The 55,355-nt window shown below is 70.0% G+C and carries 53 protein-coding genes and 1 riboswitch (1 of these 54 running past the window's edge); of the genes, 30 read left to right on the top strand and 23 right to left on the bottom strand.

Annotated features, from left to right (window positions below; translation table 11 throughout):
* Positions 1-2,547, bottom strand: the 5' portion of a protein-coding gene (locus Aco04nite_RS23325) for a GH92 family glycosyl hydrolase (protein WP_212999382.1). Its footprint begins 684 nt before the window's first position; 2,547 of the gene's 3,231 nt are visible here — the first part of the coding sequence; it begins with the start codon at positions 2,545-2,547; the stop codon falls past the left edge of the window.
* Positions 2,548-2,732: 185 nt separating this feature from the next.
* Here Aco04nite_RS23325 and Aco04nite_RS23320 point away from each other — a divergent pair, with 185 nt between their 5' ends.
* The 3 genes from Aco04nite_RS23320 to Aco04nite_RS23310 are packed head-to-tail and all read left to right on the top strand — an operon-like array spanning position 2,733 to position 7,907.
* The gene (locus tag Aco04nite_RS23320) at positions 2,733-5,498 is read left to right on the top strand and encodes a putative bifunctional diguanylate cyclase/phosphodiesterase (protein ID WP_212999381.1); all 2,766 of its coding nucleotides are present in this window, start codon (positions 2,733-2,735) and stop codon (positions 5,496-5,498) included.
* Complete coding sequence (locus Aco04nite_RS23315) at positions 5,495-6,673, top strand: type III PLP-dependent enzyme (RefSeq protein WP_212999380.1); 1,179 nt, start codon at positions 5,495-5,497, stop codon at positions 6,671-6,673. Before Aco04nite_RS23320 ends, Aco04nite_RS23315 begins: the two co-directional genes overlap by 4 nt.
* A complete protein-coding gene (locus Aco04nite_RS23310; RefSeq protein WP_212999379.1) occupies positions 6,666-7,907 on the top strand; it encodes an MFS transporter in 1,242 nt (413 codons plus the stop codon). The genes Aco04nite_RS23315 and Aco04nite_RS23310 overlap by 8 nt, the downstream gene beginning before the upstream one ends.
* Here Aco04nite_RS23310 and Aco04nite_RS23305 read toward each other — a convergent pair.
* Positions 7,868-8,629 (bottom strand): class I SAM-dependent methyltransferase, encoded by a 762-nt coding sequence (locus tag Aco04nite_RS23305; RefSeq protein ID WP_212999378.1) that lies wholly within the window; start codon positions 8,627-8,629, stop codon positions 7,868-7,870. The two genes, Aco04nite_RS23310 and Aco04nite_RS23305, sit on opposite strands and share 40 nt — an antisense overlap.
* Before the next feature lie 68 nt (positions 8,630-8,697).
* Between Aco04nite_RS23305 and Aco04nite_RS23300 the strand changes: the two genes are divergently transcribed.
* Positions 8,698-9,246, top strand: a complete 549-nt coding sequence (locus Aco04nite_RS23300) for a GtrA family protein (protein ID WP_212999377.1) — start codon at positions 8,698-8,700, stop codon at positions 9,244-9,246.
* A 7-nt stretch (positions 9,247-9,253) separates the two neighbouring features.
* Here Aco04nite_RS23300 and Aco04nite_RS23295 read toward each other — a convergent pair whose 3' ends face one another.
* The 3 genes from Aco04nite_RS23295 to Aco04nite_RS23285 all read right to left on the bottom strand — a co-directional run bounded on the left by Aco04nite_RS23295 (position 9,254) and on the right by Aco04nite_RS23285 (position 10,801).
* On the bottom strand, positions 9,254-9,730 hold the full coding sequence (locus Aco04nite_RS23295) for a cell division protein FtsX (protein WP_212999376.1): 477 nt from the start codon (positions 9,728-9,730) through the stop codon (positions 9,254-9,256).
* Positions 9,731-9,764: 34 nt separating this feature from the next.
* The gene (locus Aco04nite_RS23290) at positions 9,765-10,235 is read right to left on the bottom strand and encodes a hypothetical protein (protein ID WP_212999375.1); all 471 of its coding nucleotides are present in this window, start codon (positions 10,233-10,235) and stop codon (positions 9,765-9,767) included.
* A 269-nt stretch (positions 10,236-10,504) separates the two neighbouring features.
* Positions 10,505-10,801 carry an Rdx family protein gene (locus tag Aco04nite_RS23285; protein ID WP_212999374.1) on the bottom strand — a complete coding sequence of 99 codons (297 nt, stop codon included), beginning with the start codon at positions 10,799-10,801 and terminating at the stop codon, positions 10,505-10,507.
* A gap of 44 nt (positions 10,802-10,845) precedes the next feature.
* Here Aco04nite_RS23285 and Aco04nite_RS23280 point away from each other — a divergent pair, with 44 nt between their 5' ends.
* Positions 10,846-11,646: an SAM-dependent methyltransferase gene (locus Aco04nite_RS23280; protein WP_212999373.1), complete on the top strand. Its 801-nt coding sequence runs from the start codon at positions 10,846-10,848 to the stop codon at positions 11,644-11,646.
* Between the two features lie 14 nt (positions 11,647-11,660).
* On the opposite strand, the gene Aco04nite_RS23275 is transcribed toward Aco04nite_RS23280, so the two are convergent.
* From Aco04nite_RS23275 to Aco04nite_RS23255, 5 genes are all read right to left on the bottom strand, one after another.
* The gene (locus tag Aco04nite_RS23275; RefSeq protein ID WP_212999372.1) at positions 11,661-12,416 is read right to left on the bottom strand and encodes a DUF1295 domain-containing protein; all 756 of its coding nucleotides are present in this window, start codon (positions 12,414-12,416) and stop codon (positions 11,661-11,663) included.
* Positions 12,413-13,648 carry a class I SAM-dependent methyltransferase gene (locus Aco04nite_RS23270; RefSeq protein WP_212999371.1) on the bottom strand — a complete coding sequence of 412 codons (1,236 nt, stop codon included), beginning with the start codon at positions 13,646-13,648 and terminating at the stop codon, positions 12,413-12,415. Before Aco04nite_RS23270 ends, Aco04nite_RS23275 begins: the two co-directional genes overlap by 4 nt.
* Before the next feature lie 85 nt (positions 13,649-13,733).
* Positions 13,734-14,969, bottom strand: a complete 1,236-nt coding sequence (locus Aco04nite_RS23265; protein ID WP_244876226.1) for an SAM-dependent methyltransferase — start codon at positions 14,967-14,969, stop codon at positions 13,734-13,736.
* Positions 14,966-15,655: a DUF1365 domain-containing protein gene (locus Aco04nite_RS23260; RefSeq protein ID WP_212999370.1), complete on the bottom strand. Its 690-nt coding sequence runs from the start codon at positions 15,653-15,655 to the stop codon at positions 14,966-14,968. Before Aco04nite_RS23260 ends, Aco04nite_RS23265 begins: the two co-directional genes overlap by 4 nt.
* On the bottom strand, positions 15,652-16,890 hold the full coding sequence (locus Aco04nite_RS23255; RefSeq protein WP_280519370.1) for an NAD(P)/FAD-dependent oxidoreductase: 1,239 nt from the start codon (positions 16,888-16,890) through the stop codon (positions 15,652-15,654). Before Aco04nite_RS23255 ends, Aco04nite_RS23260 begins: the two co-directional genes overlap by 4 nt.
* A gap of 119 nt (positions 16,891-17,009) precedes the next feature.
* Between Aco04nite_RS23255 and Aco04nite_RS23250 the strand changes: the two genes are divergently transcribed.
* The 9 genes from Aco04nite_RS23250 (at position 17,010) to Aco04nite_RS23210 (ending at position 26,416) form a co-directional block, all read left to right on the top strand.
* Positions 17,010-17,624, top strand: a complete 615-nt coding sequence (locus Aco04nite_RS23250) for an alpha/beta hydrolase (protein ID WP_212999368.1) — start codon at positions 17,010-17,012, stop codon at positions 17,622-17,624.
* A 312-nt stretch (positions 17,625-17,936) separates the two neighbouring features.
* A complete protein-coding gene (locus Aco04nite_RS23245) occupies positions 17,937-19,655 on the top strand; it encodes a discoidin domain-containing protein (protein ID WP_212999367.1) in 1,719 nt (572 codons plus the stop codon).
* 65 nt (positions 19,656-19,720) lie between these two features.
* Entirely contained in the window at positions 19,721-20,983 is a 1,263-nt protein-coding gene (locus tag Aco04nite_RS23240) for a DUF1996 domain-containing protein (RefSeq protein WP_244876225.1), read from the top strand.
* Between the two features lie 82 nt (positions 20,984-21,065).
* Positions 21,066-22,088 (top strand): LacI family DNA-binding transcriptional regulator, encoded by a 1,023-nt coding sequence (locus Aco04nite_RS23235; protein ID WP_244876224.1) that lies wholly within the window; start codon positions 21,066-21,068, stop codon positions 22,086-22,088.
* A gap of 12 nt (positions 22,089-22,100) precedes the next feature.
* Entirely contained in the window at positions 22,101-22,769 is a 669-nt protein-coding gene (locus Aco04nite_RS23230; protein ID WP_212999366.1) for a hypothetical protein, read from the top strand.
* Positions 22,770-22,773: 4 nt separating this feature from the next.
* A complete protein-coding gene (locus tag Aco04nite_RS23225) occupies positions 22,774-23,418 on the top strand; it encodes an SDR family oxidoreductase (protein ID WP_212999365.1) in 645 nt (214 codons plus the stop codon).
* A 60-nt stretch (positions 23,419-23,478) separates the two neighbouring features.
* Complete coding sequence (locus tag Aco04nite_RS23220; protein ID WP_212999364.1) at positions 23,479-24,462, top strand: efflux RND transporter periplasmic adaptor subunit; 984 nt, start codon at positions 23,479-23,481, stop codon at positions 24,460-24,462.
* On the top strand, positions 24,459-25,148 hold the full coding sequence (locus Aco04nite_RS23215) for an ABC transporter ATP-binding protein (RefSeq protein ID WP_212999363.1): 690 nt from the start codon (positions 24,459-24,461) through the stop codon (positions 25,146-25,148). The genes Aco04nite_RS23220 and Aco04nite_RS23215 overlap by 4 nt, the downstream gene beginning before the upstream one ends.
* Positions 25,145-26,416, top strand: a complete 1,272-nt coding sequence (locus Aco04nite_RS23210; RefSeq protein WP_212999362.1) for an ABC transporter permease — start codon at positions 25,145-25,147, stop codon at positions 26,414-26,416. Before Aco04nite_RS23215 ends, Aco04nite_RS23210 begins: the two co-directional genes overlap by 4 nt.
* Before the next feature lie 299 nt (positions 26,417-26,715).
* Here the strand turns inward: Aco04nite_RS23210 and Aco04nite_RS23205 are convergent, their stop codons facing one another.
* Together Aco04nite_RS23205 and Aco04nite_RS23200 are read right to left on the bottom strand one after the other, a co-directional pair.
* Entirely contained in the window at positions 26,716-27,153 is a 438-nt protein-coding gene (locus tag Aco04nite_RS23205; RefSeq protein WP_212999361.1) for a TIGR03618 family F420-dependent PPOX class oxidoreductase, read from the bottom strand.
* Complete coding sequence (locus Aco04nite_RS23200) at positions 27,150-27,875, bottom strand: tetratricopeptide repeat protein (RefSeq protein WP_212999360.1); 726 nt, start codon at positions 27,873-27,875, stop codon at positions 27,150-27,152. Before Aco04nite_RS23200 ends, Aco04nite_RS23205 begins: the two co-directional genes overlap by 4 nt.
* Positions 27,876-27,956: 81 nt before the next feature.
* On the opposite strand from Aco04nite_RS23200, the gene Aco04nite_RS23195 reads away from it, so the two are divergent.
* From Aco04nite_RS23195 to Aco04nite_RS23185, 3 genes are all read left to right on the top strand, one after another.
* A complete protein-coding gene (locus Aco04nite_RS23195; protein ID WP_212999359.1) occupies positions 27,957-28,907 on the top strand; it encodes a GNAT family N-acetyltransferase in 951 nt (316 codons plus the stop codon).
* A 10-nt stretch (positions 28,908-28,917) separates the two neighbouring features.
* Positions 28,918-29,823 carry a TIGR03619 family F420-dependent LLM class oxidoreductase gene (locus tag Aco04nite_RS23190; RefSeq protein ID WP_212999358.1) on the top strand — a complete coding sequence of 302 codons (906 nt, stop codon included), beginning with the start codon at positions 28,918-28,920 and terminating at the stop codon, positions 29,821-29,823.
* Between the two features lie 74 nt (positions 29,824-29,897).
* Entirely contained in the window at positions 29,898-30,431 is a 534-nt protein-coding gene (locus Aco04nite_RS23185) for a DUF3558 family protein (RefSeq protein ID WP_212999357.1), read from the top strand.
* 11 nt (positions 30,432-30,442) lie between these two features.
* On the opposite strand, the gene Aco04nite_RS23180 is transcribed toward Aco04nite_RS23185, so the two are convergent.
* Positions 30,443-31,633, bottom strand: coding sequence for a beta-1,3-glucanase family protein (locus tag Aco04nite_RS23180; RefSeq protein WP_212999356.1), 1,191 nt, complete (start codon positions 31,631-31,633; stop codon positions 30,443-30,445).
* 335 nt (positions 31,634-31,968) lie between these two features.
* Between Aco04nite_RS23180 and Aco04nite_RS23175 the strand changes: the two genes are divergently transcribed.
* On the top strand, positions 31,969-32,640 hold the full coding sequence (locus Aco04nite_RS23175) for a carbohydrate-binding protein (RefSeq protein ID WP_212999355.1): 672 nt from the start codon (positions 31,969-31,971) through the stop codon (positions 32,638-32,640).
* A 62-nt stretch (positions 32,641-32,702) separates the two neighbouring features.
* Here the strand turns inward: Aco04nite_RS23175 and Aco04nite_RS23170 are convergent, their stop codons facing one another.
* Positions 32,703-33,098 (bottom strand): Hsp20/alpha crystallin family protein, encoded by a 396-nt coding sequence (locus Aco04nite_RS23170; protein WP_212999354.1) that lies wholly within the window; start codon positions 33,096-33,098, stop codon positions 32,703-32,705.
* A gap of 102 nt (positions 33,099-33,200) precedes the next feature.
* Entirely contained in the window at positions 33,201-33,755 is a 555-nt protein-coding gene (locus tag Aco04nite_RS23165; protein WP_244876223.1) for a TetR/AcrR family transcriptional regulator, read from the bottom strand.
* Positions 33,756-33,890: 135 nt separating this feature from the next.
* Here Aco04nite_RS23165 and Aco04nite_RS23160 point away from each other — a divergent pair, with 135 nt between their 5' ends.
* Positions 33,891-34,811, top strand: coding sequence for an alpha/beta hydrolase (locus Aco04nite_RS23160; RefSeq protein ID WP_212999464.1), 921 nt, complete (start codon positions 33,891-33,893; stop codon positions 34,809-34,811).
* On the opposite strand, the gene Aco04nite_RS23155 is transcribed toward Aco04nite_RS23160, so the two are convergent.
* Positions 34,773-35,195 carry a cupin domain-containing protein gene (locus Aco04nite_RS23155; protein WP_438874933.1) on the bottom strand — a complete coding sequence of 141 codons (423 nt, stop codon included), beginning with the start codon at positions 35,193-35,195 and terminating at the stop codon, positions 34,773-34,775. The two genes, Aco04nite_RS23160 and Aco04nite_RS23155, sit on opposite strands and share 39 nt — an antisense overlap.
* 46 nt (positions 35,196-35,241) lie before the next feature.
* Here Aco04nite_RS23155 and dinB point away from each other — a divergent pair, with 46 nt between their 5' ends.
* The gene (dinB, locus tag Aco04nite_RS23150; RefSeq protein WP_212999352.1) at positions 35,242-36,432 is read left to right on the top strand and encodes a DNA polymerase IV; all 1,191 of its coding nucleotides are present in this window, start codon (positions 35,242-35,244) and stop codon (positions 36,430-36,432) included.
* A gap of 398 nt (positions 36,433-36,830) precedes the next feature.
* Positions 36,831-37,616 carry a precorrin-6A synthase (deacetylating) gene (gene cobF, locus Aco04nite_RS23145; protein ID WP_244876221.1) on the top strand — a complete coding sequence of 262 codons (786 nt, stop codon included), beginning with the start codon at positions 36,831-36,833 and terminating at the stop codon, positions 37,614-37,616.
* On the opposite strand, the gene Aco04nite_RS23140 is transcribed toward cobF, so the two are convergent.
* Positions 37,613-38,056 (bottom strand): DUF1203 domain-containing protein, encoded by a 444-nt coding sequence (locus Aco04nite_RS23140; protein WP_212999351.1) that lies wholly within the window; start codon positions 38,054-38,056, stop codon positions 37,613-37,615. The two genes, cobF and Aco04nite_RS23140, sit on opposite strands and share 4 nt — an antisense overlap.
* A 66-nt stretch (positions 38,057-38,122) precedes the next feature.
* Here Aco04nite_RS23140 and Aco04nite_RS23135 point away from each other — a divergent pair, with 66 nt between their 5' ends.
* A complete protein-coding gene (locus tag Aco04nite_RS23135) occupies positions 38,123-38,845 on the top strand; it encodes a nucleotidyltransferase domain-containing protein (protein WP_212999350.1) in 723 nt (240 codons plus the stop codon).
* A gap of 27 nt (positions 38,846-38,872) precedes the next feature.
* On the opposite strand, the gene Aco04nite_RS23130 is transcribed toward Aco04nite_RS23135, so the two are convergent.
* Together Aco04nite_RS23130 and cobN are read right to left on the bottom strand one after the other, a co-directional pair.
* Positions 38,873-39,457 carry a helix-turn-helix domain-containing protein gene (locus Aco04nite_RS23130; RefSeq protein WP_212999349.1) on the bottom strand — a complete coding sequence of 195 codons (585 nt, stop codon included), beginning with the start codon at positions 39,455-39,457 and terminating at the stop codon, positions 38,873-38,875.
* Between the two features lie 14 nt (positions 39,458-39,471).
* On the bottom strand, positions 39,472-43,020 hold the full coding sequence (gene cobN, locus Aco04nite_RS23125) for a cobaltochelatase subunit CobN (RefSeq protein ID WP_212999348.1): 3,549 nt from the start codon (positions 43,018-43,020) through the stop codon (positions 39,472-39,474).
* Between the two features lie 29 nt (positions 43,021-43,049).
* A riboswitch (cobalamin riboswitch) is annotated at positions 43,050-43,188 on the bottom strand.
* Positions 43,189-43,285: 97 nt separating this feature from the next.
* Between cobN and Aco04nite_RS23120 the strand changes: the two genes are divergently transcribed.
* The 3 genes from Aco04nite_RS23120 to Aco04nite_RS23110 are packed head-to-tail and all read left to right on the top strand — an operon-like array spanning position 43,286 to position 46,810.
* Positions 43,286-44,689: a ferredoxin-like domain-containing protein gene (locus tag Aco04nite_RS23120; RefSeq protein WP_244876220.1), complete on the top strand. Its 1,404-nt coding sequence runs from the start codon at positions 43,286-43,288 to the stop codon at positions 44,687-44,689.
* A gap of 1 nt (position 44,690) precedes the next feature.
* Positions 44,691-45,308 carry a precorrin-8X methylmutase gene (locus Aco04nite_RS23115; RefSeq protein ID WP_212999346.1) on the top strand — a complete coding sequence of 206 codons (618 nt, stop codon included), beginning with the start codon at positions 44,691-44,693 and terminating at the stop codon, positions 45,306-45,308.
* A gap of 2 nt (positions 45,309-45,310) precedes the next feature.
* Positions 45,311-46,810, top strand: a complete 1,500-nt coding sequence (locus Aco04nite_RS23110) for a precorrin-2 C(20)-methyltransferase (protein ID WP_212999345.1) — start codon at positions 45,311-45,313, stop codon at positions 46,808-46,810.
* A gap of 194 nt (positions 46,811-47,004) precedes the next feature.
* Here Aco04nite_RS23110 and Aco04nite_RS23105 read toward each other — a convergent pair whose 3' ends face one another.
* Positions 47,005-47,772, bottom strand: a complete 768-nt coding sequence (locus Aco04nite_RS23105; protein ID WP_212999344.1) for a Tat pathway signal sequence domain protein — start codon at positions 47,770-47,772, stop codon at positions 47,005-47,007.
* 234 nt (positions 47,773-48,006) lie between these two features.
* Here Aco04nite_RS23105 and Aco04nite_RS23100 point away from each other — a divergent pair, with 234 nt between their 5' ends.
* On the top strand, positions 48,007-48,639 hold the full coding sequence (locus Aco04nite_RS23100) for a DUF6230 family protein (RefSeq protein WP_212999343.1): 633 nt from the start codon (positions 48,007-48,009) through the stop codon (positions 48,637-48,639).
* Between the two features lies 1 nt (position 48,640).
* Positions 48,641-49,171, top strand: coding sequence for a DUF6114 domain-containing protein (locus Aco04nite_RS23095; RefSeq protein WP_212999342.1), 531 nt, complete (start codon positions 48,641-48,643; stop codon positions 49,169-49,171).
* Here Aco04nite_RS23095 and Aco04nite_RS23090 read toward each other — a convergent pair.
* The 3 genes from Aco04nite_RS23090 to cbiE are packed head-to-tail and all read right to left on the bottom strand — an operon-like array spanning position 49,146 to position 51,951.
* Positions 49,146-49,799, bottom strand: a complete 654-nt coding sequence (locus Aco04nite_RS23090; protein WP_244876219.1) for a cobalt-precorrin-6A reductase — start codon at positions 49,797-49,799, stop codon at positions 49,146-49,148. The genes Aco04nite_RS23095 and Aco04nite_RS23090 overlap by 26 nt on opposite strands.
* A 56-nt stretch (positions 49,800-49,855) precedes the next feature.
* Positions 49,856-50,599 (bottom strand): precorrin-4 C(11)-methyltransferase, encoded by a 744-nt coding sequence (gene cobM, locus Aco04nite_RS23085; protein ID WP_212999340.1) that lies wholly within the window; start codon positions 50,597-50,599, stop codon positions 49,856-49,858.
* Positions 50,596-51,951: a precorrin-6y C5,15-methyltransferase (decarboxylating) subunit CbiE gene (cbiE, locus tag Aco04nite_RS23080; RefSeq protein ID WP_212999339.1), complete on the bottom strand. Its 1,356-nt coding sequence runs from the start codon at positions 51,949-51,951 to the stop codon at positions 50,596-50,598. Before cbiE ends, cobM begins: the two co-directional genes overlap by 4 nt.
* Positions 51,952-52,020: 69 nt before the next feature.
* Here cbiE and Aco04nite_RS23075 point away from each other — a divergent pair, with 69 nt between their 5' ends.
* The 3 genes from Aco04nite_RS23075 to Aco04nite_RS23065 all read left to right on the top strand — a co-directional run bounded on the left by Aco04nite_RS23075 (position 52,021) and on the right by Aco04nite_RS23065 (position 55,190).
* On the top strand, positions 52,021-52,998 hold the full coding sequence (locus tag Aco04nite_RS23075; RefSeq protein ID WP_244876218.1) for a phosphatidylinositol-specific phospholipase C: 978 nt from the start codon (positions 52,021-52,023) through the stop codon (positions 52,996-52,998).
* A gap of 133 nt (positions 52,999-53,131) precedes the next feature.
* Complete coding sequence (locus Aco04nite_RS23070; RefSeq protein ID WP_212999337.1) at positions 53,132-54,634, top strand: ferredoxin reductase family protein; 1,503 nt, start codon at positions 53,132-53,134, stop codon at positions 54,632-54,634.
* Positions 54,635-54,650: 16 nt separating this feature from the next.
* Positions 54,651-55,190, top strand: a complete 540-nt coding sequence (locus Aco04nite_RS23065; RefSeq protein WP_212999336.1) for an FMN-binding protein — start codon at positions 54,651-54,653, stop codon at positions 55,188-55,190.
* Positions 55,191-55,355: the final 165 nt, after the last annotated feature.

The raw sequence follows: 55,355 nt of genomic DNA, 5'->3' as shown, positions 1-55,355 counted from the left end.
CACCGGAAGGTGACGGCTGACCAGGATCTGGGGCAGCTTGGGCGAGACGGAAACCTTGAAGCCGGCCGGTGCACTCGCCGTTACCCGGGGTGCGATGGCGAGTGGCGCCTGGGCCAGCACGTCCAGCGAGAAAGTCGCTTTCGACGAAGACGACGAACCAGCGGGAATGGCAGCCGAGGCGGGGCGCAGGGTCGCATCCACATGGGTACGCCCGTCAGCAGCCGCACTGTTGACCGACGGCGGCTGCGCGGCAACCGACGTGCCCCACGTCGAGGGCGAAGTGCCCAGGGTGTGGGTCAGCGTGCCACCGCCGGCGATCTGCGACCAGTCGACCCAGTTCTTGGCGACGTTGCGGCCGTTGAGGGAGACGCGCTGGATGTAGCGGTTGGTGTCCGAGGCGCCCGGGGCGTTGATCTGCAGGACGCCGCCGGAGCCGGTGCGGACCCTGGCCGTGGGGAACTGGGGGCTGGAGACGGCCAGGAAGTTGGCGCCGCTCATCGTCGGGTAGAGGCCGAGCGAGGAGAACACGTACCAGGCGCTCATCGTGCCGAGGTCATCGTTGCCGGTCATGCCGTCCGGGCCGGTGGTGAACAGGGTCATCGCGGCTCGGACAACCGTCGCGGTCTTCGCCGGATTGCCGGCCCAGTGATACATGTACGGCGCGAGCAGGTCGGGTTCGTTGTTCGGGTTGTACGTGCTCTTGAGGTAGTAGTCGTACGGGGCGGCGATCCAGTCGGTGCGCGCGGTGCCGGCCGGGTCGGTGAGCAGCTTGTTGTAGACGAAGAAGTCATCGAGGCGTTTCGTGGCCGCTGCCCGTCCGCCCATGAGCTGCACCAGGCCGGCCGGGTCCTGCGGGACGAGCCACTGGTACTGGTAGGCGCCGCCCTCGTGGAACTGCTCGTCGGCGTGGACCGGGTCGTACGGCGTGAGCCAGGTTCCCTCGACGGTGCGGGGGCGGAACTGCTTGATGGAGGAGTCCCAGAGGTTGCGGTACCACTGGCCGCGGCCCGCGAAGAGTTTCGCGTCGGCCTTCTTGCCGAGGCCCGCGGCCATCAGCGCCAGCGAGGCGTCCGCCGCCGCGTACTCGAGGGTTGCCGAGGCGGGGTGGTTGCAGTCGTTGTCGCCGCCCTTGGCCACGCAGTCCGTGCCCAGTTTCAGACCCGACGGGATGTAACCGCGATCCGAGTAGTAGGCCTGCCCGGTGCGGCCGTTGTAGGGGGACTCCGCCGGCGGCTGGGTGGTGGCGTTCGCTTTCAGGAGGGCGTACGCCTCCTCCTCGTGCCCGGCGAGCAGGCCCTTCGACCAGGCCTCGACCAGGAACGGGGTGACCGGGTCACCGGTCATGATGTTGGTTTCACTGTTGGCCAGCGCCCAGCGCGGCAGCCAGCCACCGTCGCGGCCGATCGCGACCACCGACAGCGCGACGTCGCGGGCCACGTCGGGGGCGAGCAGTTCGAGCAGCTGGTTCTGCGGGCGGTAGGTGTCCCACAGGGAGAAGTTCTGGTACGGCGTGTAGCCGGCGGCCGTGTGCGTCTTGCGGTCGAATCCGACGTACGTGCCGTCGACGTCGCCGGCGAGGTTCGGGTGCAGCAGCGAGTGGTAGAGCGCGGTGTAGAACGCGCCGCGCCGTTCGTCCGTGCCGCCGCCGATCTCGATGCGGTCGAGCTCGTCGGCCCAGGTGGCGCGCAGGGCGGCGTGGGTGGCGTCGAAGTCGTACGAGTCGCCGGTCTCCGCCGTCAGGTTCTTGCGGGCGCCGTCGGGGCCGGTGTACGACAGCGCGACCTTGACGACCACGTCCCGATCAGCACTCGCGTCGAACGTGACCCAGGCGCCGTTGCCACCCGTGCCCGCGGCGTCGCGTGTCCCGGGCGAGAGCGCCGAACCGCGCCAGCTGCCGTAGGACGCGAACGGGCGGTCGAAGCTGGCGGTGAAGTAGACGGTGTGGTCGTCCTTGCCGGCGCAGAAGTTGCCGGCGTGCACCCGGCCCTCGACCGTGCGGTCGCCGACGACGTGGATCTCCGAGTCGAAGACGGACTGGTTGGCCCTGCCGGTGTTGAACAGGACGTTGGCCGCGCCGGTCTCGGGGAACGTGTACCGCTGCCAGCCGGTGCGCGGGGTCGCGGTCAGCTCGGCCTGCGTCGCGTATTTCGACAGCCCGACGCGGTAGTAGCCGGGTGAGGCTTCCTCGTCGTCGTGCGAATACGCCGACCGGTACGCGTTCGGGTCGGCGCTCGTGACCGCGCCGGTGGTGGGCAGCATCGGCAGCTCGCCGGCGACGCCGCAGCCCACGCCCGAGAGGTGGGTCTGGCTGAACCCGTAGATGCTGTTCTGCTGGTAGTCGTAGCCACCCTGGCCGCCCGTGTCGGGGCTGACCTGCACCATGCCGAACGGCGAGCTCGCGCCCGGGAACGTGTTGCCGAAGTTCTGCGTCCCGACGAACGGATGGACCAGGTCCACCGGATCATCGGCGGCAGCGGCCGAGGCAGCGGGCGGTGCCGCCGCAACGGAACCCAGTAGCAGAACGGCAGCAAGTAGCTGTCGGAGCATGGAGAAACCTCCGGTCAACGACGTCATCGTCCCGTGACAACGTTGTCACACGCCAGTGACAGATGTCAATGTGCACCCGGATTGCTACCGGCCCGGTGGCTGTTCGCCCGGGGAACCCCTCAAGTCGGGGTGCTGCCGACCCGATTGCGCCAGATGCAAGCCGCCCCCGACTTGAGATGAGCGTTATGGCAGCCACCACGCAACCGCCGGTCCCGGCCGATCGGCGCATGCCGCCCGGCCTGCGCCGCTGGGCGCGGCTGTGCGTCGCCGTCGCCGTGATCGCCGCGGGTTTCGGTCTGGTCCTGAGCACCGGCCTCGGTGCCGCGAAGACCATCTCCAACCTCGGGCTGTGCGCCGCCGCGATCACCGCTGCCGTCGCCTGTCTGCTGCGGGCGACGACCCTCCGGGGCCGGCTGCGGATCGGCTGGGCCCTGATCGGCCTCGGCGTGCTCTCGTGGGGCGTCGGGCAGGTCACCGCGGTCTGGCTCGAGACGTTCACCGGGTCCGTGCCGCTGCCGTCGCAGGCCGACATCGGCTACCTCGGCATGGTCGTGCTGGCCCCGGCCGGGCTGCTGCTGCTGCCCGTCGCCTCGCAGAGCCTCGCCAACCGGGCGCGCAGCGTGCTGGACGGGCTGATGGTAGCCGCGTCGCTGATGCTGATGGCCTGGATCTTCGTCGTCCGCGGGCTGATCGAGGCCGGCGGGGACAGCACGCTCGCGCTCTACGTCAGCCTCGCCTACCCGCTCGGCGACGTCGTCATCGTCACCATCGTGGTCTACATGCTGGCGTTGCAGCGCCGCGGCGGGCGCAACTTCGCACCGCTGGCCCTGGTCGGGTCGGGCATCGTGGCCTTCGCGATCTCCGACATCGGGTACGCCTACCTGAACCTCACCGGCGCCTACCGCTCCGGCGGCGTCACCGACATCGGCTGGTTCGCGGGCTTCGCGCTGATCCTGCTCGCCGCCGCCCGGCCGCTGCGTCCGCTCGGCGAGAACGTCGAGAGCACCACGAACCTGGGCGCGCAGCCGTTCGGGGTGCTGCTGCCGTACGTCGCCGTGCTCGCCGCGCTGGTCACGAGCGTGGTGTGGTACGCGCGGACCGGTCAGAGCAGCGCCGTCATCGCGTACACCCGATCGGCCCTGATTCTGCTGATCGTCGGCCGGCAGCTGCTCACCCTGCTGGAGAACCGCGGTCTGACCCGCAACCTGGAGACCCGGGTGGCCGACCGGACCGCCGAGCTGTACGCCAGCGAGCAGCGTTTCCACGCGCTCGTGCAGCACAGCTCCGACGTGGTGACCGTGGTCGGCGTCGACAGCGAGGTGCTCTACCAGAGCGAATCCGTGCAGCGCGTCTTCGGTTACCCGGCCCAGGTCCTCACCGGCCGGCGGCTGACCTCCGTCATCACCCCCGAGGCAGCGTCACGGCTCGCCGACGCGCTGCTCTCGGTGAGCGGGCGGCCCTACGCCACCACGGTGCTGGAGCTGACCGTGCGGCACCGCGACCGCCGGCTACGCCAGGCCGAGATCACCATCACGAACCTGCTCGGCGACCCGAACGTGGGTGGCCTGGTGCTCAACACCCGCGACATCAGCGAGCGCATGGAACTGCAGGAGCAGCTGGTCCACGAGGCGTACCACGACGCGCTGACCCAGCTCGCCAACCGCGCGCTGTTCCGCGAGCGGGTCGCCGAGGCGCTCGACAGCAGGGCCACCGACGGCGACGTCACCGTGCTGTTCCTGGACCTGGACGGGTTCAAGGAGGTCAACGACAGCCTCGGGCACCTCGCCGGCGACATGCTGCTGGTCCAGGTCGCCGATCGGCTCACCCAGTCGGTGCGCGAGGGCGATGTGGTTGCCCGCTTCGGCGGTGACGAGTTCGCCGTACTCATCCGCTCCGTCCTTGATTCGCAGGACGCCGAGGGCGTCGCGCAGCGCATCGTCGACGAGCTGCAGGAACCGTTCAGGATCGAAGAGCGGGATCTGCATGTACGCGGAAGCGTCGGCCTCGCCTCCTACGCGGCACTGGGCACGGCGACCGGTTCGGGCGAGGACGCCGAGCAGCTCATGCGCAACGCCGACCTCGCCATGTACAAGGCGAAGGCGACCGGTGGCAGCAGCTTCGCCACGTACGACCCGGAGATGCTGTCCGGCCTCGTCGAGCGGCTCGAGCTGGAGGCCGACCTGCGTCTCGCCCTGGAACGCGGCGAGCTGCGCCTGCACTACCAGCCCACCATCGACATGCTCGACAGCCGGGTCATCGGCTTCGAGGCGCTCGTGCGCTGGCAGCACCCGACCCGCGGGCTGATCTCCCCGATGAGCTTCATCCCGCTCGCCGAGGCCACCGGGCTGATCGTCCCGCTGGGCCGCTGGGTGCTCGCCGAGGCCTGCCGCCAGGCCATGGAGTGGTCCGAGCAGACCGGCCAGCCGCCGGTGAAGATGGCCGTCAACGTGTCGGTGCGCCAGTTCGACCGCACCGACCTGGTCGCCGAGGTCCTCGAGGTGCTCACCGAGACGGGAATGCCCGCCGACCGGCTCTGCCTGGAGATGACCGAGAGCGTGCTGATGACCGACACCGAGGAGAACCTCGCGCAGCTGGTCAAGCTCAAGGCGCTCGGCATCACGCTCGCCATCGACGATTTCGGTACGGGCTACTCGTCGCTCGCGTACCTGCGGCGGTTCCCGGTCGACACCCTGAAGATCGACCGCTCGTTCGTGGAGCGGCTCGGCGAGCAGACCGACGACACCGCGCTGGCCAGCACGATCGTCCAGCTCGGCCAGAGCCTGGGCATGTCCACGGTCGCCGAGGGGATCGAGGAGTACGGCCAGCTCGCCGCGCTGCGGGCGATGGGCTGCACCTTCGCGCAAGGCTTCTACTTCTCCCGCCCGGTGCCCGCCGCCGACGCCGGCCGCCTGCTGCTCGACTCGTCCCCCAGCGTCCTGGAGAAGCGATGACAACGGCTCTGACCAGCACGTCTTGGCCGGCCGCGCTCACTCCCGAGCAGCTCGCCATCGTCGACATCCCGACGCCGTTCCTGATCACCGATCTCGACGCGGTCGCTCGCCGCCTGGCCGCGTTCCGGTCGGCTCTACCGGGCATCCAGCCCTTCTACGCGATGAAGTGCAACCCCTCACCCGAGATCCTTTCGACCGTACGCGCGAACGGCGCGAGCTTCGAGATCGCCTCCCTCGGTGAACTGCGGATGCTGGAGCGGCTCGGCGTCGACCCGGCCGAAGTGCTCTACAGCAACCCCGTGAAACCGCCGTCGCACATCGCCGCCGCGTACGCCGCCGGGCTCTGGCGGTTCAGCTTCGACTCCCCCAACGAGCTGCGCAAACTCGCCGAGCACGCCCCCGGCAGCGCGGTCTACCTGCGGCTGCACGTGGACGACGCGGACAGTGCGTTCCCGCTCTCGCGCAAGTTCGGTGCCGAGCCGCACGAGGGCAGTGACCTGCTCGTGCTGGCTCGGCGGCTGGGGCTGCGGCCCTACGGGATCACGTTCCACGTCGGTTCGCAGTGCAGCAGCACCGATGCTTGGCGCCAGGCCATCGACACCGCCGGGAAGATCATGGCGAGCCTGCTGGACGAGGGCATCCGTCTCGAGATGCTCGACATCGGTGGCGGCTTCCCGGCCCGGTATGCAGGCGACGTACCGTCCATCGAGGAGATCGGCGCCGTCGTCATGGCCGCGATCGGGGACGTGCTGCCGTACCAGCCCGGGCTGCTCGCCGCCGAACCCGGCCGGCACCTGGTCGCCGAGGCCGGCGTGATGGCCGCCTCGGTCATCGGCCGCGAGGTACGCGGCGGGGAGAACTGGCTGTTCGTCGATGTCGGCGCGTACCACGGCATGATGGAGACGATCCAGCTCCCGGAGGGCTGGGCGTTCCCGGTCCGCACGTCCGTCACCGCGTCCGGGTCCGCGTCCGTCATCGCATCCGCCGAGCTCCCGTTCACCGTGACCGGCCCGAGCTGTGACAGCTCCGACACGATGTTCTACGGGCTGTCCCTGCCCGCGGCCATCGACGTCGGCGACGTGCTCTACATCGGGTCCGCGGGGGCGTACACCCTGAGCTACGCCTCGGACTTCAACGGCTTCCCCCCGCCCACACCCCTGTTCATCGGTGGCTGATCCCGCCCGGCACCGCCGGACCGGCGGGGTCGGGCTGCGCCGCACCGGCCGGCTGCGCGAGCTGCTCGGCGCCGGCGTCACCGACTCGTTCGGCATGGCGCTCGGCTGGACGGTCCTGGTCCTGCTCGCCGTCTCCCGCGGCGGGCTGGCCGAGGCCGCCCTCTACAACGCCGCGATGCTGCTCGGCGTGGTGCTGTCCGCGCCGGTCACCGGCTATCTCTCCCGGCGTTTCTCCGGTCGCCGCCTGCTGCGCGGTTCGGCCGGCATCGAGATGGTGCTGCGGGTCGCGGCGCTCGCCGGGCTCATCGCGGGCGTACCGTCCTGGCTGATCGCGACCACCGTCGTGGCCATGCACATCGCCGCCTGGGTGGGTTTCGCCGCGATGCGCGCGGAGGTCGCGGCGGTCGACGCCCACCCCCGCTCGATGACCCGCTACGCCCTGGCCATCGCGGCGGTCGAGGCGGCGGGCACGGGCCTGGGCGCGCTGCTCCCGGTCGGCCCGGAAGGCTATCCCACCGGTGGCGTCCTCATCGCGATCTATCTGCTGTACGCGGGATCGCTGCTCCCCACCATCCTCAGCGCCCGCCGTGCCCGGCTCCTGCCTTCTGTTCCCGCAACCACCACTGCCCGGCCTCGAGGGCGCGTGGCCGCCTCGCCCCGACTGCTCCTGGCAGGCGGGGCCATCATGCTGATGGCGTCCGGGCCGACCCTGCTGGCAGTCCCGCTGACCACCGAGCTCCACGGCCGGCACTGGGTCGCGGGCGCAGCCGTCGCCTTCAGCCTCGGCTGCCTGCTCGCCACCGTCGCGGTGGAGGTGATCGGCCGGATGCAGCTCCCGGCGATCCTGCGCTGGTCCCTGTGGGGCGTCGGCATGCTGGTCGGCTGGATCACCGCGCCCTACCACGCGATCAGCGTCATCATCGCCCAGTTCTTCGCGGGCCTGAGCCAGACCGCCTTCGAGGGCGACATGGACGCCCTGGTCGCCAAGAAAGCCCCACCGGGCAGCGTCACCACGGCCCTCGCCTACAGCGCGTCAACCCGCGCCCTCGGCGGCTCGATCGCCGTACGCCTCCTGCCCGTCCTGGTCCTCAGCCAGGGCATCGACAAGGCGGTCAGCGCGGCGGCCCTGATCCTGGGCGTCTCCTCGCTCGTGCTCTGGGCGCTGACCAGCATGCCGTGGGTCAGCAGCCTGGTTCAGTCCTCGTTCACCCGGGCCGCGTCCCTCACCCGGTAAACGGACACGTGGCTCTCCGACTCCCCGGTGAACTCGGCACCCGACCAGTCAGCGTGCCGGCTCTCCAGCTCGAACCCGGCCAGCTGCGCCATCAGGTCCAGCTCCGCCGGCCAGATGTACCGGTGCTCGGTCCGGAAAACCTTCGCGTCCTCGCTGGCGTCCTCGAACCGGAAGTGGTGCGAGACAACCCGCTGATGCAGCGGATCAACCGTGTCCAAGCCGATGTAGCCGGGCTCTGCCGTGAACACCACGGCCTCCTGCCCGGGCGTGAGCCTCCGCAGCTCCGGCACCCAAAGCTCGATGACGAACCGCCCGCCCGGCCCCAGATGCCGCGCCGCATTCCGGAAACACTCCACCTGCCCGGCCTGCGTCAAAATGTTGGAGATCGTGTTGTAGACGAGATAGACCAGCGAAAACCGCCCCGGCACGACCACCGCCGCCATGTCCCCCTCCACCACGGGAACGGCCGCCGCGTCCACCTTCTCCCGCAACCGAGCAACCATGTGCCGCGACCACTCGATCCCCGTCACCGGCACACCCCGCTCCGCCAACGGAATCCCCACCCGCCCGGTCCCGATGGCAAACTCCAGCGCCCGCCCCTCCCCCGCAAGATCGGCAAGCCGATCCACCGCCGGCCCCAACGTCTCCGGCGCGAACATCCCGGTCCCCGGCGTGTCATACCGCCGAGCAGCACCGGCATCCCAGATCTCGTCCTGTCCCATACCCCCGACAATCGCCCCACCACACCGGTCGGGCAACCGATTTGGCCGGTGCGGTTACGATCCTGCAGATGTGGCTCACCCGGCTGTTGCGCAGGCACCATGAGGCGGTGAAGTTCCTGGTCGTCGGGGGTGTGTGCTTCCTGGTGACGACCGCCGTCAACTACGCGCTGAAGCTCACCGTGCTGCACGAGAAGCCGGTCACGGCACTGGTGTTCGCGACCATCGTGAGCACGATCCTGTCGTACGTCCTCAACCGCGAATGGTCCTTCCGAAGCCGCGGCGGCCGCGAACGCCACCACGAGGCGGCGCTGTTCTTCGGCGTCAGCGCGATCGGCGTAGCTATCAACGCGATCCCGCTCGGCATCTCCCGCTACGTCCTGATGCTGGAAGTCCCCGAGGTCACCCGCGCGGTCCAGGAGATCGCCGACTTCGTCAGCGGCAACATCGCCGGCACCCTGCTGGCCATGGCCTTCCGCCTCTGGGCCTTCAAACGCTTCGTCTTCCCCCAGCCCGACGCCCACCCACGCCCCGGCCACAGCTCCGGCCCCCGCAGCCAGCTCATCACGCACGAACCCGCCCAGGCCCACAACCCGGACGGCACCCAACCAGAGGCCTGATTAGAGGTCAGGGGGTAGCGCTCGGCGCCAGTTTCTTCTTGCACTCGTCGACCGTGGTGCACCCCGGGAAGACCACATCCTGCACACCGGGCAGCGCCTTCAACTCGGCCTCGAGCGTGGAGCCCTCCGCCTTGCGCAAGGCGGCCATGTTCGTCATCTGCACCCGGAACGACTCGGGCAGCGAACCCGGCTCCACCTTCTCGAGGAACTCCGGGTTCGACTTCACCCACAGCTCCTTGAACTTCGCGTACGCCTCGTCCTTGCTCTCATAAGTCACCCCGGTGTTATCAGGCACAGCCTTCAACCGGGTCTCGACGCCTTCCCGCTCCGCATCGGTCACGTCGTCGCGGAGAAAAACGCTGACGGTCGCCCCCTCGTCCAGAAGTCGGGCAAGCTTGTCATCCTCATCATTGCGGTCAAGCACCCCGCAACCGGCCAGACCAGCGGCAAGGACCAGAACAACCAGCAGAATCGATCGGCGCACGGGGGCACGCTAACAGCCTTGTTGATCTATCTGCTCAGTGGGAACGAGGCCGCATCCCGCCTACCGCCAGGGCAGCTCGCGATCGACGGACCAGGGTCAGAAATTCGTCCGGATACAAGATCTCGACGTGGCCGTCCAGGTCCTTGGCACACCGGAACTCGCGATCGCGGGTGACGCAGTACTTGATCGAAGGCAGCGTCGCATCGGCCGCCGCCCGCATCGCGGTGGTGTAGACCCGAGCATCCTCGTGGTCCAGCGGGGGATTCCCCGAGACACCGACGATCTCCACACGTCCGCCGCCGGTCATGTCATAGACCAGCTCATCGAGGAAGTCAGTAAGTAGAGCGTTCGCGTCCGCCGGCGACCATCCAAGACCTCGGCTCTCCGCGGTCGCACCGTTACGAGGTTGCTGGGCTTTGTTCACCAGGAGCCGGTCGATGTGATCCGAGCTCCACACCTGAAGCAGGTCGGGGCCGGCGAATCGGCCCGTCGTCGTCACCGCCACCGCACGCAGGCTGTCCACCCGGCGGTCGGGTTTGTTCGGGGCCGGTGCCAGGCCGTTTCGCGTTGCGGCTGCCCGGAAGTTGTCCAGGTGAACGGCGGGCCCAAGAGGTCCGCGATGTCGAGCAGAACGTTGGCGTCGAATACAGCGGTGCTTAAAGGATACCGGACTGGACCGACATAAACCCTGCTCAGCCGTGGCGTACGAGCGCGGGCACAGCAATCATCGCGAGCCCCCTCGCAGTTATCAACAAAGTATCTACAATACGACAATCAGGTGCTGGAGTCGGCGGGTTTGTCGGAGTGGCCGAGGTGGCGGTCGGGGGCGATTCGGTCTCGGATGAGGCGTTTCAGCTCGGGGAGTTCGGGGTGGCCGCTTTCTTTGCGGGACCAGATTGTCTCGCCGTCGAGGCGGATGTCGAAGATGCCGCCGGTGCCGGGGATGAGGGCGACCTCGCCGAGTTCCTTCTGGAAGGTGGTGAGGAGTTCCTGGGCGGTCCAGCCGGCGCGGAGGAGCCAGCGGCACTGGGTGCAGTATTCGATCTCCAGGCGAGGGCTACGCGTAGTCACGTGGCCAGTATGCCTGGGGTAAAGGTCTCTATATGGTGTCCTGCATGGACGGTGGCGATGCGGGGGTCGACACGTCGGTGCCACATCCGGCGCGGCGGTACAACTATTGGCTGGGTGGGAAGGATCATTTTCCGGCTGATCGGGAGTCCGGGGAGGAGTTCGCCCGGAGATTCCCGGGGGTGCGGATCGGGGCCCGGGCCAATCGGGCGATGTTGCAGCGGGCGGTCGGTTTTCTGGCGGCCGAGTGCGGGGTCAGGCAATTCCTGGATGTCGGCACGGGGCTGCCCACCGCGAACAACACGCATGAGGTTGCTCAGCGTATTCATCCCGATGCGCGGGTGGTCTATGTCGACAACGATCCGCTGGTCATGACGCATGCGCGGGCGTTGCTGACCAGCACGCCCGAGGGTGCGACGGCCTATCTCGAGGCCGATCTGCAGGACCCGGGGAAGATTCTGGCGCAGGCGGCGGAGCTGCTGGACTTCTCGCAGCCGATCGCGCTGGTCGTCGTCGCAGTGCTGCATTTCATCCCGGGCGAAGGTGCGGCGCGGCCCTTGGTGCAGGAGCTGGTCGACGCCGCACCGAGTGGGAGCTACCTGCTGGTCACCCACGCGACCATGGACTTCTCGCCGGCCGAGCATCGGGTCGCCCACGAGCGGATGCGTGTCATGGGCCGTTCCGACGTGTGGATGCGCAGTCGAGACGAGTTCGCGACCCTTCTCGACGGGCTGGAGCTGGTCGAGCCGGGCATCGTCGCGGTCAGCGAGTGGCGTCCTCCCGCAGGCGAGCCGCTCCCCGATCCGAAGGATGTCGCCATCTGGGGTGCGGTCGCCCGCAAACCCTGAGGCCGCAGCCAACCCTAAGGCCGCGGAAAACCCTGAGGCCGTGGTGGGCGGGGGATGAAGGCGCTGGTGCGGGCGACGTAGTCGGCATAGCCGGGGCGTGTGCTGGAGAGGTGCTTCTCCATCAGTGGCTTCCCGGTCTTGCCGGCCAGGAAGTACGTCATCACGAGCGGGGACAGGATCGTCAGCCAGCCGGTCCAGTGCACGCAGGCCAGGGCGAACAGGCCCCACCAGACGCACGCGTCGCCGAAGTAGTTGGGGTGGCGGGTGTAACGCCATAGGCCCGTGTCCAGCACCTTGCCGCGCGAAGCCGGGTCGTTGCGGAAGCGGGCCAGCTGGGCGTCACCGACGGCTTCGAAGACGAGCCCGATCGCCCACAACCCCGAGCCGACAGCTGACCACCACGTGACCTTGCCGTGCAGCGCCGCCACCTGAACCGGCAGGGATACGAACCACAGCGCGACCGCCTGCGTGAGGTAGACCGTGCGCAGTGCGTGCCAGGTGCTGCGGCCGGCGAGCATCTGCGCGTAGCGGGGGTCCTCCTCGCCGGTGTAGCGCCGGGCGATGTGGATCGCCAGGCGGACGCCCCAGATCGCGGTCAGCGCGGCGATCAGCCAGCCGTGCCCGGTGACCGCGACGCAGGCCACCGCGACCGCGGTGAAGCCGAGGCCCCAGGCGATGTCGACGCCCGCGTGAACTCCGGTTCGCAGGCTCACCGCGAACGCCGCCAGCATCACCAGCAGCGCCGCGAGAGCCGAGGCCAGGAAGATCATGAGTTGCGCTGGAGCAGGATCTGGTCCACGCCCATCCGTCCCTCCTCGAAGGCCAGCGCGCCGCCGACCAGGTAGAGCCGCCACACCCGGGCCATCGGCTCGCCGACCAGGGCCACCGCCTCGGACCAGCGGCTCTCGAGGGTGTCGTGCCACGCGGAGACCGTACGCACATAGTGCTCTCGAAGTGCCTGAACGCCGCGCACCTCCAGGCCGGAGCCGGCAAGCAGATCTATCGTGCGGCCGAGGGGACGCATGTGCATGTCGGGGGCGACGTAGGACTCGATGAACGCACCGCCGCCGGGGGCGTTCGCGCCGCGGGACATCTGCTGCACGAGCACCTTGCCGCCGGGGCGGACGAGGTTGTGCAGCTGGGCGGCGAAGACCGGATACTGGTCCTCGCCGACGTGTTCGCCCATCTCGATGGTGGAGATGGCGTCGTACGGTCCGTCGGTCACGTCGCGGTAGTCCTGCAGCCTGATCTCCACGGGCAGGTCGCCGACGCGTTCCAGGACGAACTCGCGCTGCTGGGCGGAGAGGGTAACACCGGTCACGCGTACGCCGTAATTGCGGGCCGCGTGCAGCGCGAGCGCACCCCACCCGCAGCCGATGTCGAGCAGCCGCATGCCCGGTTCGAGCCCGAGCTTCTGGCAGATCAGGTCGAGCTTGTCCGTCTGGGCCTCGGCCAGGCCGTAGCCGGGCGCATCGGAGGTCCAGTACGCACACGAGTACGCCATCCGCGCGTCGAGGATCAACTGATAGAACCGGTTCGACAGGTCGTAGTGGTAGGCGATCGCCGCCCGGTCCCGTTCCCGGCTGTGCAGCGAGCCGTCGATCCGGGCCTCGATCTCGGGCGCAGCGGGGCGAGACCCCAGGACTCCCAGCGACAGTACGGTCCGCAGCGCACGCAGCCGATCCGCCCACGACAACGAGAAACCGGCGAGCGAGTTGCTGCGGGCGTGCTGCCACACCTGGCGCAGGCCGTCACGCAGATCGCCCTCGACGTCGATCTCGCCCGCGATGTACGCCTGAGCGATCCCCAGCTCGTTCGGGCTCCACAGCAGCCGCCGCAGCGCCTGCCGATCGCGGATCACCAGCGTCGGCCCGGTCGCCGGCCCGGCCTCGGACCCGTCCCAGGCCCGCAGGCGCACCGGCAGCGATCCGCCGGCCACCCCGGCGATGAGAGAGGCGAGCTTCGGCGCGGCCCCGCGTTCGAGGGAGAGCACAGCGGTCATGCTGAGCCTTCCTTTCTCATGCCCTCTTGGCCCTCACGGTGAAGGCCGTCCGTCGCTTGCGGCAGGCGCAGTTCGGTGCAGTCGGTCATGAGCAGGGACGTCCGATCACGAGTTGGGCCACGTCGATGTAGCCGGCGGCGAAGCCGGCTTCGCAGTACGCGAGGTAGAAGTTCCAGGTCCGCACGAAGGTGTCGTCGAAGCCGAGCGCGGCGACCTCGTCCTGGCGGTCGAGGAAGGCGGACCGCCAGTGCCGCAGCGTGGTGGCGTAGTCGGCGCCGAAGTCGAGCCGGTCGCGCACCCGCAGCCCGGCGCCGGCGAGGACGCCTTCGATCACCGGGACGGACGGGACCAGGCCGCCCGGGAAGATGTATTTGTGGATCCAGGTGTACGTGCTCCGCGTCTCCAGGAGCCGCTCGTGCGACATGGTGATCATCTGTAGCCCGACGGTGCCGCCGGGTGCTAGGTGGCGGGCGAGCGCTGAGGCGTACGTCTGCCAGTACGCCTCGCCGACCGCCTCGATCATCTCCACGCTGAGGATCGCGTCGTAGCCACCGGCCACCGGTTCGATCTCGCGGTAGTCGCAGAGCCGCACGTCGACCCGGTCCAGCACACCCGCGTCGGCGGCCCGGCGCAGGGCGAGGGTCCGCTGCTCGGCGGAGAGCGTCACGCTGAGCACCGAAGCGCCGCGCTGAGCCGCGCGGATGGCGAGTTCACCCCAGCCCGTACCTATCTCCAGGACCTTGGAGCCGGGACCGACGCCGGTGGCATCGAGCAGCCGGTCGATCTTGCGGTGCTGGGCGGTGACGAGGTCGGCGGAGGTGTCGAACAGGGCGCTGGAGTAGCTCATCGACGGATCGAGGAAGAGCGCGAAGAGCTCGTTCGACAGGTCGTAGTGCCGGTGGATGTTGCTGCGCGCGCCCTCCCGCGTGTTGCGTTCGGCGCGGGGTGCGCGGGCGCCGTGCAGGTGCCGCAGCCATTGCAGCCGCGGCGGGATGAGCGTGCCCATCCGCTCGGCGAAGACGGTCAGGACCGCCACCGGGTCGTCGGCCTCCCAGTCGCCGGCCTGGTAGGCCTCGCCAAAACCGATCAGCCCGTTGGTGCCCAGGCGTGCGTGGAACGCCTGCGGCCGCACGAGACGCAGGATCGGCCCGGTCGTTCCGGTCACCCGCCCATCCGGGTACGCGACCCGCAGCGCGAGCCGTCCGCTGATGCTCCGGAACATCCGGGCGGCGATCCGGGCGCGCAGCGGTGCCCGCGGCGTGACCGCGACGTCGGGCCATCTCTGCGCGGCTACTTCGACGGGTTCGAGGACTGTGGTCACGAGATCTTCTCCATGCGAGAGGCGGGCCGGGGATGTACCGGCAGGCCGCGCGCCCAGAGGCGGATGCCCTGCAGCCGGATACGGGCGGAGACCGCAACGGTCACGAAGGGGTGGCGCAGCAGTGCGGCGGTGGTCGCGGCCCGGCGCCGGCCGCGCAGGCTCGCCACGAACGGGCGGCCGCCGTCGCGGTCCAGCGCGATGGTCAGCGCGAGCTTCTCGTGCGGGACGGGCAGGTGCATCCGGTACGCGCCGTCGACCGGGAAGAACGGCGACACGTAGAACTCCTTGTCCACGTTCGCCTGGTCCGGGTCGAGCAGGTAGCAGTGCCGGCCGCCGTACGTGTTGTGCACCTCGGCGATCACCGCGGCGAGCCGGCCGTCGCTGTGGTGACACCAGTAGACGCTGAGCGGGTTGAACACGTACCCGAGGACCCGTGCGTTGGTGAGCAGCAGGATGCGCCCGCCGTCGAGGTCGATGCCGTGCTCGGCGAGGTAGTCGTCGGTGTTGCTGCGCAGCGTCGAGGCCGGGTCGCCGAAGTGGTCGCGGGCCTCGAAGGAGGCGAGGACGCGGTTGCGGGGCATCTCGTCGAGGTCGATCAGCCACTCGTACGTGTGGTAGCTGAACGCGTGCCGGATCGGTGCGGTGCGGATGTGCCGGACCGTGCTGTCGTAGATGACCGGCTTCACCAGGCCACCCCCAGCGACGCGGCGGCGGTGACCCCGGAGCGGCAGCCGTCCTCGTGGAAGCCCCAGCCGTGGTACGCGCCGGCGTACGCGGTCCGGCCGTCGTTCAGCCCGGGAAGGTCCCGTTGCGCGGCGACCGAGGCGGGTGTGTAGATCGGGTGCGCGTACGTCATCCGGGCCAGCACCGCCTCGTCGCGCACCCGCGGCCCGGCGTTCAGCGTCACCAGGTAGTGGTCGCGGGCGTCGAGGCGCTGGAGCCGGTTCATGTCGTACGTGACCCGGGGCGGCCCGCTGTCCGGCCGGCAGCCGGGGAGAAGGTAGTTCCAGCTCGCGCGGGCGTTGTGCGCACGGGGCAGCACCCCGGTATCGGTGTGCAGGAGCGTCTCGTTGGTCGAGTAGCGAAACGCCCCGAGCGTGCGGCGCTCGGCGTCGGTCGGGTCGGCGAGCAGCGCGAGGGCCTGGTCGGCGTGGGTGGCGATCACGACCTCGTCGTAGCGGTGCACCCCGTCGGCGTCGTCGCGGAGCTCGACACCTTCGGGCGTACGCGTAAGGGATCGGATCGGGGTCGCCGCCCTGACCGCGGTGAGCTCCTTGGCGAGCAGGTCGACGTAGGTGCGCGACCCACCGGTCACGGTCATCCACGTCGGTGAGCCGGTGACGCTGAGCATCCCGTGATGGGCCAGGAAGGTGAACAGGTAGCGGGCCGGGTAGTCGGCGACCACCTCGGTGCCGCAGGACCAGACCGCCGAGACGAGCGGGATGACGAAGTGCCGGACGAAGTACGCGCTGTAGTGGCCCCGGCGCAAGAACTCACCGAGCGTGATGTCCTCGGCGGTGGCCAGCAGCGCGCGGGCCCGGCGGTGGAAGAGCGGCACCTGGGCCAGCGTGGCGAGGTAGCGCGGGCCCGGCGGGCGGGCGAACAGACCGCTCGCGCCCTTCGCGCCGGCGTATTCGAGGCCGCAGCCCCGGCAGGTGACCGACATGCTCATTTCGGTCTCCTGGGTCGGCACCCCCAGCTCCCCGAAGAGTTTCAGCAGCATCGGGTACGTCCGCCGGTTGTGCACGATGAACCCGGAGTCGACGGCCAGCGGACCCGCCGCGTCAGGCACGTCATGGGTGTGCGCGTGGCCACCGAGCCGGGCGTCCGCCTCGTAGAGCGTGACGTCGCGGGCGTTGCGCAGCAGGTACGCCGCGGTGAGCCCGGACACTCCAGCCCCAATCACTGCGACCGATCTCATGGAATTCCCCCAGCTTTCGCGGGTACAAGTTGTTCGTGAGGCGATTCGGCACCGGAACCGCCCCGGATTGGAACCCGATGAGCACCCACCCGAACGAGGTCGCGCGCCGAACTAAGGACGTGACCTCTCCGCACCTGTCCATGTCCGGTCCCCGCGAGGGTGCTCGCGCGGTGGTTCTGCTGCTGCACGGCGGCCGGGCGACCAGTGCCGAGCCGGCCCGGCGCGGGCTCGCGTACCTGCGGATGGTGCCGTTCGCACGGGCTGTGCGTTCCCGGACGCGTGCCGACGAGGTGGCGGTGTGGCTGCTGCGTTACCGCCTGCGTGGCTGGAACGGCGCGGCCGAGGACCCGTTGACCGACGCGCGCTGGGCGCTGGACGAGGCCCGGCGGCTGCATCCGGGGGCGCAGATCGTGCTCGTGGGGCATTCGATGGGCGGCCGGACGGCGTTGCGGCTGGCGGGCGAGCCGGGTGTCGCGGGAGTGTGCGCGCTGGCGCCGTGGATCGAGCCCGGGGAGCCGGAGCCACAGTCTCAGGTCCCGATCGTGATTGCGCACGGTGACGGCGATCAAGTGACGGATCCGGCTGCTTCGGCCGCGTACGCCGCTCGGGTGGGAGCCTCGTTCGTGCCCGTGCCCGGGGAGACGCATGCGCTGCTGCGCCGCCCGGTCTTCTGGACCCGGCTGGTCACCGGCTTCGTGGCCTCGACGCTCGACGTGGACTCGCACGCCCGCTAAACCCTTCTTTTCCTGATACTCCTCACATTACCGACATTCCCGGCGCCAGGTTCCGGAACTTCGAGGTTCCCGCACCCGGCGGGATGCCGCGCGCCCGGCTGCCGCAGCGCGCCGACCTGCACATCCGGCTCGGAAACCCGCCGGGAACACTCTTGGGGAAGCGCTTCCCGAGCTTCTGACAGGCATTGACACCCATGAAGTCGCTGGTTCACAGTGTCGTCACATAGAGCGCTTTCTTTCCCCCGGAACAACCCGGAAAGCGCCCGGTAATCCCCACGACACATCCTTGATTCCCCGCAAGGAGGACCCCGCATGAGTTCTGCCAAGTCCCGCGGCGGTGGTAGGCGGACACGCCTCGCCACTCTCAGCGCCGCACTCCTGGCCCTGGCCGGTGCCTACTTCGTAGCGACACCGGGCAGCGCCTCGGCCGCCGAGGCGATCGTCTCGCAGGGCAAACCGACCACCGCCTCGTCCGTCGAGTGGGAGGGCACGCCCGCCTCCGCCGCCACCGACGGCAACACCGGCACCCGCTGGTCGAGCGCGTTCCTGGCCACCCCCCAGTGGCTCAAGGTCGACCTCGGTGCCCCGACCGCGGTCACCCGGGTCAACCTGAACTGGGAGGGCGCGTACGCCAGCGCCTTCACCGTCCAGTTCTCCACCAACGACTCGACGTGGACCGACGCCACCGCCACCCTCAGCGGCAACGCCGGCGCGCAGAGCATCACGGTCAGCGGCACCGCCCGCTACGTCCGGCTCAACCTGACCCAGCGGGCGCTCCCGGCGTACGGCTACTCGCTCTGGGAATTCCAGGTGTACGCGAACGGCACCACCACCCCGCCGCCGGACCCGGGCACCGGAACGCTGCTCTCCTACAACAAGCCCGCGTTCGCCTCCACCGAGCAGAACGACGTCAACTGCAACCCGTGCACCGCGAACAAGGCGTTCGACCTCGACCCGGCCACCCGCTGGGCGACGAGCTCGACGAACGGCTGGGTGGACCCGGGCTGGATCTACGTCGACCTCGGCGCCACGGCCCAGATCAGCCGCGTCGAGCTGCAGTGGGACCCGGCGTACGCGACGGCGTACAAGATCCAGGTCTCGCCGAACGCCACGACCTGGACCGACATCTACTCGACCACGACCGGCCACGGGTTCAAGGAAGTCCTGAACGTCACCGGCACCGGGCGCTACGTGCGGATGTACGGCACCGCGCGGGTCAGCACGTACGGCTACTCGCTCTACGACTTCAACGTCTACGGCACCGGCGGCGCCCCCAACACCCCGCCGGCGCGCCCCGCCGACCCTGCGTTCCCGGCGACCCGGCTGGTCTACAACGACGAGTTCAACGACCCGTCGGGCACCAAGCCGAGCACCGCGAAGTGGACGTACGACCCGGGCGTCCCGCAGAACGGTGAGGTCCAGTACTACACCGAGAACAGCAACAACGCGAAGACGGACGGCCAGGGCAACCTGGTGATCGAGGCGCGCAAGGAGGCCTCGAACGGCCGCGAGTACACCTCCGCCCGGATGAACACCAGCAACAAGTTCCAGGTGCAGTACGGCCGGGTCGAGGCCCGGATCAAGGTGCCGAAGGGCAACGGCCTGTGGCCCGCGTTCTGGATGATGGGCGCCGACTTCCTCACCGGCCGGCCGTGGCCCTACAACGGCGAGGTCGACATCATGGAGGTCCTCGGCCGCAACACCAGCGAGGCCTACTCCACGCTGCACGCCCCGCAGTACAACGGCGCCGGCGGCTACGGCCAGAAGTACGCCACCGTCGACCTCTCCCAGGACTTCCACGTCTGGGCGGCCGAGTGGGACAGCAAGGGCATCAAGTTCCTGCTGGACGGCAACCAGGTCTTCTACGCCAGCAAGGCGACCGTCGAGGCCACCCGCGGCCCGTGGATCTTCGACCACCCGTTCTACATCATCCTCAACCTCGCGGTCGGCGGCGACTTCCCCGGCCCGATCGACGCCTCTACCCCGTTCCCCGCCCGGATGCTCGTCGACTACGTCCGCGTCTACCAGTAGCCGACCCGCATCCAGCCCGCCGGGGCAGGGCCCCCATCCCTGCCCCGGCTCGGGAAAGGAATCCCATGCGTAAGACTCTCGCGGCAACCGCCGCAGTCGTCATGACCGCCTATCTAGCCTTGACCCAGACCGGTGCCAGCGCCGCCGACGGCCTGCTCTCCCAGGGACGTACGGCCACCGCGTCCTCCACCGAGTCAGCAGCCTTCCCCGCCTCGAACGCCGTCGACGGCAACGCCGGCACCCGCTGGTCGAGCGCGTTCAGCGACCCGCAGTGGCTCCAGGTCGACCTCGGTGGGACGGCGAACGTGTCGTCGATCGTGCTCGACTGGGAGACGGCGTACGCGCGTACCTTCAATCTCCAGATCTCCGCCAACGCCAGCACCTGGACGAACCTGAAGACCGGCCTGACCGGTGCCGTCGGCCGCCAGACGGTCGCGGTGTCCGGCTCGGGGCGCTACGTGCGGGTGCAGTCGACCGCCCGCGCCACCCAGTGGGGTGTCTCGCTGGCGGAGTTCGAGGTGTACGGCACCGGCGGCGGCCCAACGGTCCCGCCGACCGTCCCGCCCGGCGCCGTACGCGTGGCGGAATTCCTCGCCGACTGCCCGGCCAGTCACCGCCTGCCGGACGACCCGATCATCTTCCCCAACCTGCCCGGCGCCTCGCACATGCACAGCTTCTTCGGCAGCGAGACGACCAAGGCGAGCACCACGGTCACGGATCTCATCAACGCGAACAGCAACTGCAACCCGTCGATCGACAAGTCCGCGTACTGGATCCCGACGTTCTACAACAACGACGTCCCGGTCGAACCGACCACCGGCGTCTTCTACTACCTCGGCGAGGGGGTCAGTGACGCGCTGATCGCCACGACGCAGCCGTTCCCGCTCGGATTGCGGATCGTGGCCGGCAACGCGAAGGCCACCGGACCGGACGACAACACGATCTCCCGGTGGTCCTGCCTGGGCGCCGGGGACGCGGGCTCGTCGCACGACTTCGTGACCTGCCCGGCGGGCTCGATGCTGGAGTCCTACCTCGATTTCCCGCACTGCTGGGACGGGGTGAACCTGGACTCCGCCGATCACAAGAGCCACATGGCGTACCCGGTGAACAACGCCTGCCCGGCCAGCCACCCGGTGGTCGTGCCGAAGCTGCGCCAGGTCATGCGCTACCCCGTCAACGGCAACACCGCCGGGTTCCGGCTCGCGTCGGGCCGCGGCTACACGATGCACGGCGACTTCTTCAACGCGTGGCCGGTCGACGAGCTGGCCCGCCGGGTCAACGACTGCATCCGGCCCATCATCAAGTGCGGCGCGAACGGTCGTCCCTGAGATGGCTGCCCCAACGGCCCGCAAGCAACGTCCGGGCCGTTGGGGCACAGGGCCCACAGGGGGCGCTGCTATAACAAACGCGATGAAGAACCCGACGATGGACCAGGTGGCGGAAGCGGCCGGAGTCTCCCGGGCCACCGTGTCCCGGGTGATCAACGGCGCGACGACCGTCGACGCGAAGATCCGCGAGATCGTCGAGCGGGCCATCGCCGATACCGGGTACGTCCCGAACGTCGCGGCCCGCTCGCTGGTCACCCGCAAGTCGAACTCCGTGGCGCTGGTGATCTCCGAGCCGGACCGCCCGCACGACTCGTCGTTCCTGAACCGGATCTTCACCGACCCGTACTTCGGCCGGATCACCGCCGGGGCGACCGGGGCGCTGCGCCCGCACGACATCCACCTGGTGATCATCCCGACGGACTCGGCCGACCATCACCACGTGCTGCGTTACCTGCGTCAGGGCCACGTCGACGGCGTGCTGCTGATCAGCAGCCACGAGCAGGACCCGCTCCCCCGCCAGGTGCACGAGCTGGGCATCCCCGCGGTGGTGTCGGCCCGTCCCGCGTCGCCGCTCGCGGCCAGCTTCGTCGACGTCGACCAGCGCCTCGGTGCCCGGCTCGCGGCCGAGCACCTGCTCGCGCGGGGCTGCCGGCGGCTCGCCACGATCAGCGGCCCGCTCGACATCCCCTCCGGCCAGGACCGGCTCGACGGGTTCCGGTCCTACCTCGCCAACCGTGGCCTTGCCGAGGTGCCGACGGTCGAGGGCGACTTCACCCGGCACGGCGGCGAGGAGGGCGCGCGGCGGCTGCTCGCCGAGCACCCCGGCATCGACGGGCTCTTCGTCGGGAACGACCTGATGGCCGAGGGTGCGCTGCGGGCGGTGCAGGATCTCGGCCGGCGGGTCCCCGACGACATCGCCGTGGTCGGCTTCGACGACAGCAGCGCCGCGCTGGACTGCCGCCCGCTGCTGACCACGATCCGTCAGCCGGTCGAGGAGATGGCGGCGGAGATGGCCGAGGTGCTGATGGCCCACATCGCGAGCCCCGGCCGGCTGCCGCGCTCGGTGACGTTCCAGCCCACATTGGTGCTGCGCGACTCGGCCTGACACCGTGTGCGGGTGGTCGATCTTCTCATCAATCTCTTGGCCAGCGTCATCGCCGGCACCGCCGTCTGGCTCGCCCAGTTCGCGATCCGGCGCCGCCGCCTGGACCGTGAACGCGCATTTTTCGGCGTCACCCCCGGGGTGAGCAGCCTGCTCGTCACCGGCCGGCACCATTCCTCCCCCAGCGAGCTGAGCGTGCACCGCCGTGACGTGGCCGCCCTGGTCGAACTGGCCACCCTCGTTCGCGAGTGCGGCGGGCGCACGGACCTGATCGGCGGCGCCGACATCCGTCAGGAGCTGGGCCGGTCCGCCGAATTCTGCGTCGGCGGGCCCACGGTCAACCCACGTACCGCCGTGCACCTGCGCTCGGCGTTGCGCGGCATCGCGTACGAGAACCGCGGATTCTCGGTGGGTGGCACGACGTACGTCAACGATCCCGAGAACAGCTATGCCCTGCTCGCCTGTTTCCGTGCTCCGGCACCGGTCTTCTACCTGGGTGGGCTCGCCTCCGACGGCAATCTCGCCGCCGCCCGCTACCTCGCGAAGCACTACGGGGACCTGCCCCAGGAGTTCTGCCTGGTCCTGCGTGTGCGGGAGCCGGCCGCGTACGGGACGGACCTCACCGAGGTGGCCGCGGACGTGAGCGATGTCGCGTTCAAGGCGGCGTCCGGCGGAGAAGACTGAGGGCATGGACATTCTTGTTGCCGGCGGGCACGGAAAGATCGCGCTGCGGCTGCTGAAGCTGCTGGCCGACGAGGGACACACCGCGCGCGGGCTGATCCGCTCCCCCGATCAGGCCGCCGACCTCGAGGCCGTCGGTGCCGTCGCGGTCATCGGTGACCTGGAGAACGACAAAACGCTCGATGAGTACGTCCGGGGCGCCGACGCCGTGGTCTTCGCGGCCGGTGGCGGGCCCGGGAGCGGCGACGAGCGCAAACGGACGGTCGACCTGGGCGGCGCGGTCAAGCTCGCCGACGCGGCAGTCGCCACCGGAGTGCGCCGTTACGTGCTGATCTCCTCCATCGGCGTCGAGAGCCCCGACTCGCTCGGCGGCTCGATGAGCGCCTACCTGCGGGCGAAGGGCGAGGCGGACGACTACGTGCGCGGCACGGGCCTCGACTACACCATCGTGCGGCCGGGCGGGCTCACCGACGACCCGGGCACCGGCCTCGTCACGGCGAGCCTCGAGCTGGGCGGCCGGGCCTCGATCCCCCGCGACGATGTGGCGGCCGTGCTCGCCCACGTCCTGACCACGCCGTCCGCCATCGGCCTGACGTTCGAGCTCTTCGGCGGCGAAACGCCCATTCGGGCAGCCATCGACGCTCTTGCTTGATCCTTGTAAGCTCCGGCGGCCGGGATGGAACGGGTCCGTTCCGGCGCCGGGGAGGTCGGGGTGCGGTTCCTCAGAACGGGGGCGGCGGTTGCCGCGGTAGCGGTGGTTGCGGGGTGCACGTCGGGCGGTGGCGAGGCGCAGACGCCCGGGCTCGAGGCCCGCGGCACGGTGCTCACCACGGTCAAGCCGACCCGGCAGGACCTGACCAACCGGATCGCGCTGACCGGCAAGGTGAGCATCGACCCGGTCTTCGGGATCGTCGCGCCGATCGACGGCGAGCTGCGTTACCTCGACCGCCAGCCGACGAGCAGCCCGGTCAGGCACCTGACCTGGGTGGCGACGGTCTGGGACGACGACCAGGCGCACCGCGTCCAGATCCCCAAGGGCTCCACGCTGGCCGGGCAACTGCTCGACGACCACGCCCAGGTCACCGAGGGGATGCCGGTCATCTCCGCGAAGCATTCCGGGTACGCCATCGTCGCCGACATCGACAGCTCGCTCGCCTACCGGATCTCCGGGTCGGCGAAATCGGTGCAGGGGCAGATCAAGAACGGCCCCGGCCCGTTCAAGTGCACGCCGCTGGGCACCATCGCGGCATTGCCGGCCGGGACGATCCCCGCGCCACCCCCGGCGCCGACCACTCCGGCGCCTTCCGGGGCTCCCGTTGCCGAGCCGGAACCGGAGCAACCCCCCGCCCAGGGCTCCGACGCGACGGGGTTGCGGCTCGTCTGCACCGCCCCGGACGACGTCAACCTGATCAACGGCGCGGACGTCACCCTCGACGTGGTGACCGACAAGGCGTCGAAGGCGATGGTGCTGCCCGTCGAGGCGGTTGCCGGGACGCAGGGCAGGGGCAAGGTCGATGTGGTTGTGGGCGCTGAGCGCGTACGCAAGACGGTCGATGTTGATCTTGGTTTGACCGATGGGAAGGTCATCCAGATCAAGAAGGGCCTGACCGGCTCGGAGGAGATCGCCATCCCCGCGCCGAACCTGCCCGCCGGGCCCGCGGGTGACGCCGGCAACCCGTCCGGAGGGCCGGGATGAGCCCCCTGATCGAGCTCACCGGCGTGTCCAAGATCCTCAAGGGCCAGCAGGAGCCGCGCACGATCCTCGACGGGGTCGACCTGGAGGTGAACGCCGGCCGCAGCATCGCGATCGTCGGGCGCTCCGGCTCCGGCAAGAGCACCCTGCTGAGCGTCCTCGGCCTGTTCGACCGGGCCGACGAGGGCACCTACCGGCTGGACGGCCAGGACATCACCCGGCTGCCCGAGCGCCGCGCCGCCAAGCTGCGCAGCTCCCACTTCGGCTTCGTCTTCCAGCGGTTCTTCCTGCTCAAGCATCTGACCGCGGCGCAGAACGTCTCGATGGCGCTGGTCAACGGGCAGGGCTGGCTGCCGCGCCGGAACCGCCGCGCCCAGGTCATGGCCGCGCTCGACCAGGTCGGCATCGCCCACCTGGCCAGGAACAAGCCGCCCCGGATGTCCGGCGGCGAGCAGCAGCGGGTGGCGATCGCCCGGGCCCTGGTCCGCAACCCGAAGATCCTGCTCGCCGACGAGCCCACCGGCGCCCTGGACACCGAGACCGGCACCTCGGTCATCGACTCCCTGCTCGCGGCGACCGGCCGGGGCTGCGGGCTGGTCCTGGTCACCCACGACCGGGACCACGCCGCCCGGATGGACCGCACCCTCGACCTGGTCGACGGCGTGCTGACCGAGCGGGTCCCCGCGTGATCCGGCTCTCCGGGCGGTTCCGGTCGGCCCTGATCATCGGCCTGCAGGGCATCCGCGCCCGCAAGACCCGCACCCTGCTCTCGATGATCAGCCTCTTCCTCGGCGTCCTCGCCGTCGTGGTGGTGCAGACCGGCGCCAGCATCGCCGAGCGCGCCAGGCTCGCCGACGTCGAGCTCACCGAGGGCATCGACGGCACCACCGTGCTGGAGCTGAACCCGACCCCCGAGGCGGCGAAGATCGTCGTCGACACCCTGGACGGCAGCACCGGCGCGACGGCCCTGGTCAGCGTCGCGGCCACCATCGGCGAACCCGGCGTCACCGCCGTCAACCCGGGTGGTTCCCCGTTCGACGAGGACTGGGGCGCACCCCAGGACTGCACCCCCGACGGCGTCTGCACCGCCAGACCCGCGGGCCAGGCCATCGACCTGCAGATCTCGGCCATGACCAGCGACGTACGCGAGTTCCGCCCGTTCCGGCACCGCAGCGGCGAATGGCTCGACTTCACCACCATCCCCGCCCTGGCGCCGCGGCTCGTGCTCAACGAGGAGGCCGCCAGGGGCTTCGCCGAGCACCGGGTCCCCGCCGAGCTGCACATCCCCGGCGCGACCAGCAACATCACGCCACAGTTCATCGGGGTCGTCGACGACGGCAACACCTCACCGACCGCGTACGCCCGCCTCGACGAGCTCAACAACTGGCTGTCGGCCGAGGGCGTGGTGGACCCCAACGGCGGCAACGGTGTCCAGGTGATGCTGGCCCCGGGCAACCCGGTCGCCCAGGTGCTGACGGCCAAACTACGCGGGATCGGCGTCGACACGTACGCCCGGACCATCAACAGCCGCAAGGACATGCAGGACGAGCTGAAACTGTTCCGGCTGATCTTCCTGGCGATGGCGGCCCTGGTCCTGCTGATCGGCGTCGCCGGCATCCTCAACGTCGGCCTCGCCACCGTGGGCGAACGCGTCGAGGAGTTCGCCCTGCGCCGGGCGGTGGGCACACCCCGCTCCCTGCTCGCCGGCATCGTGCTCGCCGAAACCCTGCTCACCGGCCTGCTCACCGCGGCGGCGGCGATCGGGCTCAGCGCCGCCGGCCTGAAAGCCCTCTCGGCCCTCTTCGGCGACCAGCAACCGTTCCTGCGCGACGTCCAGTTCCCATGGGAAGCCGGCGTCGCGGGCATCATCGCGGGCCTGATCGCCGGCATCCTGGGCGGCTTCGTCCCCGCCCTACGAGCCGCCGGCATCCCCATCGCCACGGTCATGCGCGCCTAGCGTCCTGAGCCAGCGGTTGCTTGTTGGTCCGGTCCGGGTGGATCACCCTTTCCATGCCGCGAGGCTGAATGTTGCGCCGGACACCGGGATGAGAGAACTTTCTGCGGTGTCGCTCTTCAAATCCGGTCAATCACGTCTGACGTGAAGAACATATGTTTCATGGCCAGACGTGATTGGCCCACACTTGACACTGAAAGCCGCAGAAGGTTGCGGCATAGCCGGTTTCGGCACAACTTCGTGCCCCCGGCCAGATCCCGCCGCCCTCGGCTCCTACCGCGAACAATCAAAGCCTCAGGACACTAGTTGCTGTAGACGCGGGTGGGGCTGATCAGCACGGCGGTGCGGTTCTGCTCGGCCATCACGCGGTCGTACTCGTCCCAGTCGTCGTGGGTGCCGCCGGCCGAGGTGAAGATGGCGCGGAGCAGCAGGCGCAGGGATTCCGGGTCGAGCCACGGCTGGGGATCCTCGGGGCCGGCGAGCTGGGCGACGCCCTCGACCGTCGCCCACTGCCAGCCCTTGCGGAAGGCCGTGGTGATCTGCGGGCGGGCACGCAGGTTGGCCATCTTGACCTTGCCGTAGGTGACGAACGCCAGGACCTGCTGGCCGGTGGCCGGGTGCGCCAGGACACCGACGTTGACCAGGGACGACTGGATGGTGCTGTCGGCCCGCAGGGTCGAGATGATGGCGAGGCCGCTCTCGTCGCTCACGAGGCCCCAGGCTTCCTGCAGGGTGGTCATGCGAACTTCTTGCCCGCGGGGTCCAGGCCGATCTCGGCGTTCGCGAGGAACTTTTCGATCCAGGCGATGCGCTGGGCGCTGAGGTTGGCGTCGCGGGCCTGCTGGAGCGCCTGGCGCATGTGGGCGAGGCCCTGTTCGCGCAGGCCGTCGGCGAGCTCGGCGATGCCCAGGGCGACCGTGCCGCCGGGGATCCAGCGCGGGTCGCCGAGCTCGGTGCGCAGGTCGTGAGAGATCTTGAGGTGGTGCAGGGCCCGGTCGGACTCCAGGTCGCCCATCGCGTAGTAGAAGCCGATGTGGCGGTGCACCTCGGAGCGCAGCAGCAGGTCGTCGTGGCGCTCAGCGAGCTCGAGGGCCTCGCGGTAGTAGGGCATCGCGGTCGCCCAGTCGCTGCGGAGGACCTGGTGTGCCAGGCCCAGCCCGAAGAGCGACTCCGCGGTGCCGGCCTCGTCGCCGAGCTCGCGGCGGATCTCCAGGGCCTGCTCGAAGAGGCCCACCTCGATCTCGCTGTCCGCGTCGGCCAGGTCGTTCTCCAGCGCCCGGAAGTGGGTCAGCATCGCCAGTCGGTCCAGCGCCGCGGCCTCCAGCGCCCGGTCGCCGGCCTCGCGGGCGTCGGTCAGCAGCGCGGTGAACGTCTCCTCGGCCCGGCCGTAGTCGCCTGTCCGGAACGCCGCCTCGAACATGGCTTCGTTACCGGCCGTCAGTGTTTCCCCCGTCGTACCCATATGCGGAGATTACTGCCCACCGGCCCCTCGGCGCTGTCCCTCGGACGGACCGACCCTTCCGGGTCATGGGAAGCTCGCCGGATGGCGCTGACCATTGAGGACCTGAGCGAGGCCGATTTTGCCCGGCGGCGGGGCGCACTGGTCGCCGATGTCACCGATGCGCTGGTCAAGGCCGAGGGGCGCACGGTCCAGGAAGCCGAGATGCTCGCCGCCGCGAACGTCGGGCGCCACCTGCCGGACGGCCCGGCCACGCCGGGGCACCTGCTGCGCAGGGCCGTCCTGGCCGGCGAGGAGATCGGCTGGGTCTGGGTGTCGCTGCCCGGGACGTTCTCACCCGCCATGGCCTGGATCTCCGATCTCGTGATCGACCCCCCACACCGCAATCACGGGTACGCCCGGAGCGTCCTCGATCTCGTCGAGCGCGACCTGAGCGTGCGCGGCATCCCCCGGGTCGGCCTGAACGTCTACGGCCACAACGCCACCGCCCGGCGCCTCTACGAGCGGTCCGGATACGAGATCACCAACCAGCAGCGGGCCCGGGCGCTCGTCGACATCCCGGCAAGCGAGGGCGTCTCGCTGGTGACGATGCGCGACTACGACACGCGGATGGCGACGCTCGTCGAGGAGTTCGCCGCGGATCTTTCCCAGGACGAGGGGCTCCCGCCGGCGGACGCGGCGCAGCTGGCCCGGCGCCGGATCGCCGAGTGGCTGCCCCAGGGGCCGGAGACCGAGGGCGTGCAGCTGCGTACGGTGGTGGCCGAGGGTGTTGAAGTGGGCTGGGTCTGGTCGGGTGTGTCCCAGCGGTCCCCGGGCATGGGCTGGCTGCACAACATCGAGATCGACCCGGCGTTCCGGTCCCGCGGCTACGGCAGCCTCGTCATCGCCGCGGTGCAGCAGGAGCTCGCCCGCCGCGGACTGCGCAGCATCGGGCTCAACGTGCACGGCTACAACGTGCGGGCGATGGCGCTCTACCAACGGCTGGGCTTCGAGGTGCTCGCCCAGCAGATGGCGAAGAACCTCCCCGCCCTCTAACGTGAAAACCATGTTGATCAGCTGCGGGTGCCCGGTGGCCGGCGTGTGGGCGGACCCGATGTCGGTGACCGGGTTCGCGATGCGGGCCGAGGAGCTGGGCTATCACGGGCTGTGGGCGTTCCAGCGGCTGCTCGCGGGCGTCGACCAGGAGCTCGCCCCGGTGTATCGCAGCGTGCTCGACCCGATGCTCGCGCTGACGTACGCCGCGGCGCGGACCACCCAGATCAGGCTCGGCGTCGCGGTCATCAACCTGCCGTACGTGTCACCCGCCTACCTCGCGAAACAGGCGAGCACCCTCGACGTGCTGTCCGGCGGCCGCTTCGACCTGGGGCTCGGCACGGGCTGGTCCGAGGTGGAGTTCGCGGCGACCAACTCCGACCCCAACCCGCGCGGCCGGCGCACCGAGGAGTATCTCGCGGTGCTGGCGACGCTTTTCAACGACAAGGTCTCCGCGTACGAGGGGGAGTTCTACACCGTGCCCCCGAGCAGCATGGCTCCCGCGCCGGTGCAGGCGGGTGGCCCGCCGATCCTGCTGGGTGGCACCGCGGACGTCGCGCTGCGGCGCGCCGGGCGGCTCGCGGCCGGCTGGGTGAGCAGCAGCCGGGCGTCCTTCGAGGAGATCGCCCGGGGCACGCAGATCGTGCGGCGTGCCGCCGAGGAGTCCGGCCGCGACCCCGACGAGGTCCGAATCGTCGTGCGCGGTGTGGTCAGACCCGGTCTGCGAGACGACAGTGTGCCGCTGTCCGGCACGTGGGAGCAGATCAAGGGCGGTGCCGAGTTGTACGCCGAAGCCGGCGTCACCGAGCTCTTCTACGATCTCAACTGGGACCCCAACATCGGTTCCCCGGACGCCGATCCGCGCGCCGCGGGCGAGCGTGCCGAGGAAATCCTGACCGCGCTCGCACCCAACGGCTGAGTTTTCCAGGCGTACGGGTCATTGCTGGCCCTTTGATCTATCCTCGCGGCCGGGGTGGGCGGCACGCTGAGCGCATGAAGCTCCGCCTTGCCGTCCTCGCTGTCGTCTCCGCCACCGCCCTCAGCGCGTGTGGCGTGACGGCTGCTCCCGCCACCGCGCCGACCGCCACCACCGATGCCGCAGAGCCCAACGCGACGACTCCCGCGGCGAGCTCCGGGATGGGTGACTCCGTCAAGGACTCCGGCGACATCCCCGACCCGTGCACGCTGCTCAGCGACACCGAGGTCAAGGAGCTGACCGGCCGGGCGATCAGCCAGACCGACCACGACGGCGAGAAGACCGGCGCGACCACCCGGTTCTGCCAGTGGCAGCAGCCGAGCGGGCAGCTGGCGATCTTCCTGTCCCGGACCACCGAGAGCGACTTCACCACGGTGATCGAGGGCGCCGAGCCGGTGGACGGCGTCGGCGAGGACGCGTTCTCCCTGGCCGGACATCTCTACGTGCTCTACGGCACGGTCTCGATCGACGTGTACTCGCGCGGGGACAGCGACGAGCAGAACATCGACAAGGCCCGGGAGATCGCGAAGGTCCTGATCTCCCGGGTCTAGTCGATCGGTACCTAGTTGAAGGGGCTCAGCGCGATCCCGATCGCGGTCGGGGCGCCGTCGTGGACCAGGGACTCCTGGTTGGCGACGTCGTCGAACGCGAACGCGTACGCCTTGCCGTCCACCATGTTCGCGTGGATCACCTTCGCGTAGTCGTTCGTCGGGTCGTGCTGGTAGAACGTCGACACGTCGGTGCTGGGCTCGACGTCCTGGCTGCCGAGCGTGGTGCGCTGCAGTGCCGCGCAGAGGCTGCGGGCGATCGGGCCCACCACGAGGTCGTTCGGGGCGCCGAGGTTGCCGTCGCAGCCCCACACGTTCGAGGTGCTCGGCTTGGTGATGCTGGCGACCTGCGCGCCGGTCGAGTCGGTGAAGTTCATGACGTCACCGGATGTACGGCCCTTGAACGCCTTGTCCGGCTGGTCCAGGAACGGGGTGACGGTGAGGTCGGTGTTCGCGTACGCAGCCCACGCCTCGTCGATGTAGCCCGCCAGGTAGTTCGGGTCGAAGCCACCGGCGTCGGCACCCTTGCCCGGTGACAGCACCCGCAGCACGGTCCCGTCCTCGCGGGTCTGCACCAGCTTACTGAAGTCGGCGTCCGCCTTCAGCGCGTCGATCACGGCGTTGCGGCCGCCTGCCTTGAGCTCGCCGGTCGCCTGGGTCTGCCCGTCCGACCCGGTCACGCTGACCTTGTGCGGCACGGCGAACATGTCGACCTGGGAGCTGTTCAGGAACACCCCGGAGTCGTTGTACGTGAACTCGCTCCAGTCGAACAGGATGTCGCTGTTCGCTTCCCCGGCCGCCCACGGCGCGGGCTGCACGAGACCGCCGTCCTGGCTGAGCTTGAAGTCGAGCTTCTCGCCGAACGACATGTACATCCGGCCCGAGAGTCCCTTCGGCACCTCGATGGTCTTGCTGGCCCCGGCTGCCGGGCCGTCGATCGACACGTCGGGCGCCGGGGCGGGCGGGTTCGCGCCGCCGGTCCACGGCGTGAACGTGCCGGCCTCGGTGACGTAGCCGAGCTTGCCGCCGGACTCGCCGAGCACGTACAGGTGCACTGCCTCACCGCGACCGGAGTCGTTGGTGACGGTCAGCGGGAGCAGGTCCGGCAGGGTCGCCGCACTCGCGTTGGGGATCACCGCGACGGCGGCGGGGACGGCGACCGCCGCCACGGCGAGGCCGAGCAGGGATTTTCGATTGAGTCGCATGAGCACTCCACGGTCCGGCCCCCGGGTCGCGCGGGCCCGGCAGTGCCGGGAGGGATCCCACGCCGGCCAGGGACGCTTCGGGGGCGGACATCGGAAGGGGGATGCGCCCTGACCGTCACGCTCCGCCGCTGCCTTCGCTGCGAGAGCGCTCTCACACTGTGATCTCGCAGCGTAGCGATGTCAATTGATGTCGCCCCGCCTGTAGCACACCGTGACGGTAATCGAATTACGGGTCGTCATCGCAGGTCAGCACGAGGGTCGGGGAATTTCGGGCAGTGTTGCCGGGGCAGCGCGTGCACCACCGGCGGCCGGGCTTCGGCTATTCTTCCGACCCGATGACTACGACCGCTCCCCGCTCGCCCGGGACCTACCACTCGCGCTCGCGGGTCACCCGCAAGCGGGTGCTGCTCGCCGCGGCCGGGCTCGCCCTCGTCCTTGTCGGCTACACGATCGGACGGCTCCAGGGTGGCTCGTCCTCCCCTGCCGTCGCCGCCCCGCTACCTCCGGTCTCTTCGCCATCTGCTCTCGCGCCCACTTCGGAGTCGCCGCCGCCGTCTGTTGAGCCGTCGCCGACTGTTGAGGAGCCGAAGGGCGGGACCGACGCGTACAGCACGATCCAGGCGGAGAATTCCACCAATCAGCAGGGCACCGAGTCCCAGGACACCGAGGACGACGGCGGCGGCAAGAACATCGGCTGGATCAACGGCGGCGACTGGCTGCAGTTCGACCAGGTCAACTTCTCCGGCACCCCGGCCACCCAGTTCGCGGCCCGGGTCGCCTCGGACGTCGGCGACGGCGTGCAGGGCCGGATCGAGCTGCGCCTCGACAGCCTGGGCGGCACCCCGATCGGCACCATCACCGTGGGCAACATGGGCGGCTGGCAGAAGTGGCAGACCATGACCACGGGCATCACGCCGACGACCGGGATGCATACGCTCTACGTGACGTTCGCGAGCGACTCCGGCACGGAATTCCTCAACCTGAACTACTTCGCCTTCTCGCACTGAGTTTTCCATGGTTTTTTCCATGGGAAAAGCCCGGAGCGTTTCGCCCCGGGCTTCTCGGCTAATCAGACGCCGGCGACCTCGAACTTGCGTGGCTTGGCCTTCTCCGTGACCGGGATGCTGAGGTTCAGCACGCCGTTCTCGTAGCGGGCCTCGAGCCGGTCGGTGTCCAGCGACTCGGACAGGAACACCTGCCGGCTCACCGCACCCGTCGGCCGCTCGGCCACGACGTACTTCACGCCCTCACGCTCGACCCGCTTGCGCTCGGCCCGCACGGTGAGCACCTTGCGGTCGACCGAGATGTCGATCCCGGCCGGGTCGACGCCCGGCAGATCGATGTCGATGACGAAGGTGTCCCCATCGCGGTACGCGTCCAGCCGCGCGCCCGCGTTACGGGTCGCGGTGTCGAAGACGCGAGCGGTCAGGCGGTCGAACTCGCGGTAGTCATTACGCAGCACCATCAGGATCTCCTCCGATTTCAAAGTTGAGCGCTACACGCTCAAGTCTTATAACCGGAGCCCTGCCCGCTCCCTTCCAGCAGCGGGCGTGAGCTGCGACACGAGCTATCGCAGCACGCGCAGAACCATCTCGGTCAGCACGGCGACGTCAGCCCCGCCCATCGGCGCTCCGGTCATGCCCATCCGGTGCAGCAATGTTCCGACGAGGACGTCGATGATCAATAGAACGCGCTCCTCCGGCTCGCCCAGCGCCTCCTGGAGCGCGATCCGGTACGGGTCCTGCAGCCGCGTGGACAGGATCTCGCGCAGGGCCGGGTCGCTCATGGCGTCGACGAACACCCCGGCGAACGCCACGCCCACACCCGGCTCGCCGATCTTCGCCACGAGGAACCGGATGGCGCCGGCCAGGATCTCCTCCCGGGTGGGCCCCTCCAACGGCACCGGCCTGAACGCCTCGAGCAGACAGTCCGCGATCAGGACGCCTTTCGACGGCCACCGGCGGTAGATCGTGGTCTTCGCGATGCCGGCAGCCGCGGCGATCCGGTCCATCGTGGCGTTCGCGTAGCCCAGCTCGTGCATCGTGCGCAGGGTCGCGCCGAACACGGTCGCGTGGAGATCCGACCGGGGACGCCCGGGCGCGGATGCGGAGGAAACCGGCACGCGATCAGGCTACCTTGACAATACGCTACCGCTAGTATCGTAATAGAGGTCCAGCTAGCGAAGCCGGGAGGCACCATGCGAAGCAGGGCTCCACTGGGCACCCGCATCCTCAAGGACACCCACGACTGGGACGCCATGACCGACGACCAGGTGATCACGGCCGCCGCGAAGGCCAACCGCATCGCCTCGTCCCGCGCCGCACGGATCATCACCGGCCGGCCGGACCGCCGCGCCCGGATCGAGGAGACCACGATCGAGCTCCCGGGCCGCCGGCTGACGCTGCGCGTGCACCGGCCGAAGCGCGATGCCAGGAAACTGCCGCTCGTCGTCTCGTTCCACGGTGGAGGCTTCATCGGCGGCACCGCCGCACAGAACGACTGGCTCAACAGCCACCTCGCCGCGCACTGCCCGGCGGTGGTCGTGTCGGTCGAATACCGGCTCGCTCCGCGGCACCCACTACCCCAGCCGATCGAGGACGGGTACGACACGCTCGTACGGTTGGTCGAAGACGCCCCCACCTGGGGCATCGACCCCACCGCCGTGGCAGTGCTGGGCGAGAGCGCCGGCGGCATGATCGCGGCACTCCTCGCGTTGCGCGCCCGCGACAGCGGCCCGGCCCTGCTCGCCCAGGCGCTCCTCTACCCAGCCACCGACCTGACCGAGACCATGACCGACTACCCGTCGATCACCGGGAACGCCGACAACCCCACGCTCTCGCTGCCCCGGCTGCGGGCGGCCCGCCGGTTCAGCCTGCCCCCGGGCCTCGACCCGAGCAGCGTGTCCCCCCTGAAGGCCGAGAACCTGGCAGGCCTCCCGCCCGCGCTGATCGTCACCGCCGCGCTGGACCCGCTGGCCGATCACGGGAGCCGCTACGCCGAACGACTCGGCGAAGCCAGCCTTGTCCGCTACCCGAGGGCCACCCACAGCTTCCTCAGCACGCCGGGCCTGGTTCCGGCCGCCAGACCCGCGCGCCGGGAGATCCTTGCCCTCCTGCGCGACCACCTGCATCCGGCCGGGTCAGGCCATACGGAAGTCCTCGAAGTCGAAGCCGGGTGAGACCACACAGCTGACCAGCACCGGCTCGTCGCCGGCCGGGCGGGCCGCCTGCCAGACGCCGGCGGGGATCAGGCCCTGCGGGTTGGCGCGGTCCAGGACCACGGTCTCGCCCGGCTCCTGCGGGTCGGGGCCGTCGCCGCCGAAGCTGAGCTCGAGCGAGCCGGAGTGCAGGAGCCACAGCTCGTCGGACTTCACGACGTGCCAGGCCGAGGACTCGCCGGGCTGGAGCAGGAAGTAGATGGCGGTGGCGGCGTTGCGCGGGCCTGCGTACCCGTCGGGGTGGAAGACGGTCTTTGACCGGAACGTCTCGCGGAACCAGCCACCCTCGGGGTGGGGTTGCAGGTCAAGGGCTTCGGCAAGCGGGGGGCGCGTTGTCATGGACACATCTTTCCGCAGACCATTGTTCGAACATGTGTGCGAAGATCTGGGGGTGGCTGATCAGGCGAGCATCCTGCACGCCGACCTGGACTCGTTCTACGCGTCGGTCGAGCAGCGGGACGATCCCGGCCTGCGGGGGCGTCCGGTCCTCGTGGGTGGCGGGGTGGTGCTCGCGGCCAGCTACGAGGCCAAGGCATTCGGGGTGCGCACGCCGATGGGCATCGCGCAGGCCATGGCCCTGTGCCCGGGCGCGATCGTGGTGCCACCGCGGATGCACGCCTATTCGGCCGCGAGCAGGGCCGTCTTCGACGTCTTTCATGACACCACCCCGCTCGTCGAGGGCATCAGCATCGACGAGGCCTTCCTGGAGGTGGGCGGCCTGCAGAGGATCATGGGTACGCCCACCGCGATCGCCACCAGGCTGCGCGCCGAGGTCCGCGAGCGCACCGGCCTGCCGATCACCGTCGGGGTGGCGCGCACCAAGTTCCTGGCCAAGGTCGCGAGCGCGGTCGGCAAGCCGGACGGCCTGCTCGTGGTGGCACCCGGCGAGGAGCTCGCGTTCCTGCACCCGCTGCCGATCGAGCGGCTGTGGGGCGTCGGCCCGGTCACGTCCGGCAAACTGCGGGAGCACCAGATCCACACGGTCGGGCACGTGGCCCGGCTCGGCGAGGCCGCGCTGGTGGCGATGCTGGGCGGTGGCGCGGGCCGGCACCTGCACGCCCTCGCGCACAACCACGATCCGCGCCGGGTCAAGGTGGGCCACCGCCGCGGATCGATCGGCGCGCAGTCCGCCCTCGGCCGCCGCGACCACCCCTTCACCGAGGTCGACGCGACGCTCGCGGCCCTGGTCGACCGGGTGACCCGACGGATGCGGTCCGCCGGCCGGGCCGGGCGCACGGTGACGCTCCGGCTGCGGTTCGGCGACTTCACCCGGGTCACCCGCTCCCGCAGCCTGCTCAAGGCCACGACGCAGACCCGCACGGTCCTCGAGACGGCCCGCGCCCTGCTGATCACCGCCTGGCCCCTGATCCAGGACCGCGGCATCACCCTGGTCGGCGTCGCGGTCGGCAACCTCGACACCGACGGCGGCATCCAGCTCGAGCTCCCCTTCGACAACCCCCACGACGACGGCCTCGACACCGCCCTCGACGCCGTCCGCGACCGCTTCGGCTCCTCCTCGGTCACCCGCGCAGCCTCCCTCGGCCGCCACCTGAACCCCTCCGTGCCGATCCTCCCGGACTGACCACCCCACGCCCGCCGGAGCCCGCCCGCCACGCCAAGCACGCAATCCACCGGGGCCAACCCCCGCCCGGGGCCGGGCCTACCGCGGTCGGGCCCGCCACGGCCAGCCCTCCCGGGGCCGAGCCTGCTGGAGCCGGGCTACCCGCGGCCGGGCCACCCCCGGCCGAGCCACCCCCGGCCGAGGCCGCTGGGGAACCAGCCTGCCGGAGCCGGACCTGCCGGGATCAGCTTCCCGGGATCAGCTTCCCGGGATCAGCTTCCCGGGTCGGGCCTCCCGCGGTCGGGCCCGCCGGAGCCGGCCCGTCGGCGCCGAGCATGCGGGGGGTCGAGCATGCGGGGGTCCGGCCGGGGTCGGGCCTCCCGGACCGGGCAGGGGCGCGACCTGCCACAATCCCTGGCGTGACTGTGGATGTGGGTTCAGGGGAGAGCGGGCGGCGGATCTATGTCATCGGGATCGGTGCCGGCGACCCCGACCACCTGACCCTGCAGGCGGCGAAGGCCATCGGGCGCGCCGACGTGTTCTTCCTCCTCGACAAGGGTGAGGTCAAGGAGAGCATGATCGAGCTGCGCCGCACGGTCCTCAAGTCCTACGGCAAGCCCAGCCGCCGCATCGCCGAGGGCCGCGACCCCGACCGTGACCGCACCCCGGCGGACTACGAGGGGACGATCGCCGACTGGCGCCACCGCCGTTCCGAGGTGACCGAGGCGCTGATCCGCGAGCATCTGCTCGAGGGCGAGACCGGCGCGTTCCTCGTCTGGGGCGATCCTTCGCTCTACGACTCGACGATCGCCATCCTCGACGAGATCCTCGAACGCGGCGACACCCGCTTCGACTACGAGGTGGTCCCGGGCATCAGCAGCGTCTCCGCCCTCGCCGCCAAGCATCACATCGGCGTCAACCGGGTGGGTCAGCCGTTCCAGGTGACCACCGGCCGCCGGCTCGCCGAGCAGTGGCCCGACCAGGTCGACGACGTGATCGTCATGCTCGACGCCGGCCAGACGTTCGGCAAGGTCGACGCGGAGAACGTCGACATCTACTGGGGCGCGTACATCGGCACCCCCGACGAGCTCCTGATCTCCGGGCCGCTCGCCGAGGTCGCCGATGAGATCCGCCGCGTCCGTGCCGAGGCCCGCGAGAAGCACGGCTGGATCATGGATACGTATCTGCTGAGGCGCAACAGCTAACGGCGGACGGCGAACATGTAGCAGCCGTAAGCAACGTTGCGGCTGTGGATCTGGACGACGTCCGGGTCGGCGAGGACGTCGGTGATGGCGGCCATCGGATCGGTGCCGTCGTGGACGCGGGTGGCCGGGTGGATGCGGCCGTCGCGGTCATAGGCGCGCAGGACCTGCGGTCGGCCGAGCCAGTCCGCGGGGTAGGCGCCCTCGTCGGGGGTGGTGTCGCAGGGTTCCGCGTGGGCGAAGACCGGGCCGATCTCACGGTACGGGCTGGGCGGCAGCTCCGGCGCGTACCCGAAAAGCATGATGTCCTCGCCGGGAGTGGCATCACGCAGGCAGCAACGCAGCGGCTCGCCGCCCTCGGCCGTGCTGAACTCCACCGGGCTGCCCGGCCCCTCGTCACGGGTCTTGCCGAGCACCACATCGGGAAGCGCGTCAATTCTCATGGCATCAGCGTGGCGCAGAACAGGCAGGGAGTCCGGCGGGAATCAGACCTGACGTTTAATGAGGGCATGGGGAACTCGACGAACGCGGTGGACGAGTTCGGTGAGCGGCTCGGTGAGCTCGAGTGGGTGACCGATCTGCACGTCGCGGGATCGCTCGCCACCGGTGACTACACGGCCGGGGTCAGCGACCTCGACCTGGTCGCGCTCACTGCCGGGCCCGTCGACCAGGATCGGCAGGCGGTGCTCACGGCACTGCACCGCGACGTCGACCGGGGCGCGGGCTACGGGCTCAAACTCGGCTGCGTGTACGTCGACGGCGCCACGATCGGTACGGCCGGTAAGGAGCATCCGACGTGGACGCATGAGCTCCTGGTGCAGCGGATTCTGTCCGGGGTCACGCGAGCGGAGCTGGTGCGGCACGGATTCGCGGTCTTCGGGCGTACCCCTCAGGAAGTTTTTCCGGCCGTGAGCGACGATGACATCCGCGAGGCCGCACGGGCCGAGCTCACGGGGTATTGGGCCTGGGCGGCGCGGCGGCCGCGGATCTGGCTGGACCCCGTCATGGTCGACCTCGGGCTGACCTCGATGGCCCGGGGACGGCACAGCCTCACGCACGGCGGGCTGCTCACCAAGACCGACGCCATCAAGCAGGCCGACGCGCCGGCGTGGCTCATCGAGCAGCTGCTCGCGCGGCGGCGCGGCGAGGACGTCGATTCGCCCCGGCTGCGCTCGGGGTACATCGCCTGGCGGGACGCGCGGAAGACCGTACGGTCAGCCGCTCGGGCCTAGCCTGCGATTTAGGGCGCGAGCGCCGGGTCAGCTTGCGGTTTTGGGGCGCGCTCGCAGGTGGACTCTTTCGCCCTGGGTGCCGAAGAGGCTGAGGATCTCGACCGGTTCCGGGCCGACCGCGCCGAACCAGTGCGGGGTGCGGGTGTCGAACTCGGCTGCCTCGCCGGGCTCCAGGATGAAGTCGTGCTCGCCCAGGATGATCCGCAGCCGGCCGGTGAGGACGTACATCCAGTCGTAGCCCTCGTGGGTCTGCGGCTCGTGCGGGCGGTTGCCGGAGCCGGCGGGGATGATCAGCTTGAACGCCTGGATACCGCCCGCACGCCGGGTCAGCGGCAGCATGGTCATCCCGTGCCGCTGCACCGGGCGCAGGTGGATGCGGGGATCGCCGGTGGGCGGGGCGCCGACCATCTCGTCGAGCGTCACTGCGTACGCCTTGGCCAGCGGTAACAGCAGCTCCAGGGTGGGCTTGCGGTCGCCGGACTCGAGCCGGGACAGCGTGCTCACCGAGATGCCGGTCTCCGCGGCGAGGTCGGCCAGCGTCGTGTTCCGCTGCTTGCGCAGCGCACGCAACCGCGGGCCGACCGCCCCGAGCGCCTGATCGAGTTCGTCCACCCGTTCAGACTGCCTTATTTATCGTCATCCTCGAGGTCGCCCTCGGTTTCGAGGTAGACCTGCTGCAACGCGGCGAGCGTCGACGGGTCCGGGGCTTCCCACAGCTTGCGGTCGGCTGCTTCGAGGAGACGCTCGGTGATGCTGTGCAGCGCCCACGGGTTCGACTGGGTCATGAACTTCTGGTTCTCCGGGTCGAGCACGTAGCTCGCGGCGAGCTGCTCGTACATCCAGTCCGCGACCACGCCCGCCGTCGCGTCATAGCCGAACAGGTAGTCGACGGTCGCGGCCAGCTCGAACGCACCCTTGTAACCGTGGCGGCGCATCGCGGCGATCCAGCGCGGGTTGACCACGCGGGCCCGGAAGATCCGCGCGGTCTCCTCGGTCAGGCTGCGGGTCTTCGTGGCGTCCGGGTTCGTGGAATCCCCGATGTACGCCGCCGGCGCGCGCCCGGTCAACGCCCGTACCGTGGCGATCATGCCGCCGTGGTACTGGAAGTAGTCGTCGGAGTCGGCGATGTCGTGCTCGCGGGTGTCGATGTTCTTCGCCGCGATGTCGATGCGCTTGTACGCGGTTTCCATGTCCCCGCGCGCCTCGGCGCCGTCCAGCCCGCGGCCGTACGCGAAGCCGCCCCACACGGCGTACACCTCGGCGAGATCGGCGTCACCGCGCCAGTTGCGGCTGTCGATCAGCGGAAGGATGCCGGCGCCGTACGCCCCGGGTCGCGACCCGAAGATCCGCGTGGTCGCCTGCCGCCAGGTCTTGTCCGCCTCGACGTCGGCCAGCGCGTGGGCCCGGACGAAGTTCTGCTCCGGCGTCTCCTCGAGCCCCGCGACCAGCCCGACCGCGTCGTCCAGCATCGCGACGACGTGCGGGAACGCGTCCCGGAAGAAGCCCGAGATGCGCACGGTCACGTCGATGCGCGGCCGGCCCAGCTCGTCCAGGTCGATCGGCTCCATGCCCGTGACCCGGCGCGAGGCAGGATCCCAGATGGGGCGTACGCCCATCAGCGCCAGGATCTCCGCGATGTCATCGCCCGCCGTGCGCATCGCACTGGTCCCCCAGGCGGACAGCCCGACCGACTTGGGCCAGTCGCCGTAGTCCTCGCGGTACCGCTTGAGCAGCGACTCCGCCATGGCCTGGCCGGTCTCCCAGGCGAGCTGGCTCGGGATGGCCTTCGGGTCGACGGAGTAGAAGTTGCGCCCGGTCGGCAGCACGTTGATCAGGCCGCGCAGGGGCGAGCCGCTCGGGCCGGCCGGGACGTAACCGCCTTCGAGGGCGTGCAGGACGTTGGTCAGCTCGTCCGTGGTCTTCTCGAGTCGCGGGACGATTTCCGTAGCGGCGAATTCGAGGACCCTGACCACTTCGGGGTTTTCGTGGAGTTTGCCCGCTTCGTTCGGCCAGCCCGCATCCTCCATTGCGCTGACCAGGGCCTTGGCCTGCGCCTCGACGGCGTCGGTCTCCGCGGTGGACGCGTCCTCGCTGAGCCCGAGCGCCTCCCGCAGACCGGGCAGCGCGGCGACCTTGCCCGCCCACATCTGCCGGGCGCGCAGCATGGCGAGCACCAGGTTGACCCGCGCCTCGCCGGTCGGTGCAGCCCCGAGAATGTGCAGGCCGTCGCGGATCTGCACGTCCTTGATCTCGCAGAGCCACCCGTCGACGTGCAGGATGAACTCGTCGAACTCCTCGTCGCCGGGGCGGGCTTCGAGGCCGAGGTCGTGGTCCATCTTCGCGGCCTGGATCAGGGTCCAGATCTGCGCGCGGATCGCGGGGAGCTTCGCGGGGTCGAGCGCGGCGATGTTGGCGTGCTCGTCGAGCAGCTGCTCGAGCCGGGCGACGTCGCCGTACGACTCGGCGCGGGCCATCGGCGGGATCAGGTGGTCGACCAGCGTCGCGTGCGCCCGGCGCTTGGCCTGGGTGCCCTCGCCCGGGTCGTTGACCAGGAACGGGTAGATCAGCGGCAGGTCGCCCAGCGCCGCGTCGGTGCCGTCCGAGGCGGACATGCCGACGTTCTTGCCCGGCAGCCACTCCAGGTTGCCGTGCTTGCCGACGTGCACCACCGCGTGCGCGCCGAACTCGTCGGCCAGCCACCGGTAGGCCGCCAGGTAGTGATGGCTCGGCGGCAGGTCGGGGTCGTGGTAGATCGCCACCGGGTTGGCACCGAACCCACGCGGCGGCTGCACCATGACAACGGTGTTCTCGTCGCGCAGCGCGGCCAGCACGATGTCGTTGTTGTCGACGTAGAGCTCGCCGGGCGGCGGCCCCCAGTGCCGGACCATGCTCTCGCGCAGATCCTCGGGCAGCGTCTCGAACCAGGCCTTGTACCTGTCGCCGTTGATCCGGACCGGGTTGGCGGCCAGCTGCTCCTCGGTGAGCCAGTCCGGGTCCTGGCCACCGGCGGCGATCAGCGCGTGGATCAGCGCGTCGCCGTCCTGCTCGGCCACGCCCGGGAAGTTGCCGATCTGATAACCACGCTCCGCCATCGCGGCCATCAGCCGGACCGTGGACGCCGGGGTGTCCAGGCCGACCGCATTACCGATCCTTGAATGCTTTGTCGGGTACGCGCTGAGCATGATCACCACGCGCCGCTCCGCCGCCGGGATGTGCCGCAGCCGCGCGTGAGCGACGGCGATGCCCGCGACCCGGGACGCGCGCTCGACATCCGCGACGTACACGGAAAGCCCGTCGGGGTCGACCTCTTTGAAGCTGAACGGCACCGTGATGATCCGGCCGTCGAACTCGGGGATCGCGACCTGGGTCGCCGCGTCGAGCGGGGAGAGCCCGTCGTCGCTCGCCTCCCACGCCTCGCGGCTGCTGGTCAGCGCCAGCCCCTGCAGGATCGGCACGTCCAGGCCCGCGAGCACTCCGACGTCCCACGCCTCGTCGTCACCACCGGCGGTGACGGTGGCCGGCTTCGTGCCACCCGCGGCCAGCACGGTCACCACCAGGGCGTCCGCCTTGCGCAGCTCAGTCAAAAGCTCTTCCGACGCCGTACGCAGTGACGACGTGAAGATCGGCAGCGCCCGCCCGCCCTTGCCCTCGACCGCCTGGCACAGCGTCTCGATGAACGCGGTGTTCCCCGCCATGTGGTGCGCGCGGTAATAGAGCACCGCGATCGTCGGGCCCTCGGTCGTGGCCGGCGTGCGCTCCAGCACCCCCCAGTCGGGGGCGGGCACCGGCGCGGCGAACCCGTTACCGGTCAGCAGGATCGTGTCGGAGAGGAAGTCGTGCAGCGCGCCCAGATTGTCCGCCCCGCCATACGCGAGGTAGGCGTGCGCCTCCCCCGCGACCCCGGCGGGAACCGACGAGAGCTTCATCAGGTCGGCGTCCGGCGTCTGCTCACCACCGAGCACGACCACGGGAATCACCCCGCCGAGCAGCTCGTCGAGGCCTTCCTCCCAGGCCCGGCGCCCACCCAGGATCCGCACGACGATCAGCTCGACACCCTCGGTGAGGGCGGGCAGATCCTCGACGGCGGTCCGGGCCGGATTGCCCAGCCGCCACTCATGGCTGCTCGCACGGGCGCTCAGCAGGTCGGTGTCGGACGTCGACAGCAGCAGAAACACGGCTCTCCCCTCGGGGTCCGCGCCCCGGGTCGAAGTTCACGGCGACGGGAGTTCCTGACTCCCGGGCGCCGCGTCTCAGCACCCGGTCACAGTGGCGGGACCGCGCCGGAATCACACCGGCTTCCTCCACGGCATCGCCGCACGTGGACCCTCACTCTGCCGACCGGGCGGCACCCAAGTCAACGTGAGAGCCCCGCTGTGACGATGCCGACCGATCCCACCCGACAGGCGGAAAGTGTCGGTCCCGGTCCGTAGTATCCGGGCCGTGTCCTCGCCAGCCCCTCTCCGCCCGCCCGCCGGCGCCGTCCGCCTGCCCGCGGGCTCAGCCGACCGGGCCGAGCAGGATGCCTGCCCAGGCGCTCTGCGGCTGCACGACGCCGCCGACGGCCCCCTGGCCCGCATCCGCATCCCCGGCGGCCGGATCACCGGCGCCCAGCTGGCGGAGCTGCACTCCCTGGCCGAGGAGTGGGGCGACGGGCACATCGAGCTGACCAGCCGGGCCAACCTCCAGCTCCGCGCACTGCGCAACGCCCCACCCCTGCGACTCGAGGCCCGCCTCACGGCCGCCGGCCTACTGCCTTCACAGACCCATGAGCTGGTGCGCAACATCGCCGCCTCGCCGTTGATCCGCGACCCGGCGCCGATCGCCGCCCTCGACGCCGCCCTGTGCGCCGACCCCGCCCTCGCCGCCCTCCCGGGCCGCTTCCTGTTCGCCCTCGACGACGGCACCGGCGACGTCGCCTACTCAGCCGACGCCGCCGCCCTCCACCTCCCGGCCCCACCGGCCGATCCATCCCGCGACCAGCCCGGCGATCTCTACCGCGACCTGTCCGGCGATCTCTCCCCGCGCGCGCCTGGCATGGCTTCCCGCCGGCCGAGGGGCGATTTGTCGGGCGGGCTCTGGGCCGTTCTTTTCGCCGGCCGGGATGTGGGTCTGCGGGTGGCGGCAGATCAGGTGGTGCCCGCCCTGATCGCCGCGGCGCACGCCTTCATCCGTCTCGCGTCGGACCCCGGGGCCGGTGACGCGATCGGGCGTCGGGCGTGGCGGGTGCGGGAGCTCGCGGACGGGCCGGCACGGATGGGGGCGCTCGTCGCCGAGGCGCTGGGTGTGCCGCTGGATGAGGCTGATCCGGCTCTGGTCCGGTCCCTTCTGCGCGAGCCGGTGGGGCGGTTCGAGCAGCGGGACGGACGGGTGGCGCTGGGGGCTTTGGTGCCTTTGGGGCGACTTGACGCCGTACAGCTGAAGGTATTGGAATCTGCATCTGATCTTGTGTTCACCCCGTGGCGTGGGGTGGTGCTGCCGGATCTGACGGTTGGCGCGGCGATCGAGTGGATCCGTAAGTTGGCCGGGGCGGGGATCGTGGTCTCCGCCGACTCGGCGTGGGCCGGGGTGACGTCGTGCGCCGGGAGACCGGGGTGTGCGAAGGCGCTGGCGGATGTCCGGGGCGACGCCACCGCTGTGGCTGAGCGCGATGACGTGGCGGTGGCCGGCCGGGACGGGTTGCCGGTGCACTGGGTCGGGTGTGTGCGGGGCTGCGGAAGTCCTGCCGGGCCGCATGTCCGGGTGGAGGCCACGGGGCAGGGATATCTGGTCTCGTCGCCGCGTGGCGGGGGTACGGCCGACGCTGCCGAGGTGGGGGCGTTGGTGGCTGGGCTGAGGAAAGGCTGACATGGAGTACGTGCGTGACGGGGCGGAGATCTATCGGCGGTCGTTCGCGACCATCCGGGCCGAGGCGGATCTTTCCCGGTTGCCCGCTGATGTGGCCCGGGTCGCCGTGCGGATGATCCACGCGTGCGGGATGGTCGATCTGGTCGAGGATCTGGCGTGGAGTCCCGGCGTGGTCACGGCTGCGCGCAAGGCGTTGCGGGCCGGGGCGCCGATCCTGTGCGACGCGCAGATGGTGGCGTCGGGAGTGACCCGTACGAGGCTGCCCGCCGGTAATGAGGTGATCTGCACGCTGCGTGACCCCGCTGTTCCGGGGATCGCGGCGGAGATCGGCAACACCCGCAGTGCCGCTGCCATGGATCTGTGGGGTGACCGGCTCGGCGGGGCGATCGTGGCGATCGGCAATGCGCCGACGGCGTTGTTCCGGCTCCTCGAGATGATCGAGGCCGGGGCGCCGCGGCCGGCGGCGGTGCTGGGTATCCCGGTCGGGTTCATCGGGGCGGCCGAGTCGAAGGACGCGCTGGCCGCGTCCGATCTGGAGTATCTCGTCGTGCGCGGACGCCGCGGCGGGAGTGCCATCACGGCGGCCGCGGTCAACGCGCTCGCGTCGGAGGAGGAGTGACAGTGACGGTCCCGGGGCGTTTGTTCGGTGTGGGCCTCGGCCCCGGCGATCCCGAGCTGGTCACGGTCAAGGCCGCGCGGCTCATCGCGGCGGCGGACGTGGTGGCGTACCACGCCGCGCGGCACGGGCGGTCCAACGCGCGCGCGATCGCGGTCTCCTACCTGCGGGAAGGCCAGATCGAGGAGCCGCTGATCTACCCGGTCACCACCGAGACGACCGACCATCCGGGTGGGTACCAGGGCGCGATCGACGAGTTCTACGCGGCGAGCGCCGAGCGGCTGGCGGCACACCTCGACGCGGGCCGCGACGTGGTGGTGCTTGCCGAGGGTGACCCGTTCTTCTACGGCTCCTACATGCACATGCACAAACGCCTGGCCGACAGGTACGTCACCGAGGTGGTTCCCGGGGTGACCTCGGTGAGCGCCGCGTCGGCGGTCCTCGGCCGCCCGCTGATGGAACGCGACGAGACACTGACCGTTCTGCCCGGGACGCTGCCCCCGGACGAGCTCGCCACCCGCCTCGCCACCACCGACTCCGCGGCGATCATGAAACTGGGCCGCACCTTCGAGGGGGTGCGCGACGCCCTCGACCGGGCGGGCCGCCTCGACGACGCCTGGTACGTCGAACGAGCCACCACCGACCGTCAGCGCTACGGCCGGCTCGCGGACATCGACCCGGCCACGGTCCCCTACTTCTCCCTCGCGCTGCTGCCCAGCCCGGCGGCGACCGCGTTCGTCTCACCCACCGGCTCCCCGGCAGCATCGACGAGCGGCTCGGTGACCGTGGTGGGGCTCGGTCCCGGCGCCCGGGAATGGCTGACCCCCGAAGCCCAGGCAGCACTCGCCGAGGCGGACGACGTGGTCGGCTACACCACGTACGTCAACCGGGTCCCCGCCAATCCGCGGCAGCGCCGGCACGCGTCCGACAACAAGGTCGAGGCGGAGCGCGCGGCGTTCGCCCTGGACCTCGCCAAGCGGGGCCGCCGGGTCGCGGTCGTCTCCTCGGGCGACCCGGGCGTCTTCGCGATGGCCGCAGCAGTGCTCGAGGTCAGCGAGGACCCGCAGTGGAAGGACGTGCCGATCCGTGTCGTCCCCGGACTGACCGCCGCGCAGGCCGTGGCGAGCCGCGCCGGGGCACCACTCGGCCACGACTTCTGCATCATGTCGCTCTCCGACCGCCTCAAGCCGTGGGACGTCATCGAGACCCGGCTGACCGCGGCGGCCGGTGCCGACCTGGTGATCGCGATCTACAACCCGGCGTCGCAGACCCGCAAGGAACAGCTGGTCAGCGCCCGGAAGGTGCTGCTGGAGCACCGCGACCCGCAGACCCCGGTCGTGGTGGGACGAGACGTCGGCGGCCCGGAGGAAGAGATCCGGGTGACGACGCTGGGCGAGCTCGACCCGGCGACCATCGACATGCGCTGCCTGCTGATCGTCGGATCGAGCCAGACGCGAGTGCTGCCCGGCGGCCAGGTCTTCACCCCGCGCCACTACGGGATCTGACCGTGTCCGGTAACTGAGGCCAGGCTGCGGCGGGCCTCAGTTACCGAACGGGACCTGGTCGGCCCCCCGTCGACGACTTTCCAGTTGGCGCAAACGGCCGGGCTGCCGTCAACGACTTCTAGCTGGTGCAGACGGCCGGGCTGCCGTCGACAACGGCCGGCTGATGAGAACGGCCGGGCTGCGGTCGACGGCTTCTAGTTGGTGAAGACGGCCGGGCTGCCGTCGATGCTGGTGTCGAGGACCGGGGCGTAGTGGGCGGTGAAGAAGCCGCTCGACGGGCAGGTGATCGGGCCGCTGGACTTTGCGAACTCCTGGTTGGTGAAGGTGATTGAATTGTCCGTGTTGGACGACAGCCCGGTGATGGCGTTGCCCACCGCCCGGTAGACGCAGTTGATCGTGCCCAGGATCGTGCCGAGGTTGAGCGTGGTCTGAATCGGGGCGGTAGCGGTGCCGGTCACGGTGACCGTGCCGGTGCCGCTCTCCACGGTGGTGGCGAACGGAACGTTGTTCACGGTCACGGTGTTCACCCTGGTCACGCCGAGGATGTTGGCCGTGCACGAGGCGAACGTCTGCGCCGTCGTGGACTCCGTCGCCACGCCGGGGGCCGCCGGGTTGTCCACGACCACGGCGGTGAAGGTCGACTGGGCACACTTGATGCCGGTCGTACCGCCGGACGCCGTGCTGAAGTCGGCCGTCGTGCCGGCCACGACCGCCGCGGTGAGCACGTCGCCCACGGCGGCGGCATCCCCTTCGGCGCTACCAACAGTCAGCACCGTCCCGGCGGCTGCACTCCCGGCGGCCGCGTTCCCGGCGGCGGTTTTCCCAGACACCGGGGAGAAGGCGGCTTGGGAGAAAGCAGCCGGGGAGAAAGCGGCAGGCGAGGGCGCGGCCAGGGCGGGAGTGCCCGTTGCTGCGACTAGCAGGGCGGCGATGATCGCGGTGTTGATTCGGATTGCGCGCACTGTGGATCTCCTTTGCGGGGCGGGAGTGGAACCGACACCGACGCCCAGCTTGTCGGTTTATAGACCCATCGCCGACTTAACGTCAAGGACGCGAATACTTAACATCGCAGGACTTGCATGGCCGCGTTCCTACCCCTTGACCCGATGCTTACCGAGCAGTAACTTCGCCTGACCGACATTGACGCTCAGCTATGGCGCCAAGGCCCATGGATATGTCGATCAAGGAGTGGCCCTATGTCCACAGCAAACACTGGTAAACCCGCGGGCGGAGTTCGCTGGAAGCGATTCGCCGGGATGCTCGCACTCCTCACCGGGACCACCACGGCCCTGTTCGCGCTGACCGCGCAGGGTGTGCTCGCCGCCAATTTCTCGATCTCGGGAATGCCGTTCGTGGTGACCGCGACGCACCTGCACGGCGACGGCTTCGAGCAATTCGCGACCCTGGACTCGATGATCGAGAACAGCCCCAATCAGGGCGACACCGGCGGCCAGGTCGTCGTGATCGTCTCGGCTATCGACAAGGCCGAACTCACCAAGCTGTGCCAGAGCGTCTCGCTCGGCGGCATGTATCTGAAAATCACCGCGGGCGACGGCGACACCCCGGTCAAGGCCGACAGCCTCGTCGTCGACTCGGACCTGATCTCCGGCGACGCCGACTTCAGGAGCATCGACATCGGCGGGGACGCGAGCACCTTCAACAAGGTGCGGGATCCGGCCGGCGGCTATATCAAGGGCGGCGAGGGAGTCTTCGGCCAGCAGGCCGACACGGTCGACATCGCCAACCTGCGGCAGAACAACTACGCCACGACGGCGGCCCGGTTCACCCTGCCGCATCTGCGGATGACGTTCACCAGCACCGGGTGCTGAGATGTCCGCCTGGTGGTCCCGGCGGCACGCCCGGCCGTTCTGGGGAGGACTGTTCGTCACCCTGGCCGGCGCGGAGATCCTGCTGACAGTGAAAGCCCCGCTGCCGGTAGTTCTCCACGTCGGAATGCAGGGAATGATCGGCTACATAGTGCCGCTGGTGTTGCTGATCTGCGGGGTACTGCTGATCGTCAGCCCGGCCCAGCGACTGTTCTACGCTTCGGTCGCCGCGGTGCTCACGCTCACCTCATGGTTGACCTCGAACCTGGGCGGATTCTTCCTCGGCCTCATCCTCGGCCTGATCGGCGTCTCACTCGCCTTCGCCTGGTCCCCGGACAAATCCCGGTCGCCCCACAAATCCCGGTCGCCCCACAAATCCCGGTCACCCCACAAGTCCCCGTCGCCCAACGAATCCCGGTCATCCAACGAATCCCGGTCGCCCGATAGACCCGAGGAATCCCGTCGGCAGGCGGGAGCGCCGGAACCCACGGGAGAGCCGGAACCCGGGATCAGGACCGAGACCCAAGCCAGCTGACGGCGTCGTCGACGGTGGCGGCCGTCGCGACGCCCTCGGGCAGGGGCGGCCGGTCCACCATCACGACCGGCACTCCCTCGGCCCGCGCGGCGTCCAGCTTCGCAGTGCCACCACCACTGTCCTTCGTGACCAGTACGTCGATGCGATGCTCCCGCAGCAACTCCCGCTCCCCGGCAACCGTGAACGGCCCCCGGTCCAGAATCACGTCCAGCCGGGAAGGCATCGGCGGCTCAGGCGCCTCCACCGACCGCGACAGAAACGAAATTCCCGACAAATCAGCAAACGTCGAAAGCCCCTGGCGCCCGGTGGTCAGGAAGACGCGTGAACCCAGCGAGGGCAGCACCGAAGCAGCCGCGCCCAGCGACGGAACGCGATGCCAGACGTCACCGGAAACGGCGCTGAACCCGGGCCGGCGCAGCACCAGCAACGGAACGCCCGTGAGCGCAGCCGCGGCAACAGCATGCGAGGTCATCGTTGCGGCGAACGGATGAGTCGCGTCCACAAGTGCCTCGATCCCCGCCGCCCGCAGATAGTCGGCCAGGCCCGCGACCCCGCCGAACCCCCCGATCCGCACCTCACCCTGAGGAAGCAACGGCGAGGACGTGCGTCCGGCAAGAGAGCTGATCACGGGTACGCGTTGAGCCAGCGCCCGCCCCTCGGTAGTCCCGCCGAGGACAAGAACCCTCAGTCCCGGCATCGCGTGGTCGAGTACAGATGGCTGTCGGGGAACTGCGAAGCCGTGAGAGCCGCCCCGACCACGATCACGGCGGTGCGTTTGATGCCCGCCGCGCGTACCTGGCCGGCGATGTCGGCGAGAGTGCCGCGCACGATCTGCTCGTCGGGGCGACTGGCCCGCGCGACCACCGCGACCGGGCAGTCGGCGCCGTAGTTCGGCAGCAGCTCGGCCACCACCGCGTCGATCCGTTGAACGGCGAGGTGCAGCACCATCGTCGACCGGCTGGCACCCAGCGTCGCCAGGTCCTCGCCGGGCGGCATCGCGGTGGCGCGCTCCGCCGTACGCGTCAGGATCACCGTCTGCGCCACGGACGGCACGGTGAACTCGCGGCCCAGCGAGGCCGCCGCCGCGGCGAACGCCGGAACGCCGGGGGTCACGTCGTACGCGATCGGGATTTCGTCGAGCCGGCGCATCTGCTCGGCGACCGCGCTGAACACGGACGGGTCGCCGGAATGCAGCCGCGCCACGTCCTGACCGGCCCCGGTCGCCCGCGCCATCTCGGCGATGATCTCGTCGAGGTTGAGGTTCGCGGTGTCGATCAGCCGCGCGCCGGGCGGGCACACTTCGAGCAGCTCCCGGGGCACGAGGCTGCCCGCGTAGAGGCAGACCGGTGACTCCGCGATCAAGCGCTGGCCGCGTACGGTGATCAGGTCCGCGGCCCCGGGCCCCGCACCGATGAAGTGGATCGTCATGGCTTGACCACCGCCCAGATAGTGACCGGCATCATCGCCCGCCAGCCTGTGAATCCGCCCACCGGCGCCGCCCGGCTGACTGCCAGCCTGGTCAGCTCGCCGCCGAGCTTGGCATATCCGGCCGCGAGCACGGCCTCCGATTCGAGCGTCACGGCGTTCGCGACCAGCCGTCCGCCGCTCTTCAGCGCGTCCCAGGCCGCCTCGAGCACCCCGTCGCGCGTGACGCCGCCGCCGATGAAAACCACGTCCGGCGCACGCAATCCGGTCAGGGCGTCAGGCGCGCGGCCAAGAACAACTTCCAATTTGGGTACGCCCAGAGCGCGCGCATTGCCCGAAATCCGGCCCGCCCGCACGGGATCGGACTCGATCGCGATCGCGCGACAGGCCGGATGTGCGCGCATCCATTCGATTCCCACGCTGCCCGAACCCGCCCCGATGTCCCAGAGCAGCTCGCCGGGCTGGGGTCCGAGCTGGGCCAGGGTCACCGCGCGAACCTCACGCTTGGTGAGCTGACCATCGCTCTCGTACGCGTCATCGGGCAGCCCCGGCACCCGCGCCCGCGCCGCCCCGCCGGCCCCGCACTCGACAGCGACCACGTTGAGGGGATCAATTCCGGACTCGTCCAGCGCTCCGGGCGTACCCGTGATGATCGTTTCGTCCGGCGCACCCAGCCGGGCGAGCACGGTGACCTTGCTGTCCGCATAGCCGCGCTCTTGCAACAGGGCCGCGACCTGGCCCGGAGTGTGTTCGTCGCGGCTGAGCACGAGGATGCGGCGCCCCGGGTGGACAAGCGGGTGCAGCTCCTCGACCGGCGCCGTCACCAGACTCAGCAGATCGACATCAGCCAACGGCCAGCCCAGCCGAGCCGCGGCCAGCGACACCGACGACGGGTGCGGAATCACTCGAACGTTTTCCGCGAATCGCCGGAGGGTGGCGCCGATGCCATGGAACATCGGGTCGCCGCTCGCCAGTACCGCGATCCGCCGCCTTCTGTGGGCTTCGAGTAACCCGGGGATCGCGGGGAGCATGGGCGACGGCCACGCAACGAGCAGCTTCGGCTCGCCCGGCGACAGCCTTGGCCCGCTTGGCGACAGCTCTGGCCCGCCCGGCGACAGGCCCGGCTCGCCCGGCGACAGGCCCGGCTCGCCCGGCGACAGGCCCGGCTCGCTCGGCGGCTGATCGGGGTCGGCGTTCGACCACGCAGATTCGCCGGCTGAAAGGAGGGCGAGTTGGCGGTCGCTGCCGATGATGACCTCGGCGGATTCGAGGGCTGCTCTGGCCGTACCCGTCAATCCGGGCCAGCCGTCGGCGCCGATGCCGACCACGGTGAGCCCGGCGGGGTTGTCAGTCACCACGTGACGTTAGCTTTCCGCCGTTTCACGTTCTTCCCCCGTACCCCAAAGATCGATATCTTTCGCTGCATGAAACGTGCCCTCGCCGTACTTATCGCGGCCTTCGTCCTTTTCCTCCCGGGCGCAGCGTTCGCCGCTGACTCGTCGTACCGGACGCTCAGTGCCGCGAATCACCCCGACTGGCTGGCGAACGTGCCGGACAACAAGTCGCTCGCCGCCCTGTCGATCCCGGGCACGCACGAGACGATGTCGATCTTCGGCGGTTCGCTCACCCAGACGCAGGAGGACTTCGGGGCCAGCGGGGGGACGCTCGCGCGGCAGCTCACCGCCGGCATCCGCATGATCGACATCCGGGCCCGGGTCAACAGCGGGAACACGTTCACGATCCACCACGGCGCCACCTATCAGAACGCCAACTTCTCCGACGTCCTCGGCACGCTGTCGGCCTTCCTGTCCGCGCACCCCACCGAGACCGTGATCATGCGGTTGAAGCAGGAGTGCACCGGCGAGCTCGGCTCCTGCACCGACGTGTCCGGCCAGAAGAGCTTCCAGGACATTTTCGACTCGTACGCCTCCAGCCTCTTCTGGGCCCCCTCAGTCACCCGCGGGGCCGCCGCGCCGACGCCGACGCTGGGCGCCGTCCGGGGCAAGGTCGTGCTGGCCGTCATGCACGGCGCGTTCGGCAGCCCGATCGAGCACTACGGACTGGCGCAATTCGCGACCTGGACGGACGGTTCGTCGACGTACATCCAGGACAATTACTCCGTATCGAATATTGGTGCGATCGCGACCAAGCGGGACCAGGTCCGCCGTTTCCTCGACACCACCAATGCGGGCGATCCCACGAAGCTCTACGTCAACTTCGGCAGCGGGTCGAGCCTGTTCGCGCAGCCCCAGCAGGTCGCCGGCGGAGCGCTCGGCGTGCAGGGCGTGGATCCGTTCCTGCTCATCTACCTGAATGAGGGACACGGCCTCACCCGGACCGGCGCGATCATGATGGACTTCCCCGGTTCCGGGCTGATCGAGAAGATCATTTCCTACAACTAGTTTTTCGGCTCGCGATTGAGCCTTCCCGCACGTCTGCGCGTACTTCACCTCGACGGCCAGCCGAGATCCGGTCGTCACGTCGGCCGCTGGGGGGTGGCTGACGCCGAAGACGACTGCCGAGCGGATGAGGTCGATGGTGTTCCAGACCTTCGAGGATCAGCGTGCTGGCCGGGATCCCCGGGAGGTTCCGGGCTTCTGGGATGAACCCGGCCTCAACCGGGGTGTGCCCCGCGGCGACATCATCGTCGAGGCGCCCGAGAATCCGACGGGCTGGCAGGGCTCCGGCCCCAGCATCGCCACCGACGACCGCCCGCCGTCCGAGGCCACCTCGGGCAACCGGCTGCTCACGGTGCTGCTGTTCTTCGCCGGTCTGGCCACCAGCCTCGCGCTGTGGCTCTTCGAGACCGAGGCCGGCGCGGTCAACGACACGGCCACCCTGATGATGGCGATCGGCCGGATCACCGGGCTAGCCGGCGGTTACGTGCTCTTCATCCAGCTGCTGATGATGAGCCGCGTCTCGTTCCTGGAGGAGTGGGTCGGCGCCCGCGACCTGCTGCGCTGGCACCGCTGGCTCGGCACATCACTGGTCGTGCTGGTCGGCGCCCACGTCGTCTTCATCATTTACGGGTACGCCCTGACCGCCGAGACTGGCGTGGTCGACCAGGGCCTCACGATGATCAAGACCTTCCCGAACATGATCAGCGCCACGGTCGCCACGGGCCTGCTCGTCTTCATCAGCTTCATCTCGATCAGGACGCTGCGCAACAAGCTCAACTACGAGCTCTGGCACCTGATCCACCTGACCGGATACCTCGTGCTCCTGCTCGGCTACGGCCACCAGGTCGCGATGGGCGCCAACCTCTCGGGCAAGTTCGCCGACATCTTCTGGCCCGGCCTGGGCGCCCTGGTCATCGCCGCCCTGGTCTGGGGCCGGCTGATCGAACCCCTCTGGCTGAACTCCCGGCACGGCTTCCGCGTCGCCGAGGTGGTCGCCGAGGGTGCCAACACGTTCTCGATCTACATCGACGGCCGCAACCTCGAAAAACTCCCCGCCAAGGCCGGCCAGTTCATGCGCTGGCGCTTCATGACCCGCAACGGCTGGTGGCAGTCCCACCCGTTCTCCCTCTCCGCCGCCCCCAACTCGCAGTGGCTGCGCCTCACCGTCACCGCGGTCGGCGCCCACACGGCCCTGCTCGCGCAGATGCGCCCCGGCACCCGCATCTGGGCGGAAGGCCCGTTCGGCACCTTCACCGCCCAGCGCCGCACCCGCCGCCGGGCCCTGCTGATCGCCGGCGGCAGCGGCATCGCCCCCATCCGCGCCCTGCTCGAGGACATGCCCGCCGACACCATCGTCATCTACCGGGCCAGCCGCCCCGACGAACTCGTCTTCCGCGAGGAACTCGAAGACCTCGCCGAACGCCGCGACGCCTGGGTCCGCTACATCGTCGGCTCCCGCAACGACCCGGGCCCCCGCCGCCTGTTCACCCCGGAAGGCCTCCTCGGCCTGGTCCCCGACGTCAACCGCCGCGACGTCTACCTCTGCGGCCCACCCGGCCTGGTCGGCGCCGCGGTGCAGACCCTGCACGAACTCGACGTGCCCGCCAGCCAGATGCACCTCGACCCCTTCGAATTCTGAGCCCTGGGAGTAAGTGATGCGACGCAGTACCGCAGCAGCAGTCGGAACGCTCACCGGAGCCGCCCTCATCATCGGCGTCCGCCTGAGCGTCTCCACGCCGCCCGTAACCGCAGCCGCACCCCCCGCCATCGACCTCTCCGGCAACGGCCAGGACGACACGGCCGCTCCAGAACCATCGGCCTCGAAGAAGGGCGGCTCGGACAAGGCCGCCGAATCCTCCTCCGACAAGGACGCCTCAGCGGACAAGGACTCGTCCTCGGGCGAGGCCGGCGGCTCAGGCCTCAAGAACGGCGTCTTCCAGGGCACCGGCTCCAAGAACCCCTACGGCACCATCCAGGTCTCCATCAAAATCACCGGCGGCAAAATCACCGCCGCCGACGCCACCTACCCCACCACCGCCGACAGCGCCACCATCAACCCCCCGGCCATCAAAAAACTCAACGAGGAAACGGTCAAAGCCCAGAGCGCCGACGTCGACGCCGTCTCCGGAGCCACCTTCACCTCCGAGTCCTACGTCAAATCCCTCCAGGCCGCCATCGACAAGGCCACCCCGTGACCCTCCCGCCCTGCCCGGATGGCGGCACGAGCGACCTCCCCGCCCGGAGCTTCGGCAACCCGGGCTTGGGCTTCCGCACGGCCGGCAACCCCGGCTCAAGCCTCGGCATGGCGACGGGCTCAAGCCTCGGCATGGCGACGGGCTCAACCCTCGGCATGGCGACGG

The sequence above is a fragment of the Winogradskya consettensis genome, from assembly GCF_018332715.1.
Lineage (GTDB): Bacteria > Actinomycetota > Actinomycetes > Mycobacteriales > Micromonosporaceae > Actinoplanes > Actinoplanes consettensis.
Note: the sequence above shows the minus strand (reverse complement) of the source record. Positions and strands in the feature narration are given on the sequence as shown.

What these genes read in the sequence shown, in the direction of transcription:
- Aco04nite_RS23320 (WP_212999381.1), top strand. Translation starts at nt 2,733, where the DNA reads ATGGCAGCCACCACGCAACCGCCGGTCCCGGCCGATCGGCGCATGCCG.
- Aco04nite_RS23315 (WP_212999380.1), top strand. Translation starts at nt 5,495, where the DNA reads ATGACAACGGCTCTGACCAGCACGTCTTGGCCGGCCGCGCTCACTCCC.
- Aco04nite_RS23305 (WP_212999378.1), bottom strand. Translation starts at nt 8,629, where the DNA reads ATGGGACAGGACGAGATCTGGGATGCCGGTGCTGCTCGGCGGTATGAC.
- Aco04nite_RS23300 (WP_212999377.1), top strand. Translation starts at nt 8,698, where the DNA reads ATGTGGCTCACCCGGCTGTTGCGCAGGCACCATGAGGCGGTGAAGTTC.
- Aco04nite_RS23280 (WP_212999373.1), top strand. Translation starts at nt 10,846, where the DNA reads ATGGACGGTGGCGATGCGGGGGTCGACACGTCGGTGCCACATCCGGCG.
- Aco04nite_RS23275 (WP_212999372.1), bottom strand. Translation starts at nt 12,416, where the DNA reads ATGATCTTCCTGGCCTCGGCTCTCGCGGCGCTGCTGGTGATGCTGGCG.
- Aco04nite_RS23270 (WP_212999371.1), bottom strand. Translation starts at nt 13,648, where the DNA reads ATGACCGCTGTGCTCTCCCTCGAACGCGGGGCCGCGCCGAAGCTCGCC.
- Aco04nite_RS23255 (WP_280519370.1), bottom strand. Translation starts at nt 16,890, where the DNA reads ATGAGATCGGTCGCAGTGATTGGGGCTGGAGTGTCCGGGCTCACCGCG.
- Aco04nite_RS23245 (WP_212999367.1), top strand. Translation starts at nt 17,937, where the DNA reads ATGAGTTCTGCCAAGTCCCGCGGCGGTGGTAGGCGGACACGCCTCGCC.
- Aco04nite_RS23240 (WP_244876225.1), top strand. Translation starts at nt 19,721, where the DNA reads ATGCGTAAGACTCTCGCGGCAACCGCCGCAGTCGTCATGACCGCCTAT.
- Aco04nite_RS23235 (WP_244876224.1), top strand. Translation starts at nt 21,066, where the DNA reads ATGAAGAACCCGACGATGGACCAGGTGGCGGAAGCGGCCGGAGTCTCC.
- Aco04nite_RS23225 (WP_212999365.1), top strand. Translation starts at nt 22,774, where the DNA reads ATGGACATTCTTGTTGCCGGCGGGCACGGAAAGATCGCGCTGCGGCTG.
- Aco04nite_RS23215 (WP_212999363.1), top strand. Translation starts at nt 24,459, where the DNA reads ATGAGCCCCCTGATCGAGCTCACCGGCGTGTCCAAGATCCTCAAGGGC.
- Aco04nite_RS23205 (WP_212999361.1), bottom strand. Translation starts at nt 27,153, where the DNA reads ATGACCACCCTGCAGGAAGCCTGGGGCCTCGTGAGCGACGAGAGCGGC.
- Aco04nite_RS23200 (WP_212999360.1), bottom strand. Translation starts at nt 27,875, where the DNA reads ATGGGTACGACGGGGGAAACACTGACGGCCGGTAACGAAGCCATGTTC.
- Aco04nite_RS23195 (WP_212999359.1), top strand. Translation starts at nt 27,957, where the DNA reads ATGGCGCTGACCATTGAGGACCTGAGCGAGGCCGATTTTGCCCGGCGG.
- Aco04nite_RS23190 (WP_212999358.1), top strand. Translation starts at nt 28,918, where the DNA reads ATGTTGATCAGCTGCGGGTGCCCGGTGGCCGGCGTGTGGGCGGACCCG.
- Aco04nite_RS23185 (WP_212999357.1), top strand. Translation starts at nt 29,898, where the DNA reads ATGAAGCTCCGCCTTGCCGTCCTCGCTGTCGTCTCCGCCACCGCCCTC.
- Aco04nite_RS23180 (WP_212999356.1), bottom strand. Translation starts at nt 31,633, where the DNA reads ATGCGACTCAATCGAAAATCCCTGCTCGGCCTCGCCGTGGCGGCGGTC.
- Aco04nite_RS23175 (WP_212999355.1), top strand. Translation starts at nt 31,969, where the DNA reads ATGACTACGACCGCTCCCCGCTCGCCCGGGACCTACCACTCGCGCTCG.
- Aco04nite_RS23170 (WP_212999354.1), bottom strand. Translation starts at nt 33,098, where the DNA reads ATGGTGCTGCGTAATGACTACCGCGAGTTCGACCGCCTGACCGCTCGC.
- Aco04nite_RS23160 (WP_212999464.1), top strand. Translation starts at nt 33,891, where the DNA reads ATGACCGACGACCAGGTGATCACGGCCGCCGCGAAGGCCAACCGCATC.
- Aco04nite_RS23140 (WP_212999351.1), bottom strand. Translation starts at nt 38,056, where the DNA reads ATGAGAATTGACGCGCTTCCCGATGTGGTGCTCGGCAAGACCCGTGAC.
- Aco04nite_RS23135 (WP_212999350.1), top strand. Translation starts at nt 38,123, where the DNA reads ATGGGGAACTCGACGAACGCGGTGGACGAGTTCGGTGAGCGGCTCGGT.
- Aco04nite_RS23115 (WP_212999346.1), top strand. Translation starts at nt 44,691, where the DNA reads ATGGAGTACGTGCGTGACGGGGCGGAGATCTATCGGCGGTCGTTCGCG.
- Aco04nite_RS23100 (WP_212999343.1), top strand. Translation starts at nt 48,007, where the DNA reads ATGTCCACAGCAAACACTGGTAAACCCGCGGGCGGAGTTCGCTGGAAG.
- Aco04nite_RS23095 (WP_212999342.1), top strand. Translation starts at nt 48,641, where the DNA reads ATGTCCGCCTGGTGGTCCCGGCGGCACGCCCGGCCGTTCTGGGGAGGA.
- cobM (WP_212999340.1), bottom strand. Translation starts at nt 50,599, where the DNA reads ATGACGATCCACTTCATCGGTGCGGGGCCCGGGGCCGCGGACCTGATC.
- Aco04nite_RS23075 (WP_244876218.1), top strand. Translation starts at nt 52,021, where the DNA reads ATGAAACGTGCCCTCGCCGTACTTATCGCGGCCTTCGTCCTTTTCCTC.
- Aco04nite_RS23070 (WP_212999337.1), top strand. Translation starts at nt 53,132, where the DNA reads ATGGTGTTCCAGACCTTCGAGGATCAGCGTGCTGGCCGGGATCCCCGG.
- Aco04nite_RS23065 (WP_212999336.1), top strand. Translation starts at nt 54,651, where the DNA reads ATGCGACGCAGTACCGCAGCAGCAGTCGGAACGCTCACCGGAGCCGCC.